Raw genomic sequence first — 50,198 nt, 5'->3', positions numbered from 1 at the left:
AGGACGATCAGGTCCAGGTCACGCACCAACGCCGCAGCCAGGTTCACGCGGCGGCGCTCACCACCAGAAAGCTGGCCCACCTTGGTATCCAAGCCTAAAGTCCACGATCCCCAGCCCGCCGAGGACTTCGCGGACCTTAGGGTTCGAGGCCCACTCGTAGGTCTCCACGCCCAGCGGCTCCAGGACCACGGCGGCCACCGTGTCCTCCGGGTTTGAGTTCCGCACGCTGGGTCACCACCGCGAAACTCATGTCCGAATTGTGGGACACGCGCCCGGAATCTGGCTCCTCCAAACCGGTGAGCACTTCCAACAAGCTGGTCTTGCCACCGCCGTTTAAGCCGACTACCCCGATGCGGTCAGTGTCCTGGACGCCCAGGGAGACGCCGTCGAGAAGCGTCTTTAAACCGTAAGACAGGGACACGTTTTCTACGTTGATTAAGTTCGTCATATCACCTGCACAGCCTAGTCGCTTCCACCCGCCGGAACAGACTAGGCTAACCACCATGTCCAGACATGCCAGCGCCACCACGCGCTCCCTGCCCAGACGCCTCCTCCTCGGTGGTCTTATCCTCGCCGCGATCACAGCGCTGGTCGGGATGGCATGGACGTGGCCGCGCGGCGGCTACCCAGACATTAGCGACGCCTTCGTGCATTCGCAATACAACCAGAAGCTTATCGACGGCACCGTGATCTCCGTCGACAGTGACGCCTGCCAATCCCCCTCCGTCGGCCAGGTTTTCGACGGTTCCCCCATCTTCCCAGTGGATGACACTTCGGCCGACCAGGAGTGCAGGCGCTCCGTCGTAGAAATCACCTCCGGCGAACATGCGGGGCGCAACACCATGTTTGTGCACTACAACGTCCCCGGAGAACCAGTCCTGGAACCCGGTGACAAGATCCGCATGACCTCCGGCGACCAGCTAGCCTTCGCCGACTATGCCCGCGGCCCTTCCCTGTTGTGGTGGGGCCTAGCGGTTGTACTCGGGCTGATTATCTTCGCAGGATGGCGCGGTGTACGCGCGCTCGCAGGCCTGGGGATCACGTTGGCGTTCATCCTGGCCTATCTCCTGCCGGCGGTGGCCACGGGCGTGTCGTCCTCCCTGCTGGCCGTGATTACCGGCGCCGTAATTCTGCTTGCAGTGGTTCCGCTGGTGCACGGCATTAACTGGAAATCAGCGGCTGCGCTTGCCGGCACTCTGCTCGCACTCCTCCTCGCAGCGGGGCTAACCACCCTGGGGCTTCGCTCCACGGGGGTGCGCGGCCTGGGTTCCGAGGACCTGCTCAACATCATGCTCTACCTGCCGGAAGTCTCCGTCATGGGGTTACTGTCCGCCGGGTTTATCATCGGCACCCTAGGCGTGCTCAACGACGTGACCATCGCCCAAGCCTCCACCATCAACGAGCTCGCCGACCTGGATCCCGACGCCACCCCCTGGCGCCTGTTCACCGGTGCGATGCGCGTGGGCCAAGACCACATCACTTCCGTGGTGTACACCCTGGTCCTGAGCTACACCGGCGCGGCACTTCCCCTGCTACTGCTCATCTCGGCCGCGGACCGTTCGCTATTTGACACTCTGACCAGCGATGTCGTCGCCACCGAGCTGCTGCGCTCCATCATCGGCGCCCTCGCGCTTATCCTGGCGGTGCCGCTGACTACTTTTGTGGCCGCGTGGACTGTTCCGGAGAAATCAGATACGCACCGCCTTGAGCTGGCCCAGAAGCCACCACAGCAGCGCGTGCCACATTCGCACTAAGCACATAATCCGCCACGTCCTGGGCTTCATCCTGGCCCGCGCACAGGAATGCGACCGTCGGCCCCGAACCCGAAACCACCGCGCGCAGCGCCCCCGCGTCCTCCGCAACCGCGAGCGTGCGGCGCAGGTGCGGGGCCAAACTTATCGAAGCCGGCTCCATATCATTGTGTAACGCCCCCGCAAGCGCGTGGACGTCGCCGCGCCCGATCGCCTGAATGACGGCCTCAGGATCCACGTGCGGCGTGCGCTCCATCCCATCCAGCTGGTCAAAAACCTTCGGGGTAGAAAGGCCCGCGCCAGGTGATACAGCAAACGCCCACCAGTACGTCCCACGCGACAGCACAGGAACGAGCTCATCTCCGCGGCCGGTGCCTAGGCAGGTGCCACCGCGCACACAAAACGGCACGTCGGCGCCTAAAGTCGCGGCAACTCTGAGCAGATCGTCTAGCCCCAGGCCGGTGCCATAAAATTCATTGGCAGCCACGAGCGCGGCCGCCGCATCGGCGGAACCGCCGGCCATCCGCCGGCCGTGGGGATAGATTTTGCAATATGAACACGCAGGCACGGCAACGCTGCCTCGCTGGCCCCCACCCGCGCGATAGCGGCAATCGCGTCTACGGCACGCCACGCCAGGTTCGTAGAATCCGTGGGCACCTTCGCAGCGTCTAGGCCGCTGACGGTCAATTCGGTGACCACAGAATCGCGAGCCCCACTGACGTCGGGAACCGGCGTCAACGTCACGTCATTGTGCGCCGAAATAGATTGGAATACGGTGACAAGATTGTGGTAGCCGTCATCACGGACGGAATCAACACCCAAAAACAGGTTGACCTTGCCGTGGGCGCGGGCATTAATCGGCGCTGACATCGCTGGCCCTAACCGTACAAAGTCCGCGACACCCAGCTTTTCTCCACGCTGGGTCGGCTCGATGCCCGCCTCCTTCAGCGCGGCCTCCGCAGCTGGGCCGCCCCCAAAGTGAGAGGACAAGGCCGCGCGCAGTGTCTTGCGGCGTTGGGCGAAGGCGGCGTCGATAAGCGGGAAAACCTGCTCGCGTGCACTGCGCGGCCACGGCGCATCCTCGAACACGTCGATGCGTACCAGGCCGGATTCGATTTTCGGCGCTGGCCAGAACACATTTTTGCCGATCGTCCCGGCCTTGCGCACGTCCCCGTAGAACGCAGCCTTTACCGAGGGCACCCCGTAAATCTTGGAGCCAGGCTTCGCGGCGAGGCGGTCGGCGACCTCAAGCTGCACCATCACCAGGACCCGTTTGATGGAGGGAAATACCTCAAGAAAATGCAGGAGCACCGGCACGGACACGTTGTACGGCAGGTTTGCCACTAGGGCGGTGGGCTTATCGACGTCATCCGGCGTGACCGTAAGCGCGTCCTTGAGAACCACCGTCAGGCGATCGGCCACGCTGGCGGCGCGCTCAGAAACCGTTTGCTCAAGGCGACCCGCCAGGCGCGGGTCAATCTCCACTGCGGTGACCTTCTGCACGGTGTCCAGCAGCCCAAGCGTCAAAGATCCAAGGCCGGGCCCCACTTCGACGACGTGATCATCCGGGCTGAGCTCGGCTGCATCGACGATGCGACGCACCGTGTTGGGGTCATGCACGAAGTTTTGCCCCAACTTTTTGGTCGGGGTGACGTCGAGTTCCTCGGCGAGGGCGCGGATTTCTACCGGCCCAAGAAGCTGGACTGCTGATTCTTCACTCACGGTAGCCCAGCCTACCGCAGTACCCCGCGGGTTTAGCGCAGGCCCATGCGTGCGGTACACGCTGGCCACGCACCCCAGCCCTGGCCCTGCTGCACCTTGGAAGCAATTGCGATTTGCTGTTCGCGGGAAGCCTGGTCGGCGGTGGGCGCGTACTGGCCGCCACCGTAAGCAAGCCAGGTGGAGGCACTGAACTGCAGGCCGCCGTGGTAGCCGTTACCAGTGTTGATGGCCCAGTTGCCGCCGGACTCACACTGTGCCAGCTGGTCCCACACGGACCCCCGACGCGACCGACGGAGCAGATGGGGCCTGCTTGGTGCCCCGCTTCACGACGGCCGCCGTCGCCGGTGCCAGCTCAGTTTCGTGAATGATGTCGCGGGATTCCTCCACGCCGTTGACGGTGACGATGCGCCGAGTAACTTCGCGCTCACCCGGCTGCGCCGGCGTGACAACAGTTTCGGTGCCTTCTGGGGATTCGGGGTCGTCGATGTATTCGACCGGGGCCTCGAAGGGTTCGCGGACGGTCTCTTCGGTGGATTCCACGCGGTCCACGGTAATGACCGTGTTGTTGGCCAGCTTCTCAGACGGGGCCGGGGTGACGCGGTCCTCGGATCCAACTGCGATGCCACGTTCTTTGAGTACGTCTCCCACGGTCTTCGCCGCAACGGCGGTGTAGGTGACGGTGCCTGCTTCGTTGACGGCAATGATCTTCGGGGTGGTGACTTCCACCTTCATGCCGTCTTGCAGCTTGGCGTCGGCACTGCCATCCACGTTGGACCCGCGAGCTACGTCAATTTCGCCGAGCAGCTCACCCACGGTCACCGCGTTCGAGGTCAGTGTGCGTTCTTCCCCGTCGATGACCACTGCGACCGGCTTCGCGGTACGCACCGTAATCGTGTCATTCTTCCCCAGCGCAGTGCTCGGCGCAGGCGAAATAATGTCCTGGGCGCCGACCTCAATGCCCGCATCCTCAAGGGCGCCGGCAACGTCAGAGGAGAAGGTAGCTAGCGCCATCTGCTCGCCGTTGATGTCGAGCGTGATGTCTTTCTGCGCACTCACAACAGCAACACCGCCGACGACCATGGTCGCCAGCACGCCACCGGTAGCGGCGCGCAGCGGGACAGACGCGGTGCGGTTGATTCGGTTAAGGGAACGAGTGGAACCAGTCATGGGTTAGTAAAACTTCTCCAAGTAGCATTGTAGTTTTCAGGCGGGGGTATATGCCCGGCAACTTCTCTTGATAACAATACGGTAACAAACACGTGACTGTCCAAAACCACACGCGACTGCAATGCACGTCACACCGTCCCCGTGACGGGTGTTAACGCCAGTGCACTCACGTGACTTATGGGCTCAGGTTTCTTTAGTTTTCCGCCAGCCCGTACACGCGGTCGAATGTCGCCGACACGTCCCCGGCAACCTCACGAACATCCACCCGCGGGCCTGCGCAACCACCAATGCCGTATGCCCGATCAAGGACGGCTCATTACGGCTCCCTCGGAAAGGCTCCGGCGTCATATACGGCGCGTCCGTTTCAATAAGGTACTGATCCGCTGGGGCCAACGCCGCGGCCGCGCGCAGTTCATCATTGCGCTTGAAGGTGGTATTTCCGCAGAAGCTTAAGATCCAGCCCCGGTCTAGCGCCGCGCGCGCCACGTCGAGTGGTGAAGAGAAACAGTGCAAAATCACGTGCGGGGGCGCTGGGCAGTCGTCGAGGATGCGCAGCAGCTCCTCATCACCTTCCCGATTGTGAATCATCAGCGCCTTCCCCGTGCGCACCGCCAAGTCTGCGTGCCAGCGCAGCGCCTCTTCCTGCACGTCCAGGGGCGCGGTTTTTTCGGGATCGTGCTTAATCCAATAGGTATCAATGCCTGTCTCCCCGATGGCCACACACTTCGGGTCGGCTGCCATCTCCTCCAGCTCGGCACGGGCAGCAGCATCGAGTTCGTGCGCGCGCGTCGGGTGGATGGCGCACGCCGCCCACACATCCGGGAACTGCTTCGCAAGATCCAACGCCGCCCGCGTCTCTGCTAGCCCGTCGCCGACGGTGCAGATCTTCTCCACGCCAGCACGCCGCGCCCGTTCAACCAGGTCTGCGGCATCGTCTTTACAGCTGGTGAGGTGCGTATGGGCGTCGATAAGCCCAGAAAGTCCAGCTGCCGGTACGGGTTCGGGGCGCGGTTTCTTTTTGCTCATGGGGCAAGTATAAAGGCGATGAGTACGATGGGCTGGGGTAGCAACAACCGAAAGTAGTCGGCCAAAGGCTGAAGGTCGTGCACGACCGACCAGTTCCATGCCTGATTGCCACCGATACTTGGCCTCTTGTTTCAGGCTTGGTGGACGCGGGAGGAGGCGCCGCCCATGTAGCCGCGGTCGGGAGCATGACGGGAAGCCCGTGTTGACAAGGTACGGATCATGCCGCGCCATACCGTGACGATCGAGCAGGATGAAGCCGATCACGTCGAAGCGCAGGGCACGCGCGACGACGCCGCCGAGGACGCCGTTGGCGAACACTGCGCCGACGTCGACAAGCCTGAAAAGAGTTCGGATCAATGACTGTTTGGGTCTGCACGCCTTCTGCCTTTGCCTACTTGGTTGTTGCTCCAGCCATCGTACTCATCGCCTTTATACTTGCCCCATGAGCAAAAGAAACCGCGCCCCGAACCCGTACCGGCAGCTGGACTTTCTGGGCTTATCGACGCCCATACGCACCTCACCAGCTGTAAAGACGATGCCGCAGACCTGGTTGAACGGGCGCGGCGTGCTGGCGTGGAGAAGATCTGCACCGTCGGCGACGGGCTAGCAGAGACGCGGGCGGCGTTGGATCTTGCGAAGCAGTTCCCGGATGTGTGGGCGGCGTGCGCCATCCACCCGACGCGCGCGCACGAACTCGATGCTGCTGCCCGTGCCGAGCTGGAGGAGATGGCAGCCGACCCGAAGTGTGTGGCCATCGGGGAGACAGGCATTGATACCTATTGGATTAAGCACGATCCCGAAAAAACCGCGCCCCTGGACGTGCAGGAAGAGGCGCTGCGCTGGCACGCAGACTTGGCGGTGCGCACGGGGAAGGCGCTGATGATTCACAATCGGGAAGGTGATGAGGAGCTGCTGCGCATCCTCGACGACTGCCCAGCGCCCCCGCACGTGATTTTGCACTGTTTCTCTTCACCACTCGACGTGGCGCGCGCGGCGCTAGACCGGGGCTGGATCTTAAGCTTCTGCGGAAATACCACCTTCAAGCGCAATGATGAACTGCGCGCGGCCGCGGCGTTGGCCCCAGCGGATCAGTACCTTATTGAAACGGACGCGCCGTATATGACGCCGGAGCCTTTCCGAGGGAGCCGTAATGAGCCGTCCTTGATCGGGCATACGGCATTGGTGGTTGCGCAGGCCCGCGGGGTGGATGTTCGTGAGGTTGCCGGGGACGTGTCGGCGACATTCGACCGCGTGTACGGGCTGGCGGAAAACTAAAGAAACCTGAGCCCATAAGTCACGTGAGTGCACTGGCGTTAACACCCGTCACGGGGACGGTGTGACGTGCATTGCAGTCGCGTGTGGTTTTGGACAGTCACGTGTTTGTTACCGTATTGTTATCAAGAGAAGTTGCCGGGCATATACCCCCGCCTGAAAACTACAATGCTACTTGGAGAAGTTTTACTAACCCATGACTGGTTCCACTCGTTCCCTTAACCGAATCAACCGCACCGCGTCTGTCCCGCTGCGCGCCGCTACCGGTGGCGTGCTGGCGACCATGGTCGTCGGCGGTGTTGCTGTTGTGAGTGCGCAGAAAGACATCACGCTCGACATCAACGGCGAGCAGATGGCGCTAGCTACCTTCTCCTCTGACGTTGCCGGCGCCCTTGAGGATGCGGGCATTGAGGTCGGCGCCCAGGACATTATTTCGCCTGCGCCGAGCACTGCGCTGGGGAAGAATGACACGATTACGGTGCGTACCGCGAAGCCGGTCGCAGTGGTCATCGACGGGGAAGAACGCACACTGACCTCGAACGCGGTGACCGTGGGTGAGCTGCTCGGCGAAATTGACGTAGCTCGCGGGTCCAACGTGGATGGCAGTGCCGACGCCAAGCTGCAAGACGGCATGAAGGTGGAAGTCACCACCCCGAAGATCATTGCCGTCAACGAAGCAGGCACCGTCACCTACACCGCCGTTGCGGCGAAGACCGTGGGAGACGTACTCAAAGAACGTGGCATCGCAGTTGGATCCGAGGACCGCGTCACCCCGGCCCCGTCTGAGAAGCTGGCCAACAACACGGTCATTACCGTGGACCGCGTGGAATCCACCGAAGAGACCGTCCGCGAACCCTTCGAGGCCCCGGTCGAATACATCGACGACCCCGAATCCCCAGAAGGCACCGAAACTGTTGTCACGCCGGCGCAGCCGGGTGAGCGCGAAGTTACTCGGCGCATCGTCACCGTCAACGGCGTGGAGGAATCCCGCGACATCATTCACGAAACTGAGCTGGCACCGGCGACGGCGGCCGTCGTGAAGCGGGGCACCAAGCAGGCCCCATCTGCTCCGTCGGTCGCGTCGGGGTCCGTGTGGGACCAGCTGGCACAGTGTGAGTCCGGCGGCAACTGGGCCATCAACACTGGTAACGGCTACCACGGCGGCCTGCAGTTCAGTGCCTCCACCTGGCTTGCTTACGGTGGCGGCCAGTACGCGCCCACCGCCGACCAGGCTTCCCGCGAACAGCAAATCGCAATTGCTTCCAAGGTGCAGCAGGGCCAGGGCTGGGGTGCGTGGCCAGCGTGTACCGCACGCATGGGCCTGCGCTAAACCCGCGGGGTACTGCGGTAGGCTGGGCTACCGTGAGTGAAGAATCAGCAGTCCAGCTTCTTGGGCCGGTAGAAATCCGCGCCCTCGCCGAGGAACTCGACGTCACCCCGACCAAAAAGTTGGGGCAAAACTTCGTGCATGACCCCAACACGGTGCGTCGCATCGTCGATGCAGCCGAGCTCAGCCCGGATGATCACGTCGTCGAAGTGGGGCCCGGCCTTGGATCTTTGACGCTTGGGCTGCTGGACACCGTGCAGAAGGTCACCGCAGTGGAGATTGACCCGCGCCTGGCGGGTCGCCTTGAGCAAACGGTTTCTGAGCGCGCCGCCAGCGTGGCCGATCGCCTGACGGTGGTTCTCAAGGACGCGCTTACGGTCACGCCGGATGACGTCGATAAGCCCACCGCCCTAGTGGCAAACCTGCCGTACAACGTGTCCGTGCCGGTGCTCCTGCATTTTCTTGAGGTATTTCCCTCCATCAAACGGGTCCTGGTGATGGTGCAGCTTGAGGTCGCCGACCGCCTCGCCGCGAAGCCTGGCTCCAAGATTTACGGGGTGCCCTCGGTAAAGGCTGCGTTCTACGGGGACGTGCGCAAGGCCGGGACGATCGGCAAAAATGTGTTCTGGCCAGCGCCGAAAATCGAATCCGGCCTGGTACGCATCGACGTGTTCGAGGATGCGCCGTGGCCGCGCAGTGCACGCGAGCAGGTTTTCCCGCTTATCGACGCCGCCTTCGCCCAACGCCGCAAGACACTGCGCGCGGCCTTGTCCTCTCACTTTGGGGGCGGCCCAGCTGCGGAGGCCGCGCTGAAGGAGGCGGGCATCGAGCCGACCCAGCGTGGAGAAAAGCTGGGTGTCGCGGACTTTGTACGGTTAGGGGCCAGCGATGTCAGCGCCGATTAATGCCCGCGCCCACGGCAAGGTCAACCTGTTTTTGGGTGTTGATTCCGTCCGTGATGACGGCTACCACAATCTTGTCACCGTATTCCAATCTATTTCGGCGCACAATGACGTGACGTTGACGCCGGTTCCCGACGTCAGTGCGGCTCGCGATTCTGTGGTCACCGAATTGACCGTCAGCGGCCTAGACGCTGCGAAGGTGCCCACGGATTCTACGAACCTGGCGTGGCGTGCCGTAGACGCGATTGCCGCTATCGCGCGGGTGGGGGCCAGCGAGGCAGCGTTGCCGTGCCTGCGTGTTCATATTGCAAAATCTATCCCCACGGCCGGCGGGATGGCCGGCGGTTCCGCCGATGCGGCGGCCGCGCTCGTGGCTGCCAATGAATTTTATGGCACCGGCCTGGGGCTAGACGATCTGCTCAGAGTTGCCGCGACTTTAGGCGCCGACGTGCCGTTTTGTGTGCGCGGTGGCACCTGCCTAGGCACCGGCCGCGGAGATGAGCTCGTTCCTGTGCTGTCGCGTGGGACGTACTGGTGGGCGTTTGCTGTATCACCTGGCGCGGGCCTTTCTACCCCGAAGGTTTTTGACCAGCTGGATGGGATGGAGCGCACGCCGCACGTGGATCCTGAGGCCGTCATTCAGGCGATCGGGCGCGGCGACGTCCACGCGCTTGCGGGGGCGTTACACAATGATATGGAGCCGGCTTCGATAAGTTTGGCCCCGCACCTGCGCCGCACGCTCGCGGTTGCGGAGGACGCGGGGGCGCTGCGCGCGGTGGTTTCGGGTTCGGGGCCGACGGTCGCATTCCTGTGCGCGGGCCAGGATGAAGCCCAGGACGTGGCGGATTATGTGCTTAGTGCGAATGTGGCACGCGCTGCTGTGGTGGCTTCTGGGCCAGCTCAAGGCGGTGCGTATCTGATTTCTCCGGAACAGTCCACGCGGCCACAAAAGTAGTCAGCGGCACCGCCAGGATAAGCGCGAGGGCGCCGATGATGGAGCGCAGCAGCTCGGTGGCGACGACATCGCTGGTCAGAGTGTCAAATAGCGAACGGTCCGCGGCCGAGATGAGCAGTAGCAGGGGAAGTGCCGCGCCGGTGTAGCTCAGGACCAGGGTGTACACCACGGAAGTGATGTGGTCTTGGCCCACGCGCATCGCACCGGTGAACAGGCGCCAGGGGGTGGCGTCGGGATCCAGGTCGGCGAGCTCGTTGATGGTGGAGGCTTGGGCGATGGTCACGTCGTTGAGCACGCCTAGGGTGCCGATGATAAACCCGGCGGACAGTAACCCCATGACGGAGACTTCCGGCAGGTAGAGCATGATGTTGAGCAGGTCCTCGGAACCCAGGCCGCGCACCCCCGTGGAGCGAAGCCCCAGGGTGGTTAGCCCCGCTGCGAGGAGGAGTGCGAGCAGAGTGCCGGCAAGCGCAGCCGCTGATTTCCAGTTAATGCCGTGCACCAGCGGAACCACTGCAAGCAGAATTACGGCGCCGGTAATCACGGCCAGCAGGGAGGACGACACGCCCGTGGCCACCGCCGGCAGGAGATAGGCCAGGATGAACGCCAACGTGATCCCCAGGCCTGCGAGCGCGCGTACACCGCGCCATCCTGCGAAGATAATCAGCCCGAGTACAACCGCTAGGCCCCACCACAACAGGGAAGGGCCGCGGGCATAGTCGGCGAAGGCTAGCTGGTCGCCGGAGGTCATGCGGATCTTGTCACCGGGTTCCAGGACTGGTTCTCCGGGGACGTTGTAGTGCACAAACATGGTGTTGCGCCCCGCATGTTCGCCGGAGGTGATTTCTACGACGGAGCGCCTGCACTCCTGGTCGGCCGAAGTGTCATCCACTGGGAAGATGGGGGAACCGTCGAAAACCTGGCCGACGGAGGGGGATTGGCAGGCGTCACTGTCGACGGAGATCACGGTGCCGTCGATAAGCTTCTGGTTGTATTGCGAATGCACGAAGGCGTCGCTAATGTCTGGGTAGCCGCCGCGCGGCCACGTCCATGCCATCCCGACCAGCGCTGTGATCGCGGCGAGGATAAGACCACCGAGGAGGAGGCGTCTGGGCAGGGAGCGCGTGGTGGCGCTGGCATGTCTGGACATGGTGGTTAGCCTAGTCTGTTCCGGCGGGTGGAAGCGACTAGGCTGTGCAGGTGATATGACGAACTTAATCAACGTAGAAAACGTGTCCCTGTCTTACGGTTTAAAGACGCTTCTCGACGGCGTCTCCCTGGGCGTCCAGGACACTGACCGCATCGGGGTAGTCGGCTTAAACGGCGGTGGCAAGACCAGCTTGTTGGAAGTGCTCACCGGTTTGGAGGAGCCAGATTCCGGGCGCGTGTCCCACAATTCGGACATGAGTTTCGCGGTGGTGACCCAGCGTGCGGAACTCAACCCGGAGGACACGGTGGCCGCCGTGGTCCTGGAGCCGCTGGGCGTGGAGACCTACGAGTGGGCCTCGAACCCTAAGGTCCGCGAAGTCCTCGGCGGGCTGGGGATCGTGGACTTAGGCTTGGATACCAAGGTGGGCCAGCTTTCTGGTGGTGAGCGCCGCCGCGTGAACCTGGCTGCGGCGTTGGTGCGTGACCTGGACCTGATCGTCCTCGACGAGCCCACCAACCACCTGGACATCGAGGGCGTCCAATGGCTGGCTGAGCACTTGCTTTCCCGCAAGATTGCCATCGTGGTGGTCACCCATGACCGTTGGTTCCTGGATACCGTGGCTAACCACACGTGGGAGGTCCACGACGGCACCGTTGACGTTTACGAGGGTGGCTACAACGATTGGACGTTCGCCCGGGCTGAGCGTGCTCGCCAGGCCGATGCCGCCGAGCAGCGCCGCCAAAACTTGGCGCGTAAAGAACTTGCGTGGCTACGCCGCGGCGCTCCGGCGCGTACGTCGAAGCCGCGCTACCGCATCGAGGCAGCTGAAGCCCTGATCGCGGATGTTCCCGAGCCGCGCAACAAGGTAGAACTACTCAGCTTTTCAAAGACCCGCCAGGGCCGCGTGGTCATTGAGCTGGAGCACGCGCAGATCGATACCCCGGACGGGCGCACGCTGGTCGACGACCTCACGTGGCGTCTCGCGCCGGGCGAACGCATCGGCTTGGTGGGGGTGAACGGTTCAGGTAAGACCACCTTGCTGCGCACCCTCGCCGGCGAATACCCGCTGGCTGCAGGCAAGCGCATCGAAGGCCAGACCGCCCGGATCGGGTGGTTGCGCCAGGAACTCGACGACCTGGACCCCGACCGGCGCGTCATCGACTGCATCGAAGACGTGGCCACCTACGTGGAATTCGCCGGCGGAACCCTGTCGGCCTCCCAGCTGGCCGAACGCCTAGGCTTCGCGCCGAAACGCCAGCGCACCCCGGTGCGTGACCTCTCCGGCGGCGAGCGTCGCCGCCTCCAACTCACCCGCGTGCTCATGGCCGAGCCGAACATCTTGCTTCTCGACGAGCCAACGAACGACCTTGACATCGACACGCTGCAAGAACTCGAAGACCTTTTGGATAAGTGGCCGGGCACCCTCGTGGTGATTTCCCACGACCGCTACTTGATCGAGCGCATCGCCGATTCCACCTGGGCCCTCTTCGGGGACGGCACGCTGACCAACCTCCCCGGTGGTATTGACCAGTACTTGGAGCGCCGCGCGGCGGAAGCCGATACCGGTGGGGTAGTAGATCTTGGTGAGCACACAGAAAAACCCGACACACCGAAAAACGATGCGCCGGGTCTGAGCGCTCAAGAACACCGTGAGCTGCGCAAGACGCTCAACCGCCTGGAACGTGAGATGTCTAAGCTTTCCACAACCATCGAGCAGACGGAGAAGAAACTCGCGGACGCGTCCGTGGCCGAGCCGCTGGACACGGAACTTCTGGCGCGCCTCGACGGGCAGCTGCGCGAAGCGCGCAGCCAGCACGAAGAGATAGAGATGGAGTGGTTAGACGTGGCGGAGCGAATGGAATAGGCGCTGGCCCAGCCACACCACAATAAAGATCACGCCGTAGAACACGCTCATCGTCGCAGAGGTTGCCGCACCCAGGTGGTAGGCGGACCAGAATCCACCGAGGGATCCCAGGACCGCGATGCCGATGGTGAGCGCAAACATCGTCGATAATTGCTTGCTCAGCAGGTACGCCGTCGCCGCCGGAACCACAATGAGGGCTACCACCAGCAGGGCGCCGGCGGCATTGAACGCTGCGGTCACCGTGACAGAGACCAGGAACATGAACGCGGCGTTGAGCAGGCGCGGGCGCATGCCCATGGTCTGCGCGATCTCCGAGTCGAAGGTGCTCAGTTTGAGCTGCGGGTAGAACGCAAAGATAAAGCCCGCATTGATGGCCAGGACCAGCAGCATCACGTACATGTACTGTGGCCCGAAGTCGCGGGTGCCCACGATCAGGTGCGGCATGCTGGCCAGGTTCAGGTCACCGACGAGCACCGCGTGGGTATCCAGGTGGATGTTGGCGAAGTTGTTGGTCACCAGGATCACACCACCTGCGAAGAGGGCGGGGAAGATGAGCCCCTGCGGGGCGTCGCCGCTGATGAGGCGGGTGGCGGACAAGTATTCCGCGCCCAACACCACAACCAGGCCAGCGAGCGCTGCGCCCAGGATTAGCCAGGGCGAATCCAGGTCGTGGGTGAAGAAGTAGCCGACGACGATGCCGGGGAAGACGGCGTGGCCGATGGCGTCGATAAGCATCGAGTTCTTCCGCAGCACCACGAACACCCCGGGGAGCGCGCACGAAATTGCTGTGACCAGTGCAAGGAGGGCTGCGCCGAGTGCGAACGTCATGCTGCCACCTCCAGTGCTAGGCGCTTACGGGCCTGGGCGCGACGCACGGCGCGCAGCACCAGGGACCGCTTCGGGGCGAAGATCAGCGAAATCAGCAGGATCACAAAAAGCGTGATCACGATCAGTGGGCCGGTCGGAGCCTGAATCACAGCGATCGACGCGTACGCGCCCACGGCGCTTCCCACGCCACCGAAGATCGCAGAGAGCGTGACCATCGCGGGCAGGGAATTGACCCATTGGCGTGCAGCCGCCGGCGGGGTGACCACGAACGCGACCATGAGCACCAAACCCACCGACTTCACGCCGATGACCGTGGCGATGACAATGGTGAGGAACATCAGGCCGTCGACGACGCGCCCGGAAAAGCCCATCATCTGGCAGTGAATCGGGTCGAAGGCGCGGACGGTGAACTCTTTCCAGCACAGCACCATGATCAGGATGGCCAGGCCGCCCACCCCGAGGGAGGTGGTCAGGTCCGCGTACGTCATCGTTGATGCGTTGCCGAAGAGGTAGTCCTGGATACCGCCCTTACCGGGAAGCGGGGCATTGGTGATAATCCGCATGAGCACCATGCCGGCGCCGAAGAACAGCGCCAGCGTCACGGCCATCGCAGTATCGATACGGATCTTGGAGGTCTCGGCGATCGCGTTGGCCAGCCAGGCCGCAAGCGAGCCGATGACCACCGCGCCAATAATCAGGAAGAGCATGTTGCGCCCGTCGAGGCCGAAGAACACGGCAACCAGGAACGCCACCAACGTGCCGGGCAGCGCGGCGTGTGAAATCACGTCCGAAATCAGGGTCTGTTTGCGCGCGTACGCAAACGCCCCCAACGCCCCGGCGACGACCCCGATCCCGCTGGTGCCCATGAGCACCATGCGAAACGTGTGGTCGGCGAAGAATTCTGCAGGCGACATCTAGTCCACCGCCCCGGCGAGCCCAATCTCGCTGCCCTCAGGGATGTCATAGGTGGTGCGAATATTAGCGCGGGTAAACGTGGTCTGAACCGGGCCACTAGCCACGACCTCACCCTTGAGCAGAGTCACGTAATCGCAGTAGTGCGCCACGGTAGCCAGATCGTGGTGCACAATCACCACGGTCTTGCCGGCTTCACGCAGCTCATGGAGCACATCGACGATCGCCTGCTGGCTGAGTGCGTCAATGCCCTGGAAAGGTTCGTCCATGAAGTACAGGTCCGGGTGCTGGACCAGGGCGCGCGCCAAGAAGACGCGCTGGCGCTGGCCACCGGAAAGTTCACCGATCTGGCGGGAAACAAACTCGGTCATGCTGACCTGTTCGAGGGCCTCCATCGCCTCCTTGCGCTGCTTCGCGCCGGGGCGTCGCAGCCAGCCGAGGCGCCCGTAGGTGCCCATGACGACGACGTCGAGGACCGTGGTGGGGAAGTCCCAGTCCACGGCCGTGGACTGGGGCATGTATCCCACGCGCAGGCGCACCTTACTGAGTGGTTCGCCGAAGAATTCGCTGGTCCCGGTAATCGAGGGCACGATTCCCAGCATCGCCTTGATGAGGGTAGATTTACCGGCGCCGTTCGGGCCGACGATCCCCATGACCACGCCTTGCGGCACGGTGAAGTTGACGCGGTGGAGGACCGGGTCACCGCTGTAGCTGACGGTGAGGTCGCGGGTTGAGCAGGCTGTTTCCATTAGCTGAGCGCCTTCGATACTGCGTTGACGTTGTGGTTGAATGCGCCCAGGTAGGTGTCTACGCCTTCGTCAGCGCCAAGCGAGTCTGCGAAGAGTTCTTCGTCGGAGACCACGACGTCCCAGCCACGCGACTTGACGGCTTCCTTGAGCGAGTTGATCGCCTGCGGGTTGGCCTGGTTGTCTTGGAAGATGACGGGGACCTTCTTTTCTGCGATGAGGTCAGCCAGCTGCGAGATCTCACCGGCGGACAGGGCTGCCTCGGTGGAGATGAAGTCGGTGGCGTGAATCTCTAGGTCGAAGGTCTTGCCGAAGTAGTTGAAGGCGTCGTGGCCAGTGATCAGGATGCGTGGCTCCTTGACCTTGTCCATCTTGGTGTGCGCCTCGGCGGCGGCTTCCTCGATCTTCTTGGAGTAGGCTTCGCCGTTTGCTTCAATCTCCTTCGCCTGCTCAGGGAGCATTTCAGAGAGCTTATCGACGATAAAATCAACCACCATCAGCCATGCTTCAGGGGAGTTCCAGATGTGTGGGTCATGCAATTCTTCGCCGTGCGGGCCGGTTTCATCCCAACCGAGCAGCATGTCCTTGGGCAGCTGCTCGCCGACGGCCAGCTGCTTGTCATCGAAGCTTTCCAGCTGGTCTTCCATCTGTGCTTCCAGGTGCAGGCCGTTCCATAGGACGAAGTTCGCGTTGTTCATCTTTTCGATGTCTTTGGTGGATGGCTGGTAGGTGTGCGGATCGCCACCTGGGCCGACCATGGTGGTGACCTCAGCGGTTGGAAGAATGTTTTTCACCGCGTCGGCGAGGTAGCCGGTGGTGGCGTAGACGGCGAAGGTGTCGGAGCCCTTGGCGTTGGTGGACCCGGCTGAATCCGTAGATTCGGTGCTGCAGCCAGCCAGGAAGAGGGCTGCTACGGCGGTTGCGGCAAGCGCGCGTTTCATAAAAACCTCCCAAAGTTTAAGGGTAGTTAAGTTAGGCTCGTTTAAACTTACTGGAGATTTGCTGTCAATGGCAAGACGCGGGGGACGTCGGTACCATTGGTCATATGATTTTGATTAACGTTCGCTTCCGTCCAAAGCCCGAGTACGTAGAAAACTTCCGCGAGAAGGTCGACGAATTTACCCAGGCCTCCCGCGCTGAAGAGGGCAACATCTTCTTCGACTGGTACCGCAACGAGGATGACCCCAACGAATACATCCTCATCGAAGCATTCCAGGATGACGCTGCAGAGCCCCACGTGAACTCCCAGCATTTCAAGGATGCTCAGGAACTGTTCCCAACCCTGCTGCTGGAAACCCCAACCATCATCAATACCCTGATCCCAGGCAAGACTGAATGGGATGAGATGGCAGAGTTCCGCGTAGAGAAGTAAAACGAAAAATGCCCGGCCACCAGGCCGGGCATTACTTCTATATACCGCGATTCGGGCTCAAAATGTTCTTCGGATCCAGCGCGGACTTGATGGCGCGCTGCGCGGCCAACGTCGCCTCATCGAATTGCAGTGAAAGCTCATGGTGCTTCGCAATGCCAATTCCGTGTTCGCCGGTAATCACACCGCCATAAGCAACTGCCGCAGAGATAATGCGATCCATCGCCTCATCTGCCACGGGGTCTACTTCACCGATGCGGCGCACATTCGGGTGCAGGTTGCCGTCGCCGGCATGGGCCACGATACGCACCTCTACGCCCAGCTCAGCCGAGATTTCAGCGATGCGCGTGATCATTGCAGGCAGCGCGGGGACGGGAACTCCTACATCGCCATTCACCCACTGGCCAGCTTTCTGCAGGGCGGGGAGGGCAAGCCGGCGGGCGTCGAGAAGCGAATCATCAGCGGCGGTGGTGACTTCGGTGGCGCCATTATTGCGACAAATCTGGGCCGCGCGCTCAATATCAGCCGCCGCTGAGGGGGAAATCGCCTGGCCCATGAGTAGCCCAGCTGCCGGGCGGGGAAGGCCGGGGGCTGCGAAATCCTCGATGAAGCCGACGATGCCGGAGTCGATAAGCTCAAGGGCTTCAAGGAAAGCAGGCGATGCATTAATCTCGACGACCGCACGCACCGCATCGTCGAGCGTGTCAAAAGCGGCCAGGAACGTGTGGCACGAGCCCTCCGGGACCGGGGTGAGCCAGACAGTCGCCTCCGTAATCACGCCCAGAGTTCCCTCGGAGCCAGTAAACAATTGCGTCAAGTTGTAGCCGGTGGAATTCTTGACCGTCCGCGAACCGGTTGTGATCACGCTGCCGTCGGCAAGCACTACAGTCAGGCCAGCAACCGCGGCAGCAGTATCGCCGTAGGCGATGCACCGAAAACCGCCAGCATTCGTGGCAATGTTTCCGCCGACGGTGGAAATTTCCGTACTCGCCGGATCTGGTGCAAAGAAAAGTCCATGCTCGCGGGCGGCGCGATCTAATTCCGCGGTGATAACACCCGGCTGCACGACGGCCAGGCGGGAAGCCGGATCAATCTCTACGATCTGGTCCATCGAACGGGTTGAAATGACCAGCCCGCCGGCGTACGCCACCGCACCACCGGCAACACCCGAACCGCCCGCATGAATACTCACCGGGATGGCATGTTCATTGGCCCACGTCAGCGCCACCGAAACCTCCTCCGTCGTGCGCGGGAGAACAACGGCCAGGGGGTCTGCCTCCGGTGTGTACGAGGAATAATCGCCGGTAAATGGGGCCATCGCTGTTGGTTCAGTGAGCACGCGGTCCGGGCCCAGGGCGCCAATTAAAGAATTAAGAAGAAGAGTATCCATAAGGCCACGGTAGTGGCCTAGATGATTCGGGGGCAAGAGGGGTAGCTCGAGGCTATTAGTTGTGCGGCACGTTAACTCTCCGAATAAAGGTAGGTTTTCCTACTTGTGGAAATATGCGTCGGGATATGTAATGAGCGTACGGTAAAAAAGTTTTACCGGAAAACTCAAATATAGGAGGAACTATGAAGCATTCCTTACGGCGACGAATCGCCGGCGCGGCAGCTGCAAGTATTCTGGCATTCTCTGGCGCGGGTGTAGCTGGAGCTACGATAGTGAGCATTGATGGAGGTATCTGGGATTACGGAAGTGACTTCTCGACTGTGTGGTCCCACTACTTTCACAATGGGGTCAGCCATGGGTCGACTGCTGACGGGAAGTTTCGGTCCGACAGCGGATGTGTAAACAAAAACGTTTGGTCCCGGGCAACGGCCCCTCGAAAGACCTGGGGTAATGAATCGTACTACCGCCACTGCTAAGCAATGACACGTCTAAAAACCAGCCTCTTAGCCGTGGGGATTCTCTCCACGGCTATCTTGGCTGCATTTATGGCTTTTCTGAGTATTCGACTTTACTCTTCGGTTGACGCACATTTAGGAGACCATGGAGTCCAAATCAGGTCCTACGAAAGCGATGAAGCGCGGGAGAACTTCTTTTTCGATCTCGCAGGGTTTGCCCGAGAAACAGGCTTTGAAGTAGTCATTAACTATTCTTCCTTGTCAGTCTCCAACGGGGAATACCGTACGTATTCGTCTGCGCTCAAGCCCGGTAGTGAACGTGTAGAGCGGGCACGCTTTGAACGCGGAGAAGTTGATATTCTATATCCGCTTGAAGAATTTCCACAAGCCGATCCGCGTCAAATTATCTTTATCAAGGGTAGTTCTGCTGACCGAGACTCTCTTGTGCGATGGTTGGAAAAACAAGGCTTTACGGTAGAAACGCTGACTAATAAGCTTGCACAAATATTCCTCGTGTCCACGATACCGATTTTATTACTCCTATCTGTGCTTTTGTGTGTTTTGCTAGGAGCAGGACATTCGCTGAGCCGTTCGCGGGAAATCGGTGTTCATCGCTTGTTGGGACTTAGTGTTTGGGAGACAGCTTGGCATGAGGTCCAACGTCAACGAGCACCTTTTCTGGTTGCTTGGTGTGGAATTCCACTAGTCATCGCATTGTGTCTCTACGGTTACAACCGTTGGGCGTTAGGCTCGTTATTTTGGTTGGCCTTCCTGCTGAGTGGGATGGCTCTAGGTTTCTTTTTAGGTGTTGGTTATTTAAGTGGTCAATGCTTAGTTCGACTGACTTCAATCCCTCAATCAATTAAGGGAAGAATACATGCACGCCCCATTTTCTATGCCCTCACGATTGTTCGGTGTATAACGCTGGTAGCTGCCCTTACCGCGGTTACAGCCCTAGTAGGTGCTGGTGCAGAATTAAGTGCGCGCCAGAATTTACAAAAGTTGTGGGACGCGAATGTAGGTCCTCAAGAGTTTGCGTTGAATACCAACACTTCGTTCGAAGAATTAACAGATAGGAAGAGTGTTGACCCTTTCCGTGAGACCGACAAAGCGGGAGCGCTACTGTTAGTTGATCCCTATTGGATAACTTGGCCAATTGAACTAGAAGCTCCAGTGCTTTTGGTGAACCAAACTTTTGCACAGCAGGCCGGAGTGACAGAGCTAGCTCCCAAAAAAGTTACTGTGTGTTCGCCAATGCAGCTGTCTGGAGATTCGAAGAAAACGATTCACGATGCCCTTGATTTTGAAGCTGGGTATGCAGGCACTGGAGTGCCACCTGTTGAATGGCGCGAGAGTTGCTCCGTGCGAGATGTATTCACATATGACGTTGAATTTTGGCCTGTAGTGAATAATCCGATTTTAGTTGTCTTACCGCCAGGTTTATCTCCGCTGGGAAACCACAATTTAATGTCAAAAGTATCCCAACAAGTACTTTTATCAGCCTCTTCAGATGTACCTCACCAATTGATACAAGGTGACACTGGAAACACACTTTCCTTTACACGGCCACGTGAGGCGTCATGGCAGGAAAGTATGCGCAAAGTGCAACAAAAAGTGGCCTTATGGGGCCTTAACACGTTAGCAGCAGTCCTACTAGTCACAATGCTGGTTGCAGCTACACTCAGCACCTATCGCATAGCGTACCGGCGCAAAATCCATATTGCTTATATTTGCGAGCGTAGCCCGTGGTGGGTGGTACGCCCACTCGCCGCAATTGAAATCGTATTTTTCTTCCTAAGTGTGGGGTGGCTGCTATATAAAGTTCGCCAGCACTCAATCGATGCGAACCTGCATATGCCATCTACGTGGAATATAGGGTTTGAGAATCAGTGGTCGGCTCCAACTGTCTTAGCCGTAGTTGGTTTTGGGATTTCATGGCTCATCGCATCGGTAATTGTGGCTTTACGATCTGCATCACAATGGGATATGCGAGACGGGATGGAACAACAATGACAATTCATGTACACAGTTTATCGTGCTCTTTTCACAGTCGACCCGTGGTAAGTAATTTAACGGCTAATTTTCCATCGGCCTGCGTGACAGCACTGACCGGTGCTTCGGGGAGTGGGAAGACTACTCTGCTTAATCTAATCGGTGGTCTGATACAGCCAGACTCGGGGAGTATTACGTTTAAAGGAGAAAATATTGCCGGAATGAGCTCCCGTGCACGGCGCAAATTTCGCCGTGAGAATGTTGGATATCTTTTTCAAGACTACGGCTTAGTACCAGATCTCTCGGTAACCGAAAATATCAAAATTGGTGCCCCCGACGCGTCGAGTCAAGATATCGCAGAGACTCTCGGTCAAGTGGGCCTCCCGGGCGCAGAAAAAAGAAAGGCAAGCGAACTTTCCGGTGGTGAGCAGCAACGCGTCGCATTGTCCCGACTTATTCTTGCTAACCCACCTATTGTGTTGGCGGACGAGCCAACCGGCGCTCTTGACACGGAAAATTCTCGGGTGGTTCTGAGGCATTTACGTCAGTTTGCTCGCGGAGGAGCTGTCGTTGTGGTCGCAACCCATTCGTCTTATATAGCAGACAATGCGGATAGGGTGGTGATGTTGTAGTGTGGAGAAAAAATATTGCCGGTCGACGTTGTCTTTTTGTTGGGGTCGCCGATGCCAGTGCAAAGAAAGCGCTACAAAAGTGTTTCGGTTGGAACGAAGTTGGCCATATTGGCAATTGCGAAGACCTCAACATTTTTCTGGAGGTTCTAAGTGTAAACGGCGAAGTTGTTCCAGAAATAATAGCTGTCTGCGTACTGAAGCAAACACCATCATCTAATTTTCCTATGTTGGAGGAAATCGAAGATTCAACAATATATACTGCAGAGTTGGCCCAAGCCGTGGTTAGGGAGTTAGCACCATGTGCAGGAAATGCAAAAGCCAATGATGAGGTGCCAAAAGTCCTTTATTTCGTTGAAGACGTATTGCATCGCGAGCGATTACTAGTGGTGGCAATCCAAGCGAAAGCTCTTGCGTACTTCGTCTGTGGAAGCTTCGCTGCCCGTAGGGAAGAGGATCTGGTTCTGAACCTTATTTATAGCCAGCGGGGGGTGGTGCTTGACCATCAGCTTGAAATCTCTGCGGTGCTTGTGGCTCAGAACCTTACGCCATTCCAACTTCGCATTATGCGATGTCTTCGGGACGATATTTTGACAGATAAAGAAATCGCGCAGTCGCTGAACACTTCTGAGTCAATGGTAAGTAAAACTATCGGTCAATTGTTCCAAATTTTTAATTGCAATAGGAGAAGTTCGTTAGCTAAACAATCCGCGCATTTGTAGGTGCTGAGAAAAGTTCATCATCAATTCCTCAGGGTTTGTTTTATCTAGACCCCACACCCACTACCCCCGAAACAAAAGGCATGTACTGTTTAAAATATGTCTTCGAAAGAAAAGCGCCCCACCGTCGACTACCACCCCAAGCCGGCGAAGTTGGATAAAGAAGCGTACGAAAAGGAGCTCGAACGGCTCCAAGCCGAGCTCGTAGAAATGCAACAGTGGGTCACCGAAACCGGTGCTCGCGTGGTCATCATCATGGAAGGCCGCGACGCTGCAGGTAAAGGTTCCGCTATTAAGCGCATTACCCAGTACTTGAACCCGCGCCGTTGCCGCGTCGAAGCGTTGCCCACCCCCACGAGTCGGGAAAAGGGACAATGGTACTTCCAGCGTTACGTCGAGAAGCTGCCTACCGCTGGTGAGATCGTCATCTTCGACCGCTCTTGGTACAACCGGGCAGGGGTAGAGCGCGTCATGGGATTCTGTACTTCAGAGGAGTACCGTCGCTTCCTTCACCAGGCGCCCATCTTTGAGCGCTTGCTCGTCGAAGATGGCATCATCTTGCTCAAGTACTGGTTCTCCGTCTCGGATGAGGAACAGTACAAACGCTTCAAGTCCCGCAAGAATGATCCACTGCGTCAGTGGAAGCTTTCGCCCATGGACTTAGAATCCATCACCCGCTGGGAAGACTACTCGCGTGCTAAGGATTCCATGTTCGTCCACACGGACATTGCGGAAGCGCCGTGGTACACCGTGGAATCTGAGGACAAAAAGCGTTCCCGCATCAACGTGATTTCGCACATCCTGTCCAAGGTGCCGTACTACAAGGTTGCCCGGCAGATGCCGGAGATCCCGGAGCGCCCGGAATCCTCCAACGGTTACGTGCGCCCGCCGCGTGCGAACTTCCGCTACGTTCCCGACCACGCATCGGCTTTGGAGCGGGAGAAAGTGGCCGCAAAAAAGAAGGCTAAGAAGGCCACAAAGAAGTCTGCGAAGAAGTCGAAGTAGAGCATGAACCCCGCTGCAGGTCACGCAGCGGGGTTCAGTGCCCTTGAAGGGTTAACGGCCCAGGAGGCGGTCCAGGGTCTGGATGACGCCGTATTCTGTATTCGGGGGAACGATCTCGTCGGCGATTTTCTTTACCTCGGGGTGGGCGTTATCCATGGCGTAGGAACGCCCAGCGGTCTGCAGAAGTTCCAGGTCGTTGAGGTAATCGCCGAAAGCAATGGTGTTTTCTACGCTGAAGCCGTGGTGGCGGGCTAGCGTTTCCAGGGCGCGGGCTTTGTTCGCGGTGGGGTCCATAACATCCACCCAGTACGGGGAGGAGGCCACGCAGTGCTGGCCGGCGGCTGCCTCCTTAATTGCCTGGTAGTCGGTCTCGGAGCCGGGTGTGAAGCAGAAGACGGCAAGTTTCACGACGCGCGAGTAGTCGAGTTCGCGGAGGTCGTCGATAAGCTCCAACGCGTGGTAGTAGATTTCGATTTCGCGGCGGGCGACTGGGTTGGTGGAATCCATGTAGCTGGTTTCTGGCATGCACACGACGACGGCGAAACGTTCCGGTTCGCGCTCGCAGAGGTCAACGATGGCGGCGACGGCCGCGGTGTCGAGGGGTGTGATGTCGATGAGTTGATCGCCGGCGGCGACGACGGTGCCGTTTTCGGCGATGAAGTCGAAGTTGCCGTCATAGGGGGCGAAGATGTTGCGTAGGGTGGCAAGCTGGCGGCCGGACGCTGGGGTAAACGCGATGCCGCGTTCGCTCAAGGCGGCGAGGGTGTCGGCAAAGCCGGGTGGGATTTCGCCATTGCCGTCGAGGAATGTGCCGTCCATGTCTACTGCAACGAGGGAAAACTGCTCCATTGGTCCCACCTTATCGGATTGGAAAGTTCGGCACGCGAAACGTGTTTCATGCCACAATGTGAGGCATGAGTAATCACGAAGTCCTGACCCATATCGTCGGCGAGCGTGACCACATCGGGCACATCGTCTTGAACCGGCCACGTGCTCTCAACAGCTTGAACCCCACGATGGTGGAACTCATCCGCGCCGCTTTAAACACCTGGGAGAACGATCCGGCAATTGAGGAGGTGGTGATTACCTCCGCGATCCCGAAGGCATATTGTGCCGGCGGGGATGTCCGCTGGGTCCGCGACCGTGTGCTCGCCGGGGAAATAGAGAAGGCGGAGCAGTTCTTTGCAGACGAATACAGCCTGAACGCCTATATGGCGCAGTACCCGAAGCCGATCACCGCGCTGGTCCGTGGCCTGGCGATGGGCGGGGGAGTGGGAATTTCGGCGCACCTGAACATGGTGGTCAGCGACACAACGTGGTTCTCCATGCCGGAGATGGACATCGGAATGGTCACCGACGTAGGCATGTCCTTCCTCTTCCAGCAGAAGGCGGGCCTCCCACTGGGGCTTTACTTAGCGACGACCGCCTGGCGCATCACCGCCTCCCAAGCCCATGAACTGGGGTTTGTGCAGCACGTTATCCCGGATGACCGCTTTGAGGAAGCAACCCAGGACGTGTTGCACTCCGGCGCTGCGGCGCTGGACACGTGGGCGGTCACGCCACCGGCTGACACGGAGCTTGCACCGCTGCGAGCGGGAATAGAAGACGCCTTTTCCTATGACACGTGGGCAGGCATCACCGCAGCCCTGGATAAGTACCCCGAACTGCGCGCCATCGTGGAGGAGAAGACTGCGCACGCGTGCCCGGATTCCCTGGAGGCCACCGTGGAACTGTTCCACCGCAACGCCCAGGTCAGTTCGGTGCGCGAGGCCCTGGATAACGAATACTCCTACGTGCGCCGGGTGCTGCGCAGCCCCAATTTCGTCGAAGGCGTGCGCGCGGTACTCGTGGACAAGACGCGCGACGCCCAGTTCGTGGATCACCCGATCACTGCAGCGTCCTAGGCTGAAGCGCGGGATTGCAGGTAATGGGCCCGCGCCCGCTGGGGGTCCACCCCGCCGGGGAGTTCGGTGGCGAGTACGGTGTCGCGTACCTCCGCGGTGAGCGCCGGCAACGTGACACCCAGTAGTTCCACGGAGGTGTAGCCGTCGCGTTCAGTGAACCGGTGGGCCCACAAACCTAAGACTGGCTTTGCGGAAATAGTGAGGTATTCGGGATCCACGACGTGCATGTCGTTGACCCCGCGCGCGAGATCCAGCAAACCGTGTTGGATACCAAAGTGGTGGATCGCCGGGTGCGTCCAACGCCACTGTGTTTCAGTGAAGCGCGCAATCTCCACAGGTTGGGTGGCTGCGTGGCCGGTGGCGTCAAAGAAATATTGGGCTTCCTGTGAAAGGTAGAAGGCGTCCGCGAGGACATCTGCGCTACTGAGCGCGCCATCGAACTGTACTTCGCGGGCATAGGTGCCGGTAAAACGCACACCCAGGACCCCACCGGGCGCGGCGATTTCTACGTAGTCACCTTCCTCACGCACAGGTAATTCCCACGCCGAAGCGGCTGCCAGCACACTGCGGTAGGCGTAGCCCTGGTGCGCTGCATCCATCCGGGCCAGGCCGTGGATGAAAGCCTGACGCACATGGGCTTCCGCTGCGGGAAAGGTATCGAGGGCGATGATGGCGCAGGTGTCGTCGGGCCGGATGGCGTCGAGAAGCATGGCACCGGAGCGCAGGGTGCGGGCAGCGGCGCGGACTTCCTCGGTGGCCTGGTAGGTGGCGTCGGGGGCGGCGTCGGTGAGCCACGTCCAGGCGTCGTCTGCGACTTCGGCGACGCGGACGCCGGGGATGGTAAAGGTTTCGCCCATGGCGTTGTGGACGCGGACTTCGGCGTTGGCGTCGCAGGTGGGGTCGTCTGGTTGTGGGGTGGTGAATACGATGCTGGTCATCCGTCCGAAGCGTTCGGCGGCGGCGAAGTCTTGCGCTGTGGAAATGATGATCCCGTCGGCCGCAAGTTCCCCGAGTGTTACTGGTGGCTCTAAGTTCATGCGCTTAGCCTACCTGTAGACTTGAGCCGCGTTTGGGCATTTGCGCAAGAAAGGAGACCCGCATGGTTCAGGCTGTGTCTTTCGCGCTGCTCGATTCCATTAATGTGCTGCTCATCGGGGTGCTCGTGGCCCTGGGAATTATTATGCCGGCGAAAGGCCGCTTCCGCGCGGTTGCCGCGGTACTGATCTTGGGCGATTGGTTGGGCGTGTTTGCCCTGGCAACGCTGGTGACCTTCATTTTTAGAGGCCTCCAAGGGTGGGTGCAGTCCGCCCTGGAATCCCCGATTTATGGCCTGTTGCTCATTGCCGTTGGTGTGGTCTCTGTGGTGGGGGCGTGGCGTTCCACCGGCGGGGAAGCTGCCATGATCGGCCGCCTGCTTAAGCCCCTGAAACGCCCGTCGCTGATGACCGCCCTCGTGGGCTTTGTCCTGGGTGTGGTGCAGTCCGCGACGTCGGTCCCGTTCTATGCGGGCTTGCTGCACCTTTCTGCACTGCGCTTATCGACGCCCTCCGTCCTCCTCGGACTCGTAGGGTATGCCAGTTTGGCGCTCAGCCTGCCGGCGTTATCCGCGGTGCTCGTGGCAATTGTGAGGGCACGCCCCGACAGCTGGGCCGGCCGAGGTTTTGCCGCCGCCCGCGCACACAGTGCCCGGTTGACGTCCTGGGCCGGATACGGGGTTGGGGTAATCCTGCTGGTTATGGGTGTTGCGGCGCTGGTGTAGGTTGAAAGCCCCGGAGAGGGATCTGCGAGATTACTCTCCGGGGCTTGAATGCGTTAGCAGCCAAGAAACGCGCACATCTCATCTGCGAGTACTTAGACTGGCCAACTAACTAGTCTCACGAGGCCCTTCACCTAGCTTGGCGGCTGTGAGGGGCTTCGCCTTTTGCGACATGGAGACCGCTGGGTGCTGCATGTCTGAGGGTAAGTGTAGCCGGGGGCGGATGTTTACACGAAGGTTTCATCATCGAAGTAGTCTTCGTCTACTTCGTAGAGCGTGAATTGCTTGGCCTTCTGTACAGCGACTCCGTAGTGGAGCATGAGAGAAGTCAGTTGGATGCCGTCGATGAGAACAACTTTTCCGTGGTAGTAACTAGCCGCTGCTTCTTTTGCGCCTGAACTGAACGTGGAAGTTGTGATGAATACGCCCAGGTTTGAGCTTTTGGATGCCAGCGATCCAATAAAGTTGCGAGCTTCTGGGGCCTGCACTTTATTTGCGTCAGAGTAGCGTTTTGCTTGGATGTACACGTTGGTCAACCCCAAAGCGTCTTGTTGGATGACGCCGTCTATTCCACCGTCGCCAGATTTTCCAACGTGATGCTTTTTGCCGTTGGTTCCGCCGTATCCCATTGCCCATAAGAGGTCGAGGACTGCTTTCTCAAAGAACTCGGGGGAGGATTCTTGTAACCGTTTCCGGAGCGCTGTTTCAGTTTGTGCGTTGAAATTCTGCTCAGCTGTTGTCATGAGCTCGATGGGGTCGTGCTCATTTTCGTCTGAGCTATCTGTTTCTATTTCTTTGTTGTCGTCGCTTCCAGTTTTGCGCTGTTTAATTTCTTCTTGGTATGCCCGCCATTGTGGCCACTCATACATGTCCTTTTCACTGTAGGTTTTTAGATGCCGCTTTTGGACGGTCAGCCCATCTCGAGTAATGCGGTATTTCCCGCGGGCGGGACGGTCGAGAAGGCCGGCTGTGAAAAGCGCAGAGCACGCCCAACTGATTCGACTAGCAGATCTGCTGTGCCCGGAGGGAAGCTTTTCGGCCAGAATTTCTGGTGAGAGACTCATGTGTGCTGCGACGCGCTGACGGATCTCTTTTAACTGTAAAGTCTCACCGCTTGCGAGGACCTCGAGCACGACTGGTCGGAATTCGTCGAATGTTGGGGTGTTGTCTGTCATTTTTTAGCCTCTTCGAAGGTTAAACGAGCGTAGTTTTCAAAGAGCAGTTCTTGACGTTGGCGTTCTGAGGTCAGTTTACGTTCAGCGCCAAAGGCCTTGTCGACTTCGCGATCAAGAGCATTGTGCGCTTTGAGCAGCGCTGGGTCCATTGCGAGCGGGTTGTAGTGCTCTGCCAGAGAACGTTCCGGGCGAAGCTCGCGAGCTTCGAGAACTTTTTGGCCTGCATCGATGATGCGTTGCTTAGTCTTTTCGTCTAGCTCTGGGACTGGGAAGTTGTTCCAGGTCAATGTGTTGGCGAAGTTAAGATCTGACTTGAGGCGTCCTCCTACAGCTCGCTGCCAAGTGATAAACATGGAGGACGAGATTAAACCAAAGAGTAGGCCATTGGGGTCAACAGCCGTATAGACTTTATCTCCTGCGATTATCTCGGGGCTTAGATGCCCAACAGTGTAAAACTTTCGCGATTCAGAAACTACACGCGGAATTCCTACATAAGGTACCCCGGGTTGGTGTATTTCGCCGAAGAGGTAAGGGACGCTGGCACGCTTTCTTGTGGCAAGTCGTTTACTTTTCTCTCGATGTTCTTTCACTTTCTGGACTCGTTCGTATAGTTGCTTCGACCGCTGTAAATCTGCAGGATCGAAGTCGTCTGCCATCCATAGGCACCATCTGTCCAGTCCTCGGACCAACTCCCGCCCCATTCTGAAAGGTCGCAGGTATTTTTCTGTGACGGGGTCGGCAGCAATGCTTTCATATTCGTCTATTTCGACTATCAGGTTTCCACCGTCATTTGGCATGCTTCCAAATGATGCCGGTGCGATACATGAGGACAACGGTCTTCGCCGTTTTGTGACTAGCACGTTGGGACCGTCGACGAGATACGCGTTAATTGCACGGGTGACTGGAATCTCAACGGCGTCGCTTTTTGCTTCTGGGTACTCCCATAACCGTGCCTTGGGCTGTTGCAATCTATCAAAGCCCACAATGACGCAATGAACAGCTGCTTTTCCGGGTGCCTCGGAATCCCATACGAAAGTCCGATGGGCAAAGCGAATGCGCCAGTTATTTTTAAAAATTGGATCGAATAGATGGGGAACTTGGTCACCTTGAGTAATCGAATTAGTGGTAACAAAAGCGAACGAACCTATCCGATTTTCAAAGAGTTTTAGAGATTGAGCGTGCCAACCGGTGACGTAATCCAGCTGATTAACGCCTTTGAGCCCATCCCATACCTGTCCCAGTTCCTCTTTTTGTTCCTTTGTCATTAGTCGAGCGCCGATGAAAGGGGGATTACCGAATACATATGTCTGACCGGCTCCTGTGGGAAGCCGCTCCTGCCAGTCAAAGGACAGCGCATTGCCGTGAGTGATGTGTGCAGTGACTTTGATGGGTAGGCGGTCTGGTGCGGCGCCGATGGCGTCGGCAAGTTCGCGGTTAGCCTGGTGGTCCACCAGGAACATGGCGGTTTTCGCGATCTCGGAAGGCCACCAGTTGAGTTCGAAGCCGTAGAACTGGCCGATGGAAAGCTTCTGTTCCCAGGACACGTCCAGGGCCATACCGGCCTGGCCTTCGCGCTTGCGGATTTCCACGATGATGTCCGTTTCGATCCGGCGCAGTTCGCGGTAAGCGACTACAAGGAAGTTTCCGCAGCCACAGGCTGGGTCGCAGAACACGTGGGTCGCCAAACTGTCGCGGAATTCCTGCAGCTTCTTCACCGAAGTGGACTTCGAGCCAATTAGCTTGTTGGCTTCTTCGCGGAGCTCGTCCAGGAACAGGGGGCCGATGGTTTTGAGGATGTTCTTTTCAGACGTGTAGTGCTCACCGTCAGCGCGCCGGGCTTCCTTCGATTTCACCAGCTGGAAAAGTGAACCAAAGATTGCGGGGCTAATGGCGGACCAATTGAAGCGGCATGCAGCCAGTAGGGCGTCACGCATTTCGGGCGTGAAGTATTTAGTGCGCATGAGGCGCTCAAAGATCGTGCCGTTGACGTATGGGAATTTCTCCATGCTCTCGGGCACGTGGCGTCGTTTGTCCTCAGGGGTGTTCAGGACTTCGAAGAGAGCGTTGAGCTGGGCGCCTAGATTTTCTGCGTTGGTGTAGTCGTTGACAAAACGGTAGAACAAGTCCTGCTCCCAGAGGCCGGCGTCGTCGCCGTAGAGCAAGAACAAAAGGCGGGTGAGGTACATGGACGCTTCCATGGTTTCCAGATCCTCGTCTGCCGGGTTAGTGGGTGCGGCGTCGCCGGTTTCCTCATCGACGTCGTCGCCGACCATCGCGCGGAACATGTTGGCCATCAACTTCGAGGCCAAGGCAGATGCTTCAGCTTCCTCCCGCTTGGTCACCGTGTCGTAGCCTGCGAGGAATCGAAGCTGGTCAAGGTAGTCGGTGATGTCTTCCAGAGGGAACGTGATGTCGAAGCGCTGCTCCGGGTCACCAAGATAGACCAGACGGAAGCGTGCGAAATCGGAAATGAGGATGTAGCGGGGGAGTTCCGTTTCATTGACCCCACCCTGCAAATAGTCGATAGCTTGGCGGTACGCCTTGTCCAAATCCTCGCCGGGGGACTTGGCCTCACCAATGACAGTGCCCGGCCAAAACAGGTCAATCCATCCATGGCGCCCGGTGGACGCACGCCGTGCGTCCTGCTCGAAAAGGTTCATGCGAGCAGCGTTGATGCCGAAGCAAGCGAACATATCCGCCCAGAAGGACTGCGCATACTTCTTTTCAATGCCAGTTTCGCCAGTCTCTTTCCAGCCCTTCAGCTGGCGGGACCAGAAGTTTTTGAACTCATCAAGGTTCTTGCGCACCGTGCCTCTATCGATACGCACCATGGAGGTAGCAGACATGGCTATGTAGTGTAGCCGGCGCCCCAGACACACCCCCTGAGTAGTTCGAAATCTGTTCGAATTCGGTATGTCAAGGTGCTGCGTGTGCCGGTGGATACAGGAATCGGAGCCGGAGGCGTCGAGAAGCAAAGCCACCGCCAGCGTGCATAGTGCTGCTGGCGGTGAGCGAATTACTTCAGGGTCGGTAGGCGCTACCTAAGGAAGCATTTCCTGGAGGCGTGCCTGTAGCGCCTTAAGAGCTGCGTTAATCTGCGCCTGGATAGGTTGCCCGCCATGGCCGAATGCGGCTGCGATAACACTACCGAGACCAAGTGCAGCGAATAGTCCAGCAATAACGCCAGCAACAGTACCGGCCGTGGAGGAGCCTCCCGCAGCAGTCGAAGAGCCACCGGATGCTTCAGAATTCAGACTGAACTGGTCAAACAATTCCGGCTTCGAGCTGGCATCTTTGCCGTCAAATATGTACGTGCTTACCAGGCCGGTCTCGGAGTCGAAAGAGGTAAACAAAGAGTACTGATTCGATGCCAGATACGGCTCTGCTTGGGACGGGTCTTTCGGGGACATAAATGGTTTTTCCGTCGGAACGATAGGCTCCAGGCCACCTGGCGAACCGAACGGCATATAGTTCGCTGGATCCCACGGTGCCGGTGGAGTCGGGCGAGGACCGTCGGCAGACAACTCGTGGCGAGCGCCATACGAGTTACCCACGTTGGAGGTTTCGATGAAATTCACGCCGTTTTCGCTCTTGAAACGATTCCACAAATGGGAATGCCCGTTGAATACCAGATCCACAGGAGTTCCTGGCTTATCAACTAGCGGCATGAGCGACGTCAACAACTGGTTTCCCGATGCAGGGTACTCGTAACGGATACCAATGACCTCGCCAGCCTCATTCTTTTCTTCGATAGGTACAGGATCAGCGAAGTGCGGCATCGCGTTGTTGCCCAGGGAATGAGGTGATTCGTGCAACATGACAATCACATTGTCTGCACCTGTGGTTTCTGGCGAGGCCAGTTCTGCCTCTAGCCACTTATACTGAGCGGAATCGACGGTCAGATCTTCGAAGATGAAGTCGCCATGGCCCATGTCTAGCGGACTATCCAGCGTGCCGGCCTTCTCCTGATATCGGGACGCTACATCGCGCTTGCTTGGATCTGGCTCAGCCTGAGTGCCGCGCCAAATACGGGTCGAATACAAGGTAATTACGCGGGTATCGCCCACAGTGGTGGCATAGTAACGTTCGCCACCCGCCTGCGACTCTGGCATCGAGAATATTTCCTCATAGGAACGGGTAGAAAAAGAATTGTCCTCAATCCAACGTTCCTTGATTGTGGCATCGCCAGTTGGATTGACAGTGGCGGCAACCTTTTTGTACTCTGCCTCGGCAACTTCACGCGGGACCGGGTAATTGAAGGCGTGATCAAGGGAGGTCTGATCAGCGATGCGGCCCATGACCTCATGGTTTCCGATAGCCGTGTACGTATGGCCATTCTGCATAATCTGACCGCCAGAGAACGTGCCACCACTCAGCGGGGAAGTAAACGAAGCATTGCCCTGCATGCCTTCGAAGAATGCAAGGCCACCATTGTGGTCAAACCACTCTGATGCGCGGTCCGGCACATTAATCAAGTCGCCGGCGATAAGGGTGACGTCGATGTCCCCAATCGTCTCCTTCGCCCACTGCAAGTTAGCCGGGGCATTATTCTTCTGCTGGTGATCGGACGTGAGCAAGAATGTAGCGTGCTCGCCAGGCTCAAAAGCGTCTTTGGCCTGGAACGTATTAGAAAGGGCAATGCCATTTTCTGTAATGATGACTACACGGTATGGGGTGCTACCGGTTTTGGGTAAGCCGGTGACAGTAGCTTCGTGGCGGTAAATGTCACGCTCTTCGATACCTGCAGGTGGTGCATCGATGAAAGACTTCGCGTCTTCATACATCCGGGAAAGCTTCATGGTGTCCGCTTTGAAAACGTTCACGCCCGGAAGGCCATCGGTGGCCGCTTGCTGAGCCTGCTCCGCGGAGAGGCCGGCAACGTCGCCAGTAAGTACGGCGTGCGTGGTGCCTTCAGTTTCCGTAAACCATGCAATCTGAACGGTTCCGACACCCGGCTTTTGCTGGAATGGGTCGGTGAGCAACGTTTCGGTTCCCGTCACCGTCGGAGCGGCGTGGGCGGTGAGCGGACTAACAACTGCCAAAGAGGTGACACCTGCAAGAAGGAGGCGAGATATTTTATTCATAGCGAAGATGCTATGAGAACTTCCGCCTAGTGTCGCGGCAAAGTAGTACCTTTTCGGCGAATGTTCCCCCAAAATTTAGAAGGGGTTCACCAGGCGGCCGAAAGCTGGTCACGCACGTTCTGGTCGAAGTCTTCGCCCGGAACCTGCGTGAGATTACTACCCACCCAACACGCAGTGTGTAATCAACATATTGAGGCGGCGAACATCGATGCCGCGGTCGAGGTCAATTTTGATGCGCCCGGCCCGGGTCCACAGTTCTAATTCCGCGCTCAGGTCCAGGGTGCCTGCGTTTTCGCTGGACCACATGGCGATAGAGGAATAGGGCAGGGAATAGATCTCGACTTTCTTTCCACGCAGACCTTGGGCATCGCGGACGATGAGTCGTCGTGAAGTGAAAATGGCGCTGTCGCGGAACGTCTTATACGCGGCTACAGGTGTTTCGCCGGGGACGAGTAGTTGGTTGACGTCCTCGGGGATGGGGATTTCTTCGGTGAACATCCAGGTAGTGATGTTGGCTAATTCCATGCTGTGTGCTCCTTGGGCGGGGGCGTGGCTCAAACGATGTGGCAAAAGCCTAGTTTAAGCAGGATGAAACCCGCCCGGTGGAGGGCATGAGCGTCCAGGCACAAAAGGGCTGCGGGTGTGACCGGGGGTACATTGTTGAACAATTGCTTTGCGCGGAACACTCACACGGTTTAACATGACGCCCATCACATTCGATTTATTGTCCGCGTCATGAAAGGTAGGGGTTGTGTCTCAGTCAACAGAAAATCAGAGTGCTCCCGCGCAACCGTCCACCAACAAGGTGGAGGTGATGAAGCCCAAAGGCGGCTCCGGCGCCCTCCTCGGCGCCATGTTCCTCATGGCCACCAGTGCCATCGGGCCTGGCTTCCTCACCCAGACCAGCGTGTTCACAGTCCAGATGGGCGCGGCGTTCGCGTTTGCGATCCTGGTCTCCATCATCGTGGACATCGCCATCCAGCTGAACGTGTGGAAAGTCCTGGGCATTTCAGGCCTGCGTGCAAACGAGCTAGCCAACACACTTATCCCGAACCTGGGTTGGGTTTTGGGTGCGCTCGTATTCATCGGCGGACTTGTGTTCAACATTGGCAACATTGCCGGAACCGGCCTGGGCATGAACGCGATGTTGGGCATCGACCCGCGCATCGGCGGCGCAATCTCCGCGGCAATCGCAATCTTCGTATTTTTGTCCCGCAAAGCGGGTATGGCGTTGGACCGCATCGTCGTCGCCCTGGGTGCGATCATGATCCTGCTCATGCTTTACGTGGCGATCGTATCCCAACCCCCGATCGGCGAGGCGCTCAAGAATTCGGTCATGCCGGAAGAGATTGACGTCCTGGTTATCACCACCTTGATCGGCGGCACGGTCGGCGGCTACATCACGTTCGCCGGCGCGCACCGCATGATCGATTCAAATATCACTGGCCGCGAAGCCGCAGGTCGTATCACCCGGGCGTCGGTTCTGGGAATCATCGTCACCGGTGTCATGCGCCTGCTGCTGTTCCTGGCCATCCTTGGCGTGGTGGCCACGGGTGTCACACTGAGCAAGGACAACACAGCGGCAGATGCCTTCTACCAAGCCGCCGGAGAAATCGGTCTCCGGTCCTTCGGGGTGGTGCTGTGGGCTGCAGGCCTCACGTCGGTCATCGGGGCGAGTTATACGTCGATAAGCTTCGTGACCACCCAGAAAACCGCACCGAAAACCCGCAACATTGCCACCGTTATCTTCATCCTGGTCTGCGCGGCCGCATACCTGGTGCTCAACCAGGCGCCGCAGACGCTGCTCATCTTCGCCGGCGCCTTCAACGGCCTGATCCTGCCCTTCGGATTCACCATCGTCCTGTGGGTGGCCTGGCGCCGCAAGGACCTCCTTGACGGTTACAACTTCCCAAAGTGGCTGCTCGCCCTCGGGGTCGCTGCCTGGCTGCTGACCATCTTCCTAGGCGTGCGCTCCATCTCCGGCATCACGGCACTGTGGGCATAGGAGAATGGCATTGCTTATCGACGCCCAACGCACCGCCACCCCAGCCGAAATCCGCGCAGCAATCCGGCAAGGGCTTGACCGCCCCACAGCCGGACTAGCCCCCGGTTACATGCAAGCAAACCTCATCGCGCTGCCGTACGAAGACGCCTTCGACTTCCTCCTCTTCGCACAGCGCAACCCCAAACCGTGCCCCATCGTGGGTGTGCTCGACCCCGGGCAATACTCCTCCGAAGCGCTCCCCGGCGGCGATATCCGCACCGACATACCCGGCTACCGGCTCTACGAACACGGTGAGCTCGTCGGGGAGTCCACAGACGCCACCGCCTGGTGGGACGAAGACATGGTGGCCTTCCTCATCGGGTGCTCCTTCACGTTTGAGGACGCGCTACTAGAAAACGGCGTGCCCGTAGCCCACATAGAACAAGGCCGCAACGTGCCCATGTACCTGACCAACCTGGAGACCACCCCGGGCGGGAAGTTCCACGGTCCCATGGTGGTATCCATGCGCCCCATCCCTGCGGGGCAGGTCGCCGACGCCGTGCGCATCACCTCCCGGTACCCGGCCGTCCACGGCGCGCCCGTCCACGTAGGGGACCCCGCAGCAATCGGAATTGCCGACATCTCCCGCCCCGACTTCGGCGAAGCTGTCGAATGCGCGCCGGGAACTGTACCCGTGTTCTGGGGTTGCGGGGTGACCCCACAATCGATCGTGATGTCCAGCAAACCGCGCAAAGCAATTTGCCACGCCCCCGGCAAAATGCTGGTGACCGACTTAAAGAACGTGGATTACCAGATTCCTTAAAGAAAAACCGGTTTACTGTCCGAGGACTCCACGAACGTCCCTCAAGGTCGCCCGTAGCCTTTCTTCAAGGAAACCGGCGGCCTTTTCGCGTGCCCCTTCCTCTAAGTAGGCGCACACCTGCGCGTTGTCGTCGACGTAGGGCACGTGGAATTGGGGGTCGTGGTCAACGGCTGCCAGGAACACTAAACGCAGCCGGGCCAGGAGACTATCCATCGTCTGATCTAGCGTCGGCGAAGCGGCAAACGCTACCAAGCGCCGGTGGAATAGTTGATTCAGCCCGGCCACTTCACCCAAATTGTTGGTCGCTACCGCCGCTTGGGCTTGGTTCACGATGCCCCACAGACTAGCCATATCGATGGTGGTGGCGTGGCGCAGTACACCCGGCTCAATGATCAGGCGTGCGGTGTAAATGTCGGCAACATCGTCCACGCTGGGCTGCGCTATGAAACACCCGCGGTTGCGGTGGCGGACGATGATGCCGTCGTGCTCCAGCATGCGAAAAGCCTCCCGCAAGGTATTGCGGGAGACCTCGTAGGAGGCGGTCAGTTCCGCCTCCACCAATTGTTGGCCGGGGCGGTACTGGCCGCCAGAAATAGCGTGGCGCAACGCGGACGCCACAGTTTCAGCGCGCATGCGCTATACAATAACGCCTAACACCGCATTGTTGTCGAAGCGCTCACCCTCCTGGACCTCAATCTGCAAGGTACCGCTTACCGCAGCGGTAACCGTGGTTTCCATCTTCATCGCCTCGACCGTGGCGATTGCTTGGCCACGTTCTACCTTCTGGCCGTGGCTGGCCTTCCACGCGACAACTGTTCCGGCGAAGCGTGCGGTGACGGGGTGGCCATCGTCGTTAGTCAAGCCCGGAGCGGGCGCCTCTGTGGCGACCTTGCTGTCAGCAGGAGCCGCGGTGAGCACGTCCGCGGGCAGGCGCAGTTCGTGGAGTTTGCCGTCGATTTCGATGACTACGCTGCGGCGCAGGTCGTAGATGCCCTCGATCTTTTCCGGCGAGCTGGTGTAATTAGGGATAAATTCTTTATCCACCCAATCGGTGTACACGGTTAGTGGTTCACTGATCAGCGCCGGGTGCTCCACGATGTCGCGGTGGAACGGCAGGACGGAACGCACACCTTCGATGGTGAATTCGCGCAGCGCTGCCCGGGCGCGGGACAAGGCAACCTCACGGTTTGGCCCCCAGACCACGAGTTTCGCCATGAGTGAGTCGTAGTACGGCGGGATAGTGGAGCCGGTGCGTACGCCGGAGTCCACGCGGATGCCCGGTCCCGTCGGTGGGTCAAAAAGGGTGATGGTGCCGGGGCACGGTGCGAATCCGTTGGCCACGTCCTCGGCGTTGATGCGGAATTCGAAGGCGTGCCCGTTGGCTTCTGGGTCTGTGGCATAACGCAGCTCCTGGCCGTCGGCAATGCGGAACTGCTCGGCGACGATGTCTACCCCGGTCACGGCCTCAGTGACGGGGTGCTCGACCTGCACTCGGGTATTGACCTCCAGGAAGGAGACGGTGCCGTCCTCAGAAACGATGAATTCTACCGTGCCCGCGGAGGTGTAGTTGCCGGCCTTGCACACTGCGCGTGCACCTTCGATGATGCTGCGACGTTGCTCGTCGGTGAGGAATGGAGCCGGAGCTTCCTCGACAAGTTTCTGGAAGCGACGCTGCGTGGAGCAATCACGCGTGCCCACCACAACCACGTTCCCGTGCGTATCCGCGAGCACCTGGGCTTCGACGTGGCGTGGTTTGGTCAGGAATTTTTCCACGTAACATTCGGCGCGCCCGAACGCTTCTTGGGCTTCGCGGCCAGCGGACAGGAAGGCGTCCTCAATATCGTCGATGTCGTGGACTACCTTCAGGCCACGGCCACCGCCGCCAAACGCTGCCTTGATGGCAATGGGCATGCCGTATTCCCTCGCGAAGGCGCGGGCTTCCTGCCAGTCATCGATCGGTTCAGAGGTGCCTGGCGCAAGTGGCGCGCCCACCTCGGTGGCCAGTGCGCGGGCAGCGATTTTGTCGCCGAGCAGTTCGATGGTTTCGGGGCTGGGGCCAATCCAGGTCAGGCCGGCGTCTTGGACTGCGCGGGCAAAGTCCGCGTTTTCGGAGAGGAAGCCGTATCCGGGGTGGACGCAATCGGCACCCGCGCGGGCTGCGATATCCAGCAGGGCCGGAACGTTCATGTAGGTTTCTGCGCTGGTGGTGCCCGGGAGGGCGTAGGCTTCGTCGGCAATCAGGGTGTGGAGGGCACCGGCGTCGGCCTCAGAGTAGACGGCAATCGAACGGATTCCCAGGTCGCGGGCGGCCCGGGCGACGCGCACGGCGATTTCACCACGGTTGGCAATAAGTACTGCGTGTAGTGTCATGGCTTTCCTCTATTTCTGTGGTGTCGGGCTGGTTCGGTTCAAGGGGGATGCGGCTCCTACGAACCGGATTTGCGAGCCAGGGGGCAGCTGCGCGGCGATGTCTAAATCCTCGTGGACGACTGTCGCGACCACCGGATATCCGCCAGTAACGGCGTGGTCGCGCAGGAAAAGTACCGGGTGGCCGTTGGGTGGTACCTGGATGGACCCGGCGACCATGCCTTCGCTGGCAAGCTCCTGGCCATCAGCTTCAGCGCTGCGTTCTAAGAGTTCTTCGGTGGGATCCAGGCGCACACCCACACGGTTGGATTGTGCGGTCACGGTCCAGGTCTGCCCTAGAAGCTTCTCGACGCCACAGTCAATCCACCCATCCCGCGGCCCCGCAATGACACGCAGGGTACCTTCAGTGGTGCCATTGTTGTCCGTAACACGAAGCGGGTTCGGCTGGGGGTCGGTAACGGTTCCCATGATCTGCGTTGGGACTGTGAGCTGGTCGCCGGCTTTGATTGGCGCTGGCCCCAGCCCAGAGAGCACGTCTGTGGAGGCGGATCCGAGTTCTTCGGCGACGATAACCCCGCCACGGAGCGCCACGTAGTTCCGCGTACCCACGGTTGCATCGCCGATGACCAGCGTGGATCCGCGCGTGAACAGTTTCGGCGCACACAAGTCGATCTGCTTGCCGTCGATAGTGACGGGTGCCTGCGCCCCGGTCACGGCGATGACGCAATCGGTCAGCGCCTCTAGCGTGAGGCCCCCGATGTTCTCCAAGACCGCGGCGTTCGGCTGGTTGCCCAGGACCCGGTTCGCGGCGTGGGCAGAGGCGCGGTCGGCGAATCCGGAGGTGGTCACACCGAGGTTTCCGCTGCCATGCCGCCCACCATCCTCAATGAGAGTTTGGAGGCCGGCGTCGGTGACTGTGACTACCGGGCGGCGCGGGACACGGCTGCGTGCTGTGGCCTGGTGCGCCGAGACCTCGATATGCTCCCGCACCGCCTCGTAGCGCACCGTATCGCCAGGCTGAATCGCCGCCGGGGGAGTGGCCTGCGAATCCCACATCGGCAACGCGGTAGTGCCCAGGAGTTGCCAACCGCCCGGCGAGGTCCGCGGGTAGACAGCCGAAAAATTACCGGCCAAACCTACCGCACCCTGCGGAACCTCCGTCCGCGGGCTAGACTTCCGCGGCATGTCAAGGCCCGCACCCTCCACCGGAACGCAGTAAGTAAATCCAGGGGCAAACCCGCCGAACGCGCCCTTCCACATGGTGGCCGTGTGCCATTCAATCAGCTTATCGACGCTCCACCCCACCAACTCCGCCGCCTCATCCAAGTCAGCGCCGTCGTACACGACCGGAACTACGATTTCCTTCGCCTGCGCCTGCGCCTGTTCTGGCGGGTTGAAGCTAGTCAAAGTCTGGGCGGCCAACACCGTGGCGATTTCCGAATCCAACGTGATGAGCAACGTCGTAGCAGCCGCCACGCAATCCCTTTGACCGGGCAGCGGTTCAGCAGTAAGAGCTGCGTGCCAGCGCAGCACCGTGTTCAGATCTGGCAGGTCCACGAGCAACGCCCGCGAACCCGCCGCGTGAATAGTAGGCGTCATACGATAGCCTTCCTGACCACTCCAGCAGCGTCGAGGTCGCGCACAATCTGACGCGTCATCTCCACAGCTCCCGGTGAATCGCCGTGCACACAGATGGAATCGGCGTTCACTTTCAGGACGGTGCCGTCGATAGCCGTGACGGAACCGTCGCGGGCAACTTGGAGGACGCGGTCTGCCACCTGGTGGGCGTCGTGAAGCACAGCACCCTCCTGGCTGCGTGGAACTAGAGTGCCGTCGGGGAGGTAGCCGCGGTCGGCGAAAGCCTCGCGGATCACGGTCAGCCCTGCAGCCTCGGCGTAATCGATCGCGACCGCGCCGGGGAGAAGCATGACGGGGAGGTCACCAAACGCCTTGATGCCCTCGATGACCGCTTTAGCCTGGTCATGGTCGTGGACGATCGCGTTATACATCGCGCCGTGCGGCTTGACGTACGACACCTTCGTGCCAGCCGCGCGCGCCAGAGCATCTAGCGCCCCGATCTGATACAGCACCTCATCGGCGAGTTCTGCTGGGTTATAAGCAATGTACCGACGACCAAACGCTGCCTTGTCGTTGTACCCAGGATGGGCGCCGACCGTGATGTTGTGCTCTTTGGCTTGACGCAGGGTCTTCGCGATGTGGTGCGGATCGCCGGCATGGAAGCCGCAGGCCACATTCGCGCTGGTGACCAGCTCCATCATGGCGGCGTCGTCGGCGACAGGGTTGCCCGCGGTGCTTTCCCCAAGGTCGGCGTTGAGGTCGATGTGTGGGCTTGTGGACATGAGTTCACCTCCAGATTGTTGAACAATCCCAGAGTGTACTGGCTCACAGTACATTTGTGAAGTGGGTTGGGATACGTCCCCCAATGTGAGGGTGACTGTATAATGGGCCAAAACTTTCGGGGGAATGATGGTTGAGACTTACACCGCAGCAGAAATATGTGCGCACTTGGGGATTGGGCGTCATAAATTGCGCACCAAGCTTCAGAAGGGGGAAATCACAAAAATTGATCACGGAGTCTACGTCGAAGGTTCCTTAAAGGCTACAGATGTAGCAATGGCCCTGTTCCAAACCCACCCAAATTGGATCCTCAGTGGACGGAGCGCTTATCAAATGTATTTACGTCAACCATTAACGCTGCCCGTGTATTTTCGCAGTCCACGGCCGCAAACCAACCGTGTGGCTGAGCATTTTGTCGTTACTTCGCATAGAAACCATGTAGTTTCCATTGTCAACGGCATCAGAATGGCAACGCCAGTTCTTACAGCGTGGGACCTGCGGAACGAGATAAGTGAGGCAGAGGTCGTGAACTTTCTCGAGACTGCCTATGGAAAGAAAACTGGGAAGCAGAAGCTCGAACAGGATTTGAGCAGTATGGGGACTATTCCGACGCAACTCCGGGAGTTGTTACACACGGCTTCGATAGGTGCTGACAGTCAACTGGAAAAGCGATTTTACAAAGCCCTGAAAGGTCGAGGATTTGAATTTGAGCAAAATGTGCTGGTGGGGCCTTACTTTTGGGATTTTCAGAGTAAGCGTTTCAAAGGTCTTCTCATTGAGATTGGTGCATATCAGTTCCACAGTGAACTGGACACAGTAGAAGGGCAGAATTCCTACATTCGGGAAGTGTGGAAGATGAACTACGCCGCCTACGAGGGGTATGTAGTCCTCCAATTCACGGCAAAGTGTATTGACGAAGAACTCGATGCTTGCTTGGATTTGGTTGCCGACACTTTGAAAAAGCTCGAAGGGAAGGCCGCTCGGCGCGTATGGGTGCCACCGTGGAAGTGGCATATGTGGATATTTAAGACGGTGGGATTCTGCTAAGTCTGGAAATCGAACATTTGACAGCCAGATTAATTTTATTCAGACAGGATTAGCCCAAACTGGCTGTCAAATGTTCGATTTCTGCCGCCCCACCCCTGCCGCCGACCTCGCCGACTTTGCATCTACTCAACAACTATCCCAATCCCCAGTTCCGGGATCTCCCAAGAATCAGCCTCAACTGTCACCCGGCCAGCAATCAACTCAGCATTCCCAGCGGTAACAGGTACTAGCCATCCCTCATTGGGATCCAAGGCTGGGACTTGCCTGGAATCTCGCGAAAATACGAAGGTGACGGGTCGCGCACCAGCGCACACCAGCCGCACCGAAGGTCCAGACCCTGCCAAACTGACAGCCCTTAACAGCTCAGGCACGTCGGACACAGCCAAACCAATCCCCAGCATCCCCTCTACATTAAAAGTGTCCAGCCGAGACACCTGCAGCTCCTGCACGGAGTCGGGCACCGCCATGATTCGCGGGGCGCGTAGGCCGCGCACCCAGTCTTGGAGGCCCATTAGTCGGCGACCAGCGGTTCGAGGGTTAGATCCGGGAGTTCCCGCTCAATAAACGCCAACTTCCACTTGTCGCCGAATAGTGCGATGAGTTCGCCGTCGGTGCGTTCGAAGACCTCGACGCCACGCTGGCGGTTGAGTTCGGGCGCGGATTCGGCGTCGGTGCGGCGGGCCACGGAGTATGGGATTGGCTCGGCGACGGTTTCCACGTTGTATTCGTTTTCCATGCGGGCTTGCATGACTTCGAACTGCATTGGGCCGACGGCTGCCATGACTGGGGCGGCGTCGCCGCGGGCGTCGTTGCGCAGGATCTGGACCACGCCTTCGGCGTCGAGCTGCTCCAGGGCTTTGCGGAACTGCTTGTACTTGCCCAGGGATTTTGCACGCAGGGTGCGGAAATGTTCGGGGGCGAACTGGGGCATGGGCGGGTATTGGATGGGGCGGCCGTCGAAGATGGTGTCGCCGGGGGCTAGGGCTCCGGCGTTGACGAGGCCGATGATGTCTCCGGGGAAGGCGGTTTCGACTGTGTCGCGGGTGCGGCCGAAGACGGTCAGTGCGTATTTGGTGGAGAAACCGCGGCCTGACTGGGCGTGGGTGACTTGCATGCCGCGGTCGAATTCGCCGGATACTACGCGCATGAATGCCAAGGTGTCGCGGTGTTTTTTGTCCATGCCGGCTTGCACTTTGAAGACTACGCCGGAGAAGGCGTCGTCAAGGGAACGGAAGGAATCCATGGCCACGGGTGAGGCTTCCACAGCGTGTGGGTCGGCGGCGCGGCCCTGTGGGGCGGGGGCCAACGCGCAGAGGGTGTCCAGGATTTGGTGGACGCCGAAGTTGAGCATCGCGGAGGCGAAGATGAGCGGGGAGGTTTCGCAGGCTTCGAAGAGTTCCTGGTCGTGGACTGCGCCGTCGGCGGCCAGGAGTTCTGCTTCCTCGACTGCGGTGTCCCAGGCTTCGCCTTCGCGGGCGGCGGCCTCGTCGGGGGAGTAGTGCTCTTCGGGGGCGATGGAGGCGCCGCCGGCGGTGCGTACGAAGTGCACGTAGTGGTCGACTTCACCGTCCGAAGTGACGCGCGCCAAGCCGCGGAAGTCGCCGGCTTCGCCCACGGGCCAGAAGAGTGGGGTGGGTTGTAGGCCGATTTCGGAGACGATCTCGTCGACTAGCTCAAGAGGTTCGCGTCCGACGCGGTCCCACTTGTTAATCACCGTAATAATAGGCAGCCCGCGTGACTTGCAGACTCGGAAAAGTTGCAGGGTTTGCGGTTCGAGGCCCTTGGAGGCGTTGATAAGCATGACGGCGGCGTCGACGGCCATGAGCACGCGGTAGGTGTCCTCGGAGAAGTCGGCGTGACCTGGGGTGTCGACCAAGTTGATCATGTACGGTTCGCCCTCATGCCCGTCGGGGGCGTATTCGAACTGCAGGGCGGAGGACGCGATGGAAATGCCGCGGTCTTTTTCCATCTCCATCCAGTCGGAGACGGTGGACTTGCGGTTGCCCTTTCCGTGGACCGCGCCGGCCTCGGTGATCATGTGCGCGTGCAGCGCCAAAGCCTCCGTGAGCGTGGATTTACCGGCGTCAGGGTGGGCGATAACGGCGAACGTGCGGCGGCGGGAAGCCTCGGAAAGGGTAGTCATAGGGGATAAGGGTAGTCGCTGTTGCTTATCGACGAAACACCGACCGCTTGCACCCCTTGCGCATGTAGTTGACGGGTGTACAATCCATGGAATCAGTTTGAAACTTCAAGGAGTAGATATGAAGATCGGTGTCATTTTGGGTTCCATCCGTGAAGGCCGCGCGGGTGCAGCAGTAGCGCAGTGGGTCATGGACGGCGCAGCGGGCCGCGAGGCGGATTACGAGCTCCTCGACCTCAAGGAATTCAACGTCCCCCTGCTGGAATCCCCAGTCATCCCTGGTGCGGCAAACAAGCAGTACGACAATGCCCAGGTCCAGGCGTGGTCCGATGCTGTTGACGCCTGCGATGCCTACGTCTTCATCACGCCCGAGTACAACCACTCCGTGCCGGGCGCTTTCAAGAACGCCTTCGACTCCCTTGGCGGCGAATGGGCTGGCAAGCCTGTGGCTTTCGTCGGCTATGGTGCGTCCAACGGCCTGCGTGCAGTCGAGCACTGGCGCACGATCGTGGCGAACTTCCAGATGTTCGCCCTGCGTAACCAGATCGAACTGAACCTCTTCACCGAATTTGGGGAAGAAGGCCTTACCCCGAATGATCGCCGCGGCGAGGAGCTGGAGAATGTGCTGGGCGAACTCGAACGGGCTGTTACCCAGCTGCAGAAGTAATAAGAAATAGGAAAAGCGCCGGTGAGAACCGGCGCTTTTTGTATATGTGGGGGTTTAGGCGGCGGGGGTGCGTCGAGAAGCGATGAGGTGATCCACGCTTACTCGGCCTGCGCCAGAGGCTGCCAGGGCGAGGCCTGCTGCGGCGATCATGCCGACGAGTTCCCAGCCTCCGGCGTCGACGAAGATGCCGTTCGGGACGTGCGCGATAATCGCGGCGCCGGCCATGAGTGCCGCAACGATCACACCCACCCAGCGGGTTCCTAGGCCGACGAGGATGAGGATGCCGCCCACGAGCTCGATGACCGCAGCCAGGGGAGCGGACAGGCTGGGCAGCGGGACGCCCATGCCCTCGAAGGCTTGGGTGGTGCCGGCGATGGTCCACTCGTTGAACTTCTGCCAGCCGTGTGCGATGAGGACGGTGCCGGTCAGGAGGCGGGCGACGAGCGCGGTGATGTCTTTGAAAATCAGCATGGGGAGATACTAGAAAATTCAAACATAATTTGTCAACACGTCAACAACTGTCTCTGAGGGGCGACGTCGCATAGGAAGTGAGGGAACACATCGCAACCCCCTGAAAGGGGGTGAACTTACGCTATTGGTGCAGGTTGCAGACTTTCGGGGGCAACAGTACGTGCGTTTGGTTTTCGGTTTTCGGTTATGGTGGCCGGAGGTAGCGGGTGAGTCCCGTGGGGTCACCCAACGACTGGGCTAACCGGCGACCAGCTAGCACGATGACCATCATTGGCACACGATTCCAAAAGGATTGATTTACCCGTGACTTCGACTACCACTCACCACCACGATTGGAACGAACGCGTAGAACTTGCCCAGCAGATGCTCCCTTTGATCGGTAGCCTGCACCGCAATAACAATGCAGTGGTTTCCGTTTTCGGCCGTCTGCTGACCAATCTCAATGACAATGAGGTCATCAAGGCGCATCGCTACGCACGCCACATCACGGATAAAGAACTCCCGCTGCAGGATTCGCTGAACATCATCCGCGAACTCGGCGAACTCAACCTGGGTACCGCGTCTATTGACGTCGGACAGCTGGCCTACCGCTACGAGAAGGAAGGCGGCGACCTGCGCGCATTCCTCGAGCGTGAACTCGACGAGGTCATCGGCACCGGCCCCACCACCGAGCACAAGGATGTTGTCCTATACGGATTCGGCCGCATCGGCCGTCTGCTGGCACGTATCCTGATCAGCCGTCAGGCGCTATACGACGGCATCCGTCTCCGCGCAGTCGTCGTGCGTAAAAACTCCGACGACGACCTGACCAAGCGCGCCTCCCTGTTGCGCCGCGATTCCATCCACGGCGCTTTCGACGGCACGATTTCCGTCGACGAGGAAGCCAACATTGTGTGGGCCAACGGCACCCCAATCCAGTTCATCTACTCCAACGACCCGGCAACCGTGGACTACACCGAGTACGGAATCAACGACGCAATCGTCGTGGACAACACCGGCCGCTGGCGCGACGAAGAGGGCCTCAGCCAGCACCTGCAGGCCAAGGGTGTGTCCAAGGTTGTGCTCACCGCGCCGGGCAAGGGCAACCTGAAGAACGTGGTCTACGGCATCAACCACGATGCCATCACCGCTGACGACACGATTATCACCGCGGCATCGTGTACCACGAACGCGATTACCCCAGTGCTCAAGGTCATCAACGACCGCTACGGTGTGGTCAACGGTCACGTGGAAACCATCCACTCCTACACCAATGACCAGAATCTGATCGACAACTTCCACAAGGGAGCCCGCCGTGGCCGTGCCGCAGGCCTGAATATGGTGCTCACTGAAACGGGTGCGGCTAAGGCCGTCGCAAAGGCACTCCCTGAGCTAGAGGGCAAGCTCAGCGGCAACGCTATCCGCGTTCCTACCCCGGACGTGTCCATGGCAGTGCTCAACCTCACGCTGGAAAAGGACACTGACAAGGATGAGGTCAATGAGTTCCTCCGCCGCGTCTCCCTGCACTCCACGCTGCGTCAGCAGATCGACTGGATCCATTCTCCAGAGGTGGTCTCCACTGACTTCGTCGGCACCACCCACACAGGCATTGTCGACGGCCTCGCAACCATCGCCAACGGCAAGCACCTGGTGCTCTACGTGTGGTACGACAACGAGTTCGGCTACTCCAACCAGGTAGTACGCATCATCGAGCACATCGGTGGCGCCCGCCCGAAGGTGCTGCCACAGCGCACCGCACCAGCTGACCTCTAAGCAGAGGGGCCTAAAAGGCTGGCAGCACCGGCTGCCAGCCTTTTATTCTGCGTGGATAACGTTCTGGGCTTTCTGTACGCCCTCGCGCGCAACCAGTGCCGCTGCCTGCGCGGCCCGCTCCAGTGCGGCATCCATTTCGGGTTCGGTGAAATCGGCAAGCACCCAATCTGGGATAGAAACCCCAGAATCCTTGGGAGGGCGCCCGATGCCGATGCGTACGCGCACGTAGTCGCGGGTGCCAAGATGTTCGGTAATGGACTTCAAACCGTTGTGCCCATTTTCGTTTCCGCCCACTTTGATGCGGACGGTACCTGCGGGGAGGTCGAGTTCGTCGTGAAGCACAATAATCCGGTCGGGGCTTAAGCCGAGCGCCTCTGCGAGCGGTGCCACCGCCTCACCGGACAGGTTCATGTACGTGGTGGGTTTGAGCACTGCGACGCCGTCGAGCGGTTCGCCTTCGAGCAGGATGTCCGTGGCCAGAAAGCCCACGTTGTGCCGGTTTCCTACATACTTCGGACCGGGGTTACCCAAACCTACGACCAGCCACTCCGCGCCCTCAACATTGGGGGTGGGCTGTGGCGCCGGCTGGGAGCGGCGGAAGAACGAACGGATCGTGTCTAGGAAACTCATGGTCGTTATTGTGTCATAGCTAGCTTAAAGTAGAAGCATGACTGTTCTTGAGAACCTGGATATTCCCGTCATCGCAGCCCCGATGGCCGGCGGCCCCTCCACCCCAGCCCTCGTCAACGCCGCCGCCGACGCCGGCGGACTCGGCTTCCTGACCGGTGGCGTGTGCAGCGTCGAAGAACTGTCCGCCCAGATGGATGCCACTACCAGCCATTTCGGAGTGAACCTCTTCAGCCCACAAATCCCGTACTGGGACCTCAAGCCTGTGCGTAAGGCGCTCGGTGTTTCTCATGAAGAGCTTCCCGACGTCAACCTGACCAACGGCTGGTCCCAAAAACTAGCCATGATTCTGGACCACCCACGCACCCCAGCCGTAGTGTCCAGCATGTTCGGAACCTTTACCGCAGCGGAGATGCGCCGGCTCCACGACCGCGGCATCGAAGCCTGGGTTACCGTGACCAACGAACACAGCGCCCTGGCAGCCGTGCGCGCCGGGGCTGATGCACTCATCGTCCAGGGGCCTTCCGCGGGCGGACACCGCGGTACGTGGAGCGTCCAAGACATTCCCGATCTGCGTTCTCTACCGGCCCTACTAAAAGGCATTTCGAAGGCGGTCAACGTCCCGCTCATTGCCGCCGGAGGAATCATGGGGCCTAACGACGTCCCTCCGGTCACAGAGCGTGGCGCTGTAGCCGTTGCGGTAGGCACTGCATTGCTGCGTACCCCGGAGGCGGGGACCTCGCAAGCGAACCGAGAGCTGCTGGTTGCGGGGGAGCGCGATTCTGTAAGTACCCGCGCTTTTTCTGGCCGCTGGGCCCGCGGCCTGGAGACCGAGTTCACCCGGGAGCACCCGGAAATGCCTCCGACGTACCCCTACTTGAACGCACTGCTGGCACCGCGCCGGAGCGAGCCCGGCTACGAGTATTGCCTCGCGGGCGAGAATTACCGCGCCGGCCGCGAGGCGCCCGCTGGTGAGATCATGCGTGAGATTGCTACCGGCTGGGACGCCTAACACGCTCAGCGCGCGCTACCCGGAGTTCGGGTAGCGCGCGCTGTGTGTGCAGTCCTAGAGCCAGCGTGGTGGGCACAGCTCAGTGTCTACGCCTTCATTCCCACGGCCGGAAGCCCAGCGAACTAAGCCGGCCAAGGTGCCGCGTACTTCGACGCTAGAGTCATCGCCGACCGCGACGCGGTGGTCTGTGTCGGTGGCGACCATGATCAGGTCTTGGCCGTCACCATTGCCGCGCCACTTTCCGGGGATCTCTTCGAGGAGCGTCTCGAGGATGACCTCCGGAATGTCACCAAAGCCTGCGGTGACGTCCAAGTCAACGGCGTGCAGCCAGACTTCACGGGTGCGCATCCACAGCGTCTCCGACGCGGGGACGGTACGCCCTTGCGCGGTTTTGACCTCTGCTTCCCATGCGGAGTCGGAGGCATCACGCCACGCCACGTCCAACCGTGCGACGGTGTGGTCGTGCAGGTTGCGCAGCGCATCCGGGATCAGAGTGGCCCCGAATTCGATCTCCTTACCGCGTGCATCGGGGGATGCGTACATCGGGGTTTCCTCACCGGTTTCCGCCCAGTGCATGAGGTTGCACAGTGCTGCTGCGTTGTAGGCGACGTGTGCGATGAGGTGTGACCGCGACCAGCCTGGAAGAAGCGTCGGCTCGCCGAAGTCCGCATTATCCAGCAAGGCCACCTGGCCCGAATAATGGGCCGTGCCGCGGCGGGTTAACTGTAGGCGCTCTTCAAGAGGCAGATCGTGAAAGCTCATTACTCGAACACCGTCTTGTTGGCGATGCGGCCCAGGCCGTCGATCTCTACAGCGACCACGTCGCCGTCGCCAATGTAGCGCTTCGGGTCGCGTGCATGGCCGACGCCACCTGGGGTGCCGGTGACGATGACGTCGCCAGCATCCAGCGGGTAGATGTGGGTGATGTACTCGATGAGAGCTTCTGGGTTAAAGACCAGGTCGTCGGTCGGAGTGGACTGCACCTTCTCGTCGTTGAGGTAGGTTGCCAGTTCGCCGCCGAACTCGAAGGAGTCGCGCGTGGTCAGCCAAGGGCCAAAGCCTGCGGACTTCTCCAGGGACTTGCCCTGGTGCCACTGGAGGGTGGCGTACTGGTAGTCGCGCTGGGTGTAGTCGTTCATCACGGCGTAGCCAGCGATGTACTCAGCGGCGTCTTCCTTCTTGACGCGGCGTGCGCGCTTGCCGATCACCACGGCCAGCTCGCCTTCCCAGTCGAGTGCCTTGTTGCCCCACTCAGGGACGTTGACGTCGTCGTATGGCCCGACGAGCGCGTCCGGGAACTTGACGAAGAGTGTGGGCACCTTCGGCAGGTCACGGCCCATTTCTTTGATGTGGTTGGCGTAGTTCAGGCCGACGCAGACAATCTTGCGCGGGCGGGGGACCACGGCGTCTAGGTCCGTGTTCTCAAAGGAGACTTCTTCGCCTTCAGCGGCTGCGAGCTCTTCCCAGTTCTCCTGGCCGAGCAGCTCGGAGAGGTCCTTGTAAGGCAGCTTCACAGCGGTGTTGTCGCCGGTCAGGCGTGCGGCGGTGGTTCCTTCAGCGGTACGGAGAGTGATCAGGCGCATAATTTAAATTCCTTTCGGGGTGTACGTGCGTGCGAGGTGCAGTGCCTCAAAGATTGGGTGGTCGGAGAAGCAGAATAGGTCCACACCGTCCGAGCCGGCGTCGATGGACCACTTCTGCCACGACGGTACATTGACGATGTCGCCGTGACGGGCCTCAAACGTTTTATCACCCACGTGAATCGTGGCGCTGCCTTCGAAGACCTGGAAGACGCGGTTGCCCACCTCGTGGACCGGGGTCGACGACGCGCCTGGGCGCAGGCGGTGGAA

45 protein-coding genes and 4 pseudogenes (1 of these 49 running past the window's edge) are annotated in these 50,198 nt (G+C 59.6%); 21 read left to right on the top strand and 28 right to left on the bottom strand.

Going from position 1 to position 50,198, the window contains the following annotated elements; translation table 11 throughout:
* Positions 1-448, bottom strand: a pseudogene (locus ATK06_RS11005) (ATP-binding cassette domain-containing protein); the annotation flags it as partial.
* A gap of 55 nt (positions 449-503) precedes the next feature.
* Between ATK06_RS11005 and ATK06_RS11000 the strand changes: the two are divergent.
* Positions 504-1,754, top strand: a complete 1,251-nt coding sequence (locus ATK06_RS11000) for a YibE/F family protein (protein ID WP_048380331.1) — start codon at positions 504-506, stop codon at positions 1,752-1,754.
* Here ATK06_RS11000 and ATK06_RS11515 read toward each other — a convergent pair.
* The 4 genes and pseudogenes from ATK06_RS11515 to ATK06_RS10980 all read right to left on the bottom strand — a co-directional run bounded on the left by ATK06_RS11515 (position 1,654) and on the right by ATK06_RS10980 (position 5,666).
* A complete protein-coding gene (locus tag ATK06_RS11515) occupies positions 1,654-2,238 on the bottom strand; it encodes a hypothetical protein (protein ID WP_169916296.1) in 585 nt (194 codons plus the stop codon). The two genes, ATK06_RS11000 and ATK06_RS11515, sit on opposite strands and share 101 nt — an antisense overlap.
* Positions 2,239-2,612: 374 nt before the next feature.
* A pseudogene (rsmA, locus tag ATK06_RS10990) lies at positions 2,613-3,473 on the bottom strand (16S rRNA (adenine(1518)-N(6)/adenine(1519)-N(6))-dimethyltransferase RsmA); the annotation flags it as partial.
* 32 nt (positions 3,474-3,505) lie between these two features.
* Positions 3,506-4,640 (bottom strand): annotated as a pseudogene (locus tag ATK06_RS10985) (resuscitation-promoting factor).
* 193 nt (positions 4,641-4,833) lie between these two features.
* Positions 4,834-5,666: pseudogene (locus tag ATK06_RS10980) on the bottom strand (TatD family hydrolase).
* 219 nt (positions 5,667-5,885) lie between these two features.
* On the opposite strand from ATK06_RS10980, the gene ATK06_RS11350 reads away from it, so the two are divergent.
* From ATK06_RS11350 to ATK06_RS10960, 5 genes are all read left to right on the top strand, one after another.
* Positions 5,886-6,026 carry a hypothetical protein gene (locus ATK06_RS11350; protein WP_211282020.1) on the top strand — a complete coding sequence of 47 codons (141 nt, stop codon included), beginning with the start codon at positions 5,886-5,888 and terminating at the stop codon, positions 6,024-6,026.
* A gap of 75 nt (positions 6,027-6,101) precedes the next feature.
* Positions 6,102-6,941, top strand: coding sequence for a TatD family hydrolase (locus ATK06_RS10975; protein ID WP_098389350.1), 840 nt, complete (start codon positions 6,102-6,104; stop codon positions 6,939-6,941).
* 193 nt (positions 6,942-7,134) lie between these two features.
* Positions 7,135-8,268: a resuscitation-promoting factor gene (locus ATK06_RS10970; protein WP_048380327.1), complete on the top strand. Its 1,134-nt coding sequence runs from the start codon at positions 7,135-7,137 to the stop codon at positions 8,266-8,268.
* 32 nt (positions 8,269-8,300) lie between these two features.
* Positions 8,301-9,170, top strand: a complete 870-nt coding sequence (rsmA, locus tag ATK06_RS10965; protein ID WP_048380328.1) for a 16S rRNA (adenine(1518)-N(6)/adenine(1519)-N(6))-dimethyltransferase RsmA — start codon at positions 8,301-8,303, stop codon at positions 9,168-9,170.
* Positions 9,154-10,122: a 4-(cytidine 5'-diphospho)-2-C-methyl-D-erythritol kinase gene (locus ATK06_RS10960; RefSeq protein ID WP_098388602.1), complete on the top strand. Its 969-nt coding sequence runs from the start codon at positions 9,154-9,156 to the stop codon at positions 10,120-10,122. The genes rsmA (ATK06_RS10965) and ATK06_RS10960 overlap by 17 nt, the downstream gene beginning before the upstream one ends.
* Here ATK06_RS10960 and ATK06_RS10955 read toward each other — a convergent pair.
* Positions 10,022-11,272 carry a YibE/F family protein gene (locus tag ATK06_RS10955; protein WP_048380331.1) on the bottom strand — a complete coding sequence of 417 codons (1,251 nt, stop codon included), beginning with the start codon at positions 11,270-11,272 and terminating at the stop codon, positions 10,022-10,024. The two genes, ATK06_RS10960 and ATK06_RS10955, sit on opposite strands and share 101 nt — an antisense overlap.
* 55 nt (positions 11,273-11,327) lie before the next feature.
* Here ATK06_RS10955 and ATK06_RS10950 point away from each other — a divergent pair, with 55 nt between their 5' ends.
* Entirely contained in the window at positions 11,328-13,136 is a 1,809-nt protein-coding gene (locus ATK06_RS10950; protein WP_098388600.1) for an ATP-binding cassette domain-containing protein, read from the top strand.
* On the opposite strand, the gene ATK06_RS10945 is transcribed toward ATK06_RS10950, so the two are convergent.
* From ATK06_RS10945 to ATK06_RS10930, 4 genes are read right to left on the bottom strand one after another with little or no spacing between them, the layout of a single operon-like run.
* The gene (locus ATK06_RS10945; protein ID WP_098389349.1) at positions 13,110-13,964 is read right to left on the bottom strand and encodes a metal ABC transporter permease; all 855 of its coding nucleotides are present in this window, start codon (positions 13,962-13,964) and stop codon (positions 13,110-13,112) included. The two genes, ATK06_RS10950 and ATK06_RS10945, sit on opposite strands and share 27 nt — an antisense overlap.
* Complete coding sequence (locus ATK06_RS10940) at positions 13,961-14,878, bottom strand: metal ABC transporter permease (RefSeq protein WP_098389348.1); 918 nt, start codon at positions 14,876-14,878, stop codon at positions 13,961-13,963. Before ATK06_RS10940 ends, ATK06_RS10945 begins: the two co-directional genes overlap by 4 nt.
* Positions 14,879-15,625, bottom strand: a complete 747-nt coding sequence (locus tag ATK06_RS10935; protein WP_048380335.1) for a metal ABC transporter ATP-binding protein — start codon at positions 15,623-15,625, stop codon at positions 14,879-14,881.
* Complete coding sequence (locus ATK06_RS10930) at positions 15,625-16,563, bottom strand: metal ABC transporter substrate-binding protein (RefSeq protein WP_098389347.1); 939 nt, start codon at positions 16,561-16,563, stop codon at positions 15,625-15,627. The genes ATK06_RS10935 and ATK06_RS10930 overlap by 1 nt, the downstream gene beginning before the upstream one ends.
* A 104-nt stretch (positions 16,564-16,667) precedes the next feature.
* On the opposite strand from ATK06_RS10930, the gene ATK06_RS10925 reads away from it, so the two are divergent.
* Positions 16,668-16,994 carry a putative quinol monooxygenase gene (locus tag ATK06_RS10925; protein ID WP_048380337.1) on the top strand — a complete coding sequence of 109 codons (327 nt, stop codon included), beginning with the start codon at positions 16,668-16,670 and terminating at the stop codon, positions 16,992-16,994.
* 37 nt (positions 16,995-17,031) lie between these two features.
* On the opposite strand, the gene ATK06_RS10920 is transcribed toward ATK06_RS10925, so the two are convergent.
* Positions 17,032-18,381 (bottom strand): FAD-binding oxidoreductase, encoded by a 1,350-nt coding sequence (locus tag ATK06_RS10920; protein ID WP_098389346.1) that lies wholly within the window; start codon positions 18,379-18,381, stop codon positions 17,032-17,034.
* Positions 18,382-18,563: 182 nt separating this feature from the next.
* Here ATK06_RS10920 and ATK06_RS10915 point away from each other — a divergent pair, with 182 nt between their 5' ends.
* The 5 genes from ATK06_RS10915 (at position 18,564) to ppk2 (ending at position 23,181) form a co-directional block, all read left to right on the top strand.
* Positions 18,564-18,857, top strand: a complete 294-nt coding sequence (locus ATK06_RS10915; protein WP_083986021.1) for a lactococcin 972 family bacteriocin — start codon at positions 18,564-18,566, stop codon at positions 18,855-18,857.
* Between the two features lie 3 nt (positions 18,858-18,860).
* Positions 18,861-20,849: a hypothetical protein gene (locus tag ATK06_RS11140; RefSeq protein ID WP_152668990.1), complete on the top strand. Its 1,989-nt coding sequence runs from the start codon at positions 18,861-18,863 to the stop codon at positions 20,847-20,849.
* The gene (locus ATK06_RS10905; protein ID WP_346190151.1) at positions 20,771-21,460 is read left to right on the top strand and encodes an ABC transporter ATP-binding protein; all 690 of its coding nucleotides are present in this window, start codon (positions 20,771-20,773) and stop codon (positions 21,458-21,460) included. The genes ATK06_RS11140 and ATK06_RS10905 overlap by 79 nt, the downstream gene beginning before the upstream one ends.
* Positions 21,460-22,179 carry a helix-turn-helix transcriptional regulator gene (locus ATK06_RS10900; RefSeq protein WP_048380343.1) on the top strand — a complete coding sequence of 240 codons (720 nt, stop codon included), beginning with the start codon at positions 21,460-21,462 and terminating at the stop codon, positions 22,177-22,179. Before ATK06_RS10905 ends, ATK06_RS10900 begins: the two co-directional genes overlap by 1 nt.
* A 96-nt stretch (positions 22,180-22,275) precedes the next feature.
* Complete coding sequence (gene ppk2, locus ATK06_RS10895) at positions 22,276-23,181, top strand: polyphosphate kinase 2 (protein WP_048380345.1); 906 nt, start codon at positions 22,276-22,278, stop codon at positions 23,179-23,181.
* A gap of 51 nt (positions 23,182-23,232) precedes the next feature.
* On the opposite strand, the gene ATK06_RS10890 is transcribed toward ppk2, so the two are convergent.
* Positions 23,233-24,030 (bottom strand): HAD family hydrolase, encoded by a 798-nt coding sequence (locus ATK06_RS10890; protein WP_098389345.1) that lies wholly within the window; start codon positions 24,028-24,030, stop codon positions 23,233-23,235.
* 65 nt (positions 24,031-24,095) lie between these two features.
* Here ATK06_RS10890 and ATK06_RS10885 point away from each other — a divergent pair, with 65 nt between their 5' ends.
* Positions 24,096-25,085, top strand: a complete 990-nt coding sequence (locus ATK06_RS10885) for a 3-hydroxyisobutyryl-CoA hydrolase (RefSeq protein ID WP_048380350.1) — start codon at positions 24,096-24,098, stop codon at positions 25,083-25,085.
* On the opposite strand, the gene ATK06_RS10880 is transcribed toward ATK06_RS10885, so the two are convergent.
* The gene (locus tag ATK06_RS10880; protein WP_098389344.1) at positions 25,082-26,122 is read right to left on the bottom strand and encodes a hypothetical protein; all 1,041 of its coding nucleotides are present in this window, start codon (positions 26,120-26,122) and stop codon (positions 25,082-25,084) included. The two genes, ATK06_RS10885 and ATK06_RS10880, sit on opposite strands and share 4 nt — an antisense overlap.
* Positions 26,123-26,184: 62 nt before the next feature.
* Between ATK06_RS10880 and ATK06_RS10875 the strand changes: the two genes are divergently transcribed.
* Positions 26,185-26,844, top strand: coding sequence for a hypothetical protein (locus ATK06_RS10875; RefSeq protein WP_048380355.1), 660 nt, complete (start codon positions 26,185-26,187; stop codon positions 26,842-26,844).
* Positions 26,845-27,068: 224 nt separating this feature from the next.
* On the opposite strand, the gene ATK06_RS10870 is transcribed toward ATK06_RS10875, so the two are convergent.
* From ATK06_RS10870 to ATK06_RS10855, 4 genes are all read right to left on the bottom strand, one after another.
* The gene (locus ATK06_RS10870) at positions 27,069-28,016 is read right to left on the bottom strand and encodes a restriction endonuclease (RefSeq protein ID WP_098389343.1); all 948 of its coding nucleotides are present in this window, start codon (positions 28,014-28,016) and stop codon (positions 27,069-27,071) included.
* Positions 28,013-30,862: a DNA methyltransferase gene (locus ATK06_RS10865; RefSeq protein WP_048380359.1), complete on the bottom strand. Its 2,850-nt coding sequence runs from the start codon at positions 30,860-30,862 to the stop codon at positions 28,013-28,015. The genes ATK06_RS10870 and ATK06_RS10865 overlap by 4 nt, the downstream gene beginning before the upstream one ends.
* 195 nt (positions 30,863-31,057) lie before the next feature.
* Positions 31,058-33,100: a metallophosphoesterase gene (locus ATK06_RS10860; RefSeq protein WP_053072776.1), complete on the bottom strand. Its 2,043-nt coding sequence runs from the start codon at positions 33,098-33,100 to the stop codon at positions 31,058-31,060.
* Positions 33,101-33,256: 156 nt separating this feature from the next.
* Positions 33,257-33,625, bottom strand: a complete 369-nt coding sequence (locus tag ATK06_RS10855) for a PH domain-containing protein (RefSeq protein WP_098389342.1) — start codon at positions 33,623-33,625, stop codon at positions 33,257-33,259.
* A gap of 289 nt (positions 33,626-33,914) precedes the next feature.
* Here ATK06_RS10855 and ATK06_RS10850 point away from each other — a divergent pair, with 289 nt between their 5' ends.
* Both ATK06_RS10850 and ATK06_RS10845 read left to right on the top strand, forming a co-directional pair.
* Positions 33,915-35,105 carry an NRAMP family divalent metal transporter gene (locus tag ATK06_RS10850; protein ID WP_098389341.1) on the top strand — a complete coding sequence of 397 codons (1,191 nt, stop codon included), beginning with the start codon at positions 33,915-33,917 and terminating at the stop codon, positions 35,103-35,105.
* Positions 35,106-35,109: 4 nt separating this feature from the next.
* Complete coding sequence (locus ATK06_RS10845; RefSeq protein WP_098389340.1) at positions 35,110-35,907, top strand: putative hydro-lyase; 798 nt, start codon at positions 35,110-35,112, stop codon at positions 35,905-35,907.
* A gap of 12 nt (positions 35,908-35,919) precedes the next feature.
* Here the strand turns inward: ATK06_RS10845 and ATK06_RS10840 are convergent, their stop codons facing one another.
* The 4 genes from ATK06_RS10840 to ATK06_RS10825 are packed head-to-tail and all read right to left on the bottom strand — an operon-like array spanning position 35,920 to position 40,634.
* On the bottom strand, positions 35,920-36,540 hold the full coding sequence (locus ATK06_RS10840; protein WP_048380363.1) for a GntR family transcriptional regulator: 621 nt from the start codon (positions 36,538-36,540) through the stop codon (positions 35,920-35,922).
* A 3-nt stretch (positions 36,541-36,543) separates the two neighbouring features.
* On the bottom strand, positions 36,544-38,277 hold the full coding sequence (locus ATK06_RS10835) for an acetyl/propionyl/methylcrotonyl-CoA carboxylase subunit alpha (protein ID WP_048380365.1): 1,734 nt from the start codon (positions 38,275-38,277) through the stop codon (positions 36,544-36,546).
* 9 nt (positions 38,278-38,286) lie between these two features.
* On the bottom strand, positions 38,287-39,873 hold the full coding sequence (locus ATK06_RS10830) for a 5-oxoprolinase subunit B/C family protein (RefSeq protein ID WP_048380367.1): 1,587 nt from the start codon (positions 39,871-39,873) through the stop codon (positions 38,287-38,289).
* A complete protein-coding gene (locus tag ATK06_RS10825; RefSeq protein WP_098389339.1) occupies positions 39,870-40,634 on the bottom strand; it encodes a 5-oxoprolinase subunit PxpA in 765 nt (254 codons plus the stop codon). The genes ATK06_RS10830 and ATK06_RS10825 overlap by 4 nt, the downstream gene beginning before the upstream one ends.
* A 124-nt stretch (positions 40,635-40,758) precedes the next feature.
* Here ATK06_RS10825 and ATK06_RS10820 point away from each other — a divergent pair, with 124 nt between their 5' ends.
* A complete protein-coding gene (locus ATK06_RS10820; RefSeq protein WP_098389338.1) occupies positions 40,759-41,679 on the top strand; it encodes a hypothetical protein in 921 nt (306 codons plus the stop codon).
* Between the two features lie 122 nt (positions 41,680-41,801).
* Here the strand turns inward: ATK06_RS10820 and ATK06_RS10815 are convergent, their stop codons facing one another.
* Both ATK06_RS10815 and ATK06_RS10810 read right to left on the bottom strand, forming a co-directional pair.
* Complete coding sequence (locus tag ATK06_RS10815) at positions 41,802-42,191, bottom strand: hypothetical protein (RefSeq protein ID WP_048380371.1); 390 nt, start codon at positions 42,189-42,191, stop codon at positions 41,802-41,804.
* Positions 42,191-43,822: a peptide chain release factor 3 gene (locus ATK06_RS10810; protein ID WP_098389337.1), complete on the bottom strand. Its 1,632-nt coding sequence runs from the start codon at positions 43,820-43,822 to the stop codon at positions 42,191-42,193. Before ATK06_RS10810 ends, ATK06_RS10815 begins: the two co-directional genes overlap by 1 nt.
* Positions 43,823-43,940: 118 nt before the next feature.
* Here ATK06_RS10810 and ATK06_RS10805 point away from each other — a divergent pair, with 118 nt between their 5' ends.
* Entirely contained in the window at positions 43,941-44,486 is a 546-nt protein-coding gene (locus tag ATK06_RS10805) for an NADPH-dependent FMN reductase (protein ID WP_048380373.1), read from the top strand.
* Positions 44,487-44,540: 54 nt separating this feature from the next.
* Here the strand turns inward: ATK06_RS10805 and ATK06_RS10800 are convergent, their stop codons facing one another.
* Positions 44,541-44,957: a DoxX family protein gene (locus ATK06_RS10800; protein ID WP_098389336.1), complete on the bottom strand. Its 417-nt coding sequence runs from the start codon at positions 44,955-44,957 to the stop codon at positions 44,541-44,543.
* Positions 44,958-45,260: 303 nt separating this feature from the next.
* Between ATK06_RS10800 and ATK06_RS10795 the strand changes: the two genes are divergently transcribed.
* Positions 45,261-46,709, top strand: a complete 1,449-nt coding sequence (locus ATK06_RS10795) for a glyceraldehyde-3-phosphate dehydrogenase (protein WP_048380375.1) — start codon at positions 45,261-45,263, stop codon at positions 46,707-46,709.
* A gap of 42 nt (positions 46,710-46,751) precedes the next feature.
* Here ATK06_RS10795 and pth read toward each other — a convergent pair whose 3' ends face one another.
* A complete protein-coding gene (gene pth / locus ATK06_RS10790) occupies positions 46,752-47,339 on the bottom strand; it encodes an aminoacyl-tRNA hydrolase (RefSeq protein ID WP_053072780.1) in 588 nt (195 codons plus the stop codon).
* Positions 47,340-47,376: 37 nt separating this feature from the next.
* Between pth and ATK06_RS10785 the strand changes: the two genes are divergently transcribed.
* Positions 47,377-48,348: an NAD(P)H-dependent flavin oxidoreductase gene (locus ATK06_RS10785; protein WP_098389335.1), complete on the top strand. Its 972-nt coding sequence runs from the start codon at positions 47,377-47,379 to the stop codon at positions 48,346-48,348.
* A gap of 54 nt (positions 48,349-48,402) precedes the next feature.
* On the opposite strand, the gene ATK06_RS10780 is transcribed toward ATK06_RS10785, so the two are convergent.
* The 3 genes in view from ATK06_RS10780 to ATK06_RS10770 are tightly spaced (at most 3 nt apart) and all read right to left on the bottom strand, a layout consistent with a single transcriptional unit that may run on beyond the window.
* Positions 48,403-49,110: a maleylpyruvate isomerase family mycothiol-dependent enzyme gene (locus tag ATK06_RS10780; protein WP_048380379.1), complete on the bottom strand. Its 708-nt coding sequence runs from the start codon at positions 49,108-49,110 to the stop codon at positions 48,403-48,405.
* A complete protein-coding gene (locus ATK06_RS10775) occupies positions 49,110-49,931 on the bottom strand; it encodes a fumarylacetoacetate hydrolase family protein (protein ID WP_048380381.1) in 822 nt (273 codons plus the stop codon). The genes ATK06_RS10780 and ATK06_RS10775 overlap by 1 nt, the downstream gene beginning before the upstream one ends.
* A gap of 3 nt (positions 49,932-49,934) precedes the next feature.
* A protein-coding gene (locus ATK06_RS10770) for a cupin domain-containing protein (protein ID WP_048380383.1) crosses the window boundary here: on the bottom strand, positions 49,935-50,198 show its end. 771 nt of this gene lie beyond the right edge of the window; 264 of the gene's 1,035 nt are visible here — the last part of the coding sequence; its start codon lies off the right edge, out of view; its stop codon occupies positions 49,935-49,937.

It is taken from the genome of Corynebacterium renale, from assembly GCF_002563965.1.
Taxonomy (GTDB): domain Bacteria; phylum Actinomycetota; class Actinomycetes; order Mycobacteriales; family Mycobacteriaceae; genus Corynebacterium; species Corynebacterium renale.
This window is presented reverse-complemented; position numbering and strand designations above follow the sequence as displayed.

Excerpts from the sequence above, each read along its gene's own strand:
- ATK06_RS10810 (WP_098389337.1), bottom strand. The coding sequence starts at position 43,822 with ATGACTACCCTTTCCGAGGCTTCCCGCCGCCGCACGTTCGCCGTTATC.
- ATK06_RS10825 (WP_098389339.1), bottom strand. The coding sequence starts at position 40,634 with ATGTCCACAAGCCCACACATCGACCTCAACGCCGACCTTGGGGAAAGC.
- ATK06_RS10800 (WP_098389336.1), bottom strand. The coding sequence starts at position 44,957 with ATGCTGATTTTCAAAGACATCACCGCGCTCGTCGCCCGCCTCCTGACC.
- ATK06_RS10860 (WP_053072776.1), bottom strand. The coding sequence starts at position 33,100 with ATGAATAAAATATCTCGCCTCCTTCTTGCAGGTGTCACCTCTTTGGCA.
- ATK06_RS10940 (WP_098389348.1), bottom strand. The coding sequence starts at position 14,878 with ATGTCGCCTGCAGAATTCTTCGCCGACCACACGTTTCGCATGGTGCTC.
- ATK06_RS10850 (WP_098389341.1), top strand. The coding sequence starts at position 33,915 with ATGAAGCCCAAAGGCGGCTCCGGCGCCCTCCTCGGCGCCATGTTCCTC.
- ATK06_RS10855 (WP_098389342.1), bottom strand. The coding sequence starts at position 33,625 with ATGGAATTAGCCAACATCACTACCTGGATGTTCACCGAAGAAATCCCC.
- ATK06_RS10925 (WP_048380337.1), top strand. The coding sequence starts at position 16,668 with ATGATTTTGATTAACGTTCGCTTCCGTCCAAAGCCCGAGTACGTAGAA.
- ATK06_RS11350 (WP_211282020.1), top strand. The coding sequence starts at position 5,886 with ATGCCGCGCCATACCGTGACGATCGAGCAGGATGAAGCCGATCACGTC.
- ATK06_RS10820 (WP_098389338.1), top strand. The coding sequence starts at position 40,759 with ATGATGGTTGAGACTTACACCGCAGCAGAAATATGTGCGCACTTGGGG.
- ATK06_RS10915 (WP_083986021.1), top strand. The coding sequence starts at position 18,564 with ATGAAGCATTCCTTACGGCGACGAATCGCCGGCGCGGCAGCTGCAAGT.
- ATK06_RS11000 (WP_048380331.1), top strand. The coding sequence starts at position 504 with ATGTCCAGACATGCCAGCGCCACCACGCGCTCCCTGCCCAGACGCCTC.
- ATK06_RS10805 (WP_048380373.1), top strand. The coding sequence starts at position 43,941 with ATGAAGATCGGTGTCATTTTGGGTTCCATCCGTGAAGGCCGCGCGGGT.
- ppk2 (WP_048380345.1), top strand. The coding sequence starts at position 22,276 with ATGTCTTCGAAAGAAAAGCGCCCCACCGTCGACTACCACCCCAAGCCG.
- ATK06_RS10865 (WP_048380359.1), bottom strand. The coding sequence starts at position 30,862 with ATGTCTGCTACCTCCATGGTGCGTATCGATAGAGGCACGGTGCGCAAG.
- ATK06_RS10775 (WP_048380381.1), bottom strand. The coding sequence starts at position 49,931 with ATGCGCCTGATCACTCTCCGTACCGCTGAAGGAACCACCGCCGCACGC.
- ATK06_RS10905 (WP_346190151.1), top strand. The coding sequence starts at position 20,771 with ATGGCTCATCGCATCGGTAATTGTGGCTTTACGATCTGCATCACAATG.
- ATK06_RS10835 (WP_048380365.1), bottom strand. The coding sequence starts at position 38,277 with ATGACACTACACGCAGTACTTATTGCCAACCGTGGTGAAATCGCCGTG.
- ATK06_RS10815 (WP_048380371.1), bottom strand. The coding sequence starts at position 42,191 with ATGGGCCTCCAAGACTGGGTGCGCGGCCTACGCGCCCCGCGAATCATG.
- ATK06_RS10870 (WP_098389343.1), bottom strand. The coding sequence starts at position 28,016 with ATGACAGACAACACCCCAACATTCGACGAATTCCGACCAGTCGTGCTC.
- ATK06_RS10960 (WP_098388602.1), top strand. The coding sequence starts at position 9,154 with ATGTCAGCGCCGATTAATGCCCGCGCCCACGGCAAGGTCAACCTGTTT.
- ATK06_RS10950 (WP_098388600.1), top strand. The coding sequence starts at position 11,328 with ATGACGAACTTAATCAACGTAGAAAACGTGTCCCTGTCTTACGGTTTA.
- pth (WP_053072780.1), bottom strand. The coding sequence starts at position 47,339 with ATGAGTTTCCTAGACACGATCCGTTCGTTCTTCCGCCGCTCCCAGCCG.
- ATK06_RS10830 (WP_048380367.1), bottom strand. The coding sequence starts at position 39,873 with ATGACGCCTACTATTCACGCGGCGGGTTCGCGGGCGTTGCTCGTGGAC.
- ATK06_RS10875 (WP_048380355.1), top strand. The coding sequence starts at position 26,185 with ATGGTTCAGGCTGTGTCTTTCGCGCTGCTCGATTCCATTAATGTGCTG.
- ATK06_RS10780 (WP_048380379.1), bottom strand. The coding sequence starts at position 49,110 with ATGAGCTTTCACGATCTGCCTCTTGAAGAGCGCCTACAGTTAACCCGC.
- ATK06_RS10970 (WP_048380327.1), top strand. The coding sequence starts at position 7,135 with ATGACTGGTTCCACTCGTTCCCTTAACCGAATCAACCGCACCGCGTCT.
- ATK06_RS11140 (WP_152668990.1), top strand. The coding sequence starts at position 18,861 with ATGACACGTCTAAAAACCAGCCTCTTAGCCGTGGGGATTCTCTCCACG.
- ATK06_RS10785 (WP_098389335.1), top strand. The coding sequence starts at position 47,377 with ATGACTGTTCTTGAGAACCTGGATATTCCCGTCATCGCAGCCCCGATG.
- ATK06_RS10845 (WP_098389340.1), top strand. The coding sequence starts at position 35,110 with ATGGCATTGCTTATCGACGCCCAACGCACCGCCACCCCAGCCGAAATC.
- ATK06_RS10880 (WP_098389344.1), bottom strand. The coding sequence starts at position 26,122 with ATGAACTTAGAGCCACCAGTAACACTCGGGGAACTTGCGGCCGACGGG.
- ATK06_RS10920 (WP_098389346.1), bottom strand. The coding sequence starts at position 18,381 with ATGGATACTCTTCTTCTTAATTCTTTAATTGGCGCCCTGGGCCCGGAC.
- ATK06_RS10890 (WP_098389345.1), bottom strand. The coding sequence starts at position 24,030 with ATGGAGCAGTTTTCCCTCGTTGCAGTAGACATGGACGGCACATTCCTC.
- ATK06_RS10930 (WP_098389347.1), bottom strand. The coding sequence starts at position 16,563 with ATGAAACGCGCGCTTGCCGCAACCGCCGTAGCAGCCCTCTTCCTGGCT.
- ATK06_RS10840 (WP_048380363.1), bottom strand. The coding sequence starts at position 36,540 with ATGCGCGCTGAAACTGTGGCGTCCGCGTTGCGCCACGCTATTTCTGGC.
- ATK06_RS10935 (WP_048380335.1), bottom strand. The coding sequence starts at position 15,625 with ATGGAAACAGCCTGCTCAACCCGCGACCTCACCGTCAGCTACAGCGGT.
- ATK06_RS10945 (WP_098389349.1), bottom strand. The coding sequence starts at position 13,964 with ATGACGTTCGCACTCGGCGCAGCCCTCCTTGCACTGGTCACAGCAATT.
- ATK06_RS10955 (WP_048380331.1), bottom strand. The coding sequence starts at position 11,272 with ATGTCCAGACATGCCAGCGCCACCACGCGCTCCCTGCCCAGACGCCTC.
- ATK06_RS10885 (WP_048380350.1), top strand. The coding sequence starts at position 24,096 with ATGAGTAATCACGAAGTCCTGACCCATATCGTCGGCGAGCGTGACCAC.